We start from the raw sequence: 56,716 nt of genomic DNA on the forward strand, positions 1-56,716 counted from the left end.
GTATCGTTGGATTTGAACCTCAATCTCATTAGGGTAAGTTTGCATCATCTACCAGTTCATCCATTTACCCCTCTAGTGTATAGATATCATTGGCAGTATTACACCTTATTTAATCCACGATCCTTAGCTCAATATCCGTTACAGTAAGTCTAGCGGTGTAGACAAATTTAACAATTTATAATGAGTTTTTGAGAAAAAGCTAAAAACTAGACTAGGCAATAAATACAGATGATCCGACCGCGCAAGGTCTTTGCTCAACATTGGCTCAAAAGTGAAAAAGCGCTCGACGCAATTATTAAAGCAGCAGAGTGTACAGAAAGCGATCGCATCCTGGAAATTGGGCCCGGAACAGGTATTCTAACTCGTCGGTTATTACCCCTAGTGCAATCTCTGATTGCAGTTGAAATCGACCGCGACTTATGCCAACTGTTGTCAAAGCAACTGGGTAAGACTAAAAATTTCTTATTACTGCAAGGTGATTTTCTTACTCTAGATTTACCATCTTATTTGGTAGCCTTTCCCGATTTCCAAAAGCCAAATAAGGTAGTAGCCAATATTCCCTACAATATTACGGGGCCAATCATTGAGAAACTACTGGGTACGATCGCAAACCCTAATCCCGAACCATTTGACTCTATAGTATTGCTGGTACAAAAAGAAGTAGCAGAAAGGTTGTATGCTAAACCAGGGTCAAAAACCTTTGGGGCGTTGAGCGTGCGGGTACAGTATTTGGCTGAGTGTGAGTTAATTTGCACCGTTCCAGCAGCCGCATTCCATCCACCGCCAAAGGTTGATTCAGCAGTGGTGCGATTGCGCCCCCGAAAAATAGAAATACCAGCACTTAATCCCCGACAGCTAGAGACTTTCTTAAAGTTGGGATTTGGTGCCAAGCGCAAAATGTTACGAAATAATTTGCAATCAGTCATAGAACGCGATCGCCTGAGCCACTTACTGGAACAATTAAAAATAAATCCCCAAGCCAGAGCCGAAGATATCGGCGTTCAGCAATGGGTAGTCCTAGCAAATGAACTGGGAGTGGGGAGTAGGGAGTAGGGGATAAGGCAGATTTTATTCCATTCCTCATTCCCTATTCCCCATTCCCCATTCCCCATTCCCCATTCCCCATTCTTAGAAAATGCGTTCCTACAGCCTTATTGCCCCTGCTAAAATCAACTTGTATCTAGAAATCATTGGCGATGCCTCCGGCGGGCTACGCCAACGCGCCGATGGTTATCATGAGTTAGCCATGATACTTCAAAGTATTGGACTTGCAGACCAAATTGATGTGCATTCTATCAGCACTAACAGTATTCGCGTTCACTGCAACCATCCACAAGTACCGATAGATAAAAGTAACCTGGCATACCGAGCAGCAGAATTAATGGTGAGGCAATTTCCTGAAGCCTTTGCTAAATATGGGGGTGTGGAGATTACCATTAACAAGCAGATTCCTGTCGCTGCTGGGTTGGCTGGGGGTTCGACAAATGCAGCAGCTGTGTTGGTGGGGATAGATTTACTTTGGAAGTTGGGATTAACTCAGTCAGAATTAGAGGAGTTGGGAGGTACACTTGGCTCAGATGTACCATTTTGTGTAGCGGGTGGAACTGCGATCGCAACAGGTAGGGGTGAGCAACTTTCTCCCCTGCCCAGTTTAGATAACATATATATAGTATTGGGAAAATACCGCAGTCTGGAAGTTTCTACGCCTTGGGCATACAAAACCTACCGACAGCAGTTTGGTCATTCTTATATTAGAGATACCGATAACTTGGCAGCGCGTGCTAGTGCAGTTCATTCAGGAGCAATAGTAAAAGCTATTTTGGATAAAGATACGCGAGAAATTGCTCAAAAATTGCATAATGATTTAGAGCGTGTGGTATTGCCAGCCTATCCCCAAGTTTTGCAGTTGCGAGAAGTGTTTGCTAATCAAGAAGGGGTTTTAGGAACAATGATGTCTGGTTCTGGGCCAACAGTATTTGCTCTTTTTGAGTCTCAACAGCAAGCAGAACAGGTTAAGCTGCAAGTAAGGGAAGCAATTCTTGATGAGGACTTAGAATTGTTTGTAACTCGGACAATCACACATGGTATTAAAGTGGCATTGTCTGTTTAAATAATTATTTTTCGTTAGTGAAGTATGGGAATAAACAAAAATTATTCTTAATGCCCCAATTTAAAATCCAAAATCTAAAATATAAAATGGTATGAGTGACCAAAATTTAACACCACCAACGGATACTAAAATAGAGGCGGCAGCGAGTCCGTTACGCTGTCTAATTGGGGCGGTAATTTCTGGAGGAATGGGATATGCAATGTATTCGCTGATGATTGCGATCGCTACAAATTTTGCTGCTAAACCTCTCCATTCAATTAATCCATTGGTAATTAAGATTTCTTCTGCTGTTAGGACTCTGGTTGTCGGTGTAGTTGCTTTAGGAAGCGGGATATTTGGTATAGTAGCAATTGGTTTGTTGGCTTTGGGAGTGCAATTATTAGTCCAGGAATTTACTAAGCAAAAAAGTAGTGAAAACTAGTAATTTGCTTTTACTCAGCAACCTAAAGGCAGAATTTTTTCTCACATATCACGATTTTTGAGAAATTGTAGCTTTGCATTTCTAGAAGACTGAAGAAGTTATTACTGTTTCCTCCAAGTTTTGGGAGAAAGATCGTGGTATTGACGAAACTGCCTAGAGAAATGATAGGTATTTTGATAGCCTAGTGCAGTAGCAATCTGGTCGATTGTCTAATTAAGCTAATCTGCATTCAATTTACATAATCAGTTTGTCTTTTGACATCCATCGTTGAACAGCAGATGTTGTAATTTTGGTGTATAGTAGTGAGTTCGGGTTAAGATTAGGCGGCAGAAAGCAAATGGTTCGACGACTCGCATAATTTTTGGTCTGCTTCAATTTTTAAAACATCCTCTAATACAATAAAAAATATTCTAGCGATTAGATTAGGCACAGTGCCCTCGAAAATTTCAATCCATTGATGAAAGATAATTGAAATTTTATTCAACCCTAATATCTACTCAATTCATTCTTGTAATTTAGTACGAAAACAGTTAGTGAAAATACTTGTTTTATGTTTAGTTACTTTAATGTTATTTTTACATTTTATTTATAGAATTACTGCCCTAAAAGTAACTCAACTTCATAATTGAGAGTATATTTTACTTCTTGACTATTGCTTAGAAAAACATAATATCCTGCTTCATCATTACTTAAATTAGATGTCATTACTTATACCATTGTAGTAGCAGCTTAAAAGATTGATATTAGAGAAGTGGTTTAAAAATATAGCTTATACATGAATAAAAAATGGGCTGCTAAAAGGCTTACAATCAATCTCACATCAAGCGAGGTACATAAGAAGCTTGAACAATACTGTTTAATCACAGGGAGACCAAAAACCGATGTAATTCGGGAGTTAGTTCGCTCTCTTCCTACTCAAGAGGAAAAAGTTTCTTAAACCTGGTACTTGCAAAAAATAAATTTTCCAAAATTATTTGTAAATTTGTAGGGGCGCACAGCTAGCTGTGCGCCCCTACTCAATGCATAAGCGCCTATCAGAGGTGACAAAACCAAAGGAAGAATGTCAAGATTACGAGACGTACTTTTTGGCAGTGAAGTCAAGCAGGTGAAATATTTATTAATATTATTAATAGGGAACCTAAATTTAAGGTCAGAAGTAAGGAAAATTCTTAATCGCAAGTACTTCGCATCAATCATCAAATTTCTCACCAACGGAACAGAAGCTCATGAAAGACCAAAAACCATCAGACTCTAAAGAATTCGTCGGAAATCTCAAGAATGGGATTTGGCTGTTTGGACTGTCATCTTGGGTATTTGGCATTACCGATCGCAGTATTGCTTCATTTGCAGATGGCTATCTATCGGCTTTAGATTTGACGCAACTATTCACGGCGGCTACATTCTTTGTGGCCTGGCTATTTTTGAAACCGACATCCAGAGTTTAAGTTCGGTGACTGGTTGAGTATCGAGTCACTCTTAACGCTAGTTATGTCAAAATTCAGAAAGTTAGGGTATTGTCAGAGTCGGGTAAACAAGCTAGCGGATTGCACTTTAACATGATCGATTCGGGAATTTTTTCACCATTCAGACTTCTCGAATTGTAGCTAGATTGTAATTTTTTCTTTTGAAGTCAGGGTTCTAGCTTTTTTGAGTTGAGTGTATGACAAAGTTCTGAGTGCTATTAGTGGTAGCGGGGCGTTTAGTGTGTGCTGAGTAGAAACCCACTTACTTCAAGGCTTTGAACAATCAACACTGTCCTAACCTATGTGACTATGGCTATATCTAAAAAATTTTTCTAATTTTCCGGAATTGATTATGTTCAGGTGGTAGTCTCTATCAGATAAGCGATTTATACTGAAACTCTATAACGAAACCTTCGGGGTATATAACCCCATATTAAAAGCCCGGTCTTCATGACCGGGCTTTTATTAACGCTTAGGAGTTAGGAATTGTTTTTAACTCCTAATTAGTCATTAAATTAGGCAAAAGCAGCAGTTGTCACATCGTTATTCGAGAGAATTTCTTGCAACTCTTCAGCGTCTACCGTTTCTTTATCAACCAACATTTGGGCGATTTGATCTAAAATGTGGCGGTTGCCTATTAACACTTCTTTAGCGCGTGTATAGGCTACATCCACTAGTTTGCGGACTTCTTCATCAATAGCGGCGGCGGTTTCTTCAGAGAAATCACGCTCTGACATGATATCTCGTCCCAGGAACATGTTACCTTGCTGACGACCAAGGGCAACTGGGCCTAAGCGATCGCTCATGCCGAATCTGGTAATCATCTGACGCGCAACCCGTGCCACTTGCTGCAAGTCATTAGAAGCACCAGTGGTAACTTCTTCTTCACCAAAGATTAATTCTTCAGCAATCCGACCACCCAAAGCCACAGCCATCTGATTTTCTAGATAAGCACGGCTGTATAAACCAGTGTCCATCCGGTCTTCGCTGGGGGTAAACCAAGTTAAACCACCTGCGCGACCGCGAGGGATGATGCTAATCTTCTGTACTGGGTCATAGTCTGGCATTAAAGCACCAACTAAGGCATGACCAGCTTCATGATAAGCCACTAAGGTTTTGCGCTTTTCGCTCATTACCCGGTCTTTCTTCTCTGGCCCAGCCAATACGCGATCGATCGCGTCATTGATTTCATCCATCGAAATCTCTGTTAAATTCCGGCGGGCTGCCAGAATTGCGGCTTCATTCAACAAGTTAGATAAATCTGCGCCAGTAAATCCAGGGGTACGACGGGCGATTTTATCCAAATCTACATCTTTCGCCAAGGTTTTGCCACGGGCGTGAACTTTGAGAATTTCACTGCGTCCGGCATAATCAGGACGGTCTACCACAACTTGACGGTCAAAGCGACCAGGACGCAAGAGGGCTGCATCTAGGACATCAGGACGGTTAGTAGCGGCAATAATAATGATGCCAGTATTACCTTCAAAGCCGTCCATTTCGGTGAGTAGTTGATTGAGGGTTTGTTCCCGTTCATCGTTACCGCCACCTAAACCAGCACCCCGTTGACGACCTACTGCGTCAATTTCATCGATGAAGACGATACAAGGTGCATTGGTCTTAGCTTGTTCAAATAAATCGCGGACGCGGGATGCACCCACACCGACGAACATTTCGACAAATTCCGAACCGGAGATTGAGAAGAAGGGTACACCTGCTTCACCAGCTACGGCACGAGCTAGGAGGGTTTTACCAGTACCAGGAGGGCCAACTAATAGAACACCTTTAGGAATTTTTGCACCAACGGCAGTGAAGCGATCGGCGTTTTTCAGAAAGTCTACAACTTCATTTAATTCCAACTTGGCTTGGTCAATACCAGCTACATCGCCAAATGTCACCTGAGTTTGTGGTTCCATTTGCACTCTGGCTTTGGATTTGCCAAAGTTCATGGCTTGGCTACCTGGGCCACTTTGAGCGCGACGGAGCAAGAAGAATAAGCCAACCAAAAGCAATACAGGGAAAAATAAGCTGCTTAGTGCCTTAAACCAAAATCCTTCGTCGGTTTGGGGCAAAACAGAAATATCAACGCCTTTTGAAGTCAGAGTATTAATTAAGTCTGGATCGTTAACTAAGGTAACAATCCGTTTAGCTGGGTCATATTTGGGTGTAACCAGTGCTGTAGAACGGTCTGCACTCAAACTGACTTTTTCTACTCTGCCTTGTTGAACTTCTTGAATAAAGCGACTGTATCGCCATGTCTCTCTGCTTTGGGGTTGTTTGTCAAAAAATGCTGTTCCCAGCGCAATGACGACAATAAACAGCAGCGCGTACAGCCCTGCATTTCTCCATCTTTTATTCACTAAGGTCTATCCTCCTGTATGTTTCGCGCCATCGCTTACCGTCTCTGCTCGGAAAGGTCATTATTAAGAATTATGTTAACTTATCTTAAGTGTAACAAAGTGGCGTAGCTATCGTGCTACAAAAAGCTCCCTAATTTGCTGAAAGCTCGGATGGTAGGGATTATATTGTAGCGACCCTGAAGGCTGATTAACGGTATGAATGGGAATAATTTCGACGATACTATTAGTGTAGGCGATCGCTTCAAATCTCTCGACTAGCCCTACTGTCCAAGGTTCTTCTCGCACAGGCTGTTGGTGGTTTTGTAACCAGTTTCCAAGTTGCGATCGCAAAATTCCTGGTAAAATTCCAGCCTTTATTGGCGGCGTGTACCAACTGCGATCGCACCATCCCCAAAGGTTGCCTGTACTGGTTTCTAGCCAATTTCCTTGAGCATCAACTAATATTGCTTCTTCAGCATCTAAGCTAGTTTTTGCCAACCAAGCACTCAAATAATTTCCAGTTTTATGAGAGGGGAGAGAACGATAAAATTCCGAGCTAGCGACGGCGGATATTATACCATTATTTTGTTTTTCTATCAAATTATTTGGTAATAATCTACCTGTTATCCACTCTCGTCCATCGGGAAAAAGGGTAATTCTGAGAACGGGGAAGTGGGTGAGGAGAATTTGAGCGCCTTGACGCACACGATTCCAGTCTGGTTGCTGCCAGCCAAAAGCTTGGATGGAGAAAAGTAAGCGATCGCAGTGTGCTTGCCAATTAGTTAAACTATGATCTAGGGAATTATGATAAACCCGCAATGTGGTAAAAACAGTTGCCCCATAAAGTAAACCTGGATCGTTAATGTTTAATTCGAGGGTTTGAGAGTGAATTAATCTACCGTCATACCAAAAAATATTATTTGTCACAACTAGATTGCTAGTATCTACAACTCCATTGAAAAGTGATGACTTGTAATGCTCATGCGTTCTATGAGATAAAACCTGTGAGCTGCAAATCGTTGAACACCAGAATCAAGACTGAGGTGTTCGCAGCCCTGATTTCTTGCATATTCAATGAGCCATTGAAATAATTGTTTACCATAACTTTGCGATCGCTTAAACTCATCAACAATTAAGTCATCAATGTACAAAAACTTTCCCAATGCTAAACACGTATTAATGCGAAACCCAGCCACTGCAACAGCTTGCTCCTCTAGTTCCAAGAATGCAAGTTGATATCCTTCTTTCATTTGATATCGAACTTGTTCTATAAACTTAGCTTCTTCAAGGTGAGGGCGCAACTGGAAAATAATAGGAAAACACCCTAATATTTGAAAGTCAAACTCCGCTAATTGTATTGACATACTCAATGATGCGTAAAAAATATAGAAACCTTTGGGGGGAGAATTCGCTACTATACTTGCAGTCAACTCTTATGAGTAATAATTTAATCTTTTGGGGGAAATAGAATTTTATTAATACCTTCAGGAGTTGTAATCACTTTTCCTCCTAAAGTTTCAATTTCCCTAATTGCTCGTTTCCGAGTTCTCTCGTCAACTTGATTATTTAAAACCATTGACCAAGTAGAAATTTGAGCATATTTACTATTAGGATTTCGACTCAGAAATTCCGAAGTTTTTTGGGAAGTATAAGCTACAAGTTGACTCTCTGCATCTGAAAAGTTACTAGCCCAGTTTGCCGCCGTTGCAAAAGACTTTTGAGCAGCGTGAGCGTTCCCTAAAAATAATAACTCATCAGTTCCTTTGTAACGCCATACGTAATAAGACTTTTCGGGAACGAATGGAGATAGTGATTTTAAGCCTTTCTCTGAAAGTGCGATCGCGCGTTCTGGCATAGCAGCATACAATGAAGTACTGATAGAAAGACTCCGATACGCTGCTAAAAATCGGGGATCGCGTTCTAGAATAACTTCAAAATATTCTGGGCTTAAACTATAACCTGTTTTATCCCGAACTTCATCATCTCCAAAGTACTGTGAAAAATTGAGATATATTAAATCTGCAATGAAATTATCATAACCAAAACTAGGCGTTTTTTTTAGAAGATTAAGACGAATTTTTTCTGATTTAATTTCTTTTTTTAGAGTCTCTAAAGAGGCAGATTTTTTGCTATCTATCAATTTTTGTAATTGGGGAAATTGAATCAGGGCAATTCCTGAAATACACACACAGATGATGAAAGGTGTAACAATAGCTTGACGCGACAACAACATATTTTTTTGTCTTCCCACGCAGAAGTAACTTCTTATATATAATATACTTGTTGTAAAATTACTCAGCTATATAGTTACAGTAGCTGACACAGCAGTCCACCCATAAAGCTACTCTACTTTTGAGAAATAACTAACAGTAAACAACCCTATATTTCCTCAGGAGAAACGGAAAAGAAGTATTTAGGCAAAGTACATGTATCATATTGCACATTTTTTTGCAAGTACTCTAGAGTAAAATTTTCAATTTCTTATTTGTAGCATCTAAGAAATTATTTTATTTTCTGAGATGAAATTAGATCCTTGAAATCTAACTTTACTATTGTTGAGCAACAACTTATTAGCTTATTAAATTACTTAGTTTTATTAAGTAAAAGCAGTAAAAATTACAACATGATTTAAGATAATATTTCGTTCGCAATTACACCTTTTACCTCCTTAATCTTATGCTAGATACCGAAGCTAAGAACAACTTAGAAAATAATGGTCTATCCATTCAGGCAAAAAATAGTGATTTTAGAACAATAGTTACTAATCTTAATGCTAATAAAAAGGGACTGGATATTGACGAAATTATTGATGCTATTAAAACAGTAATAGTTGAAGCCATTGATTTAAAAATAACTACTTGGGTAGCAGAGTCATCTCAACAATCACAAAATGAGATAGAAGCAGCCAAACCAGGTAATCGAATCTATACCCGAATTAATCTTGTTAGTGGCGATATCCAAAATGAAATTGGTAGTCAATTTACTGATAGTGGGCCCTATAAAGAAATTCGTGAATTTCATTTGACTCAAATTAGAGACGGACGGGAGATTATTCACAAGAATATAGAAAGTGTGGAAAAATTATATGGATTTTTTATGGAAATCGTGAAAAATCGTAAAAAATCAGAACTTTAAGCGTTTGTTAATTACCCCTTTAAACTAAAGTAGCTACAGCAATCTAACATTTGCTTGGGTTCGTTTGCTTGTATCTATCAATACAATCTTGCAGTCAAATTAGTTCAGAACTATGAGAGGGTAAAACTATGTCTAATAATCTTCAAATTAAAGACCGAAATGTTGCTCAACCTCAAAATATTCAAAATCAAGCTAGAGGTTTGTTAAACAATTTAGTATCTTCTGTACAAACATTAGTTTCTGATATTACAGCCTTAGAAGTTAATACAATGGTTGTAGATAGGATTAATGCTTCCAAGTTTAATGCTTGGGAGGCGTATCAAGAAATTTATTCTATACAAGATCCAGACTACTTTGAGGCAAAAGGTATTCCAGAAGAAGGTACTCAAGCTCAAGAACTGCATAAGCGTTATAAAAGTCTATTTAACCAACTTGAAAGAGAATATTTTTACCTTCTTATTGAAGAAGGTTCAGATTTTTATAATCCGCAGGATGAGCGGATAAAACGATATCGCCGGAGGCTTGAATATGCGAAGAAACATCAACCAAACCTAGTTGAAACGGATCAAGCGAATGTGAAACTAGCTGAACCAATACTACCTGCTCCAACTCCCGTTCTTGATGACAAAGATGGAAATAATGAAGAAGATTGGATTGAAACTTTTAAAGAAATTCAAAGACTTTTAAATAATGATAAATTTGTTCGTACCCTACGTAAAATGTATGAACTCAAAGCTGCACTTGATGGTGGTAACATCAAAAGTACCAAAACTGATATTATTTTTGCTCAAACTGTCATGCAGTTTGATGGAGATATTATCACTCGTTACCATAAGGAACTGTTTAATTTATCTGAAGAAGCGAAAAATCTAATCATTAATACACATCATGAAGGACTGATTGCTGGAGAGCAACAGTGGCGTGGAACATTTAGTTTTTTGATTAATTTGGTACAGAGTATAGCAAATTTATCTCGAAAATGAACGCTGATATAACAAAAACAGACAACCAAGCTGATGTTGTACTCTCTCTGTTTCTACAAGTTCCTCAAGGCGATCGCTTTGAACTTAAGGTGGAGCGATCGCAGCTTAGTTTTTACCTAAATGATCCTGTTGTAGAACAGATTCAGCAAGCACAAAAAACTGGTATTTCTCTGTATATTCCGCCAAAGCTGATAATTCCTCTGTGGTATTATGCCTGTTTTAGTAATAATGTTGTGTTTGGAAAGACAAAAGAAATTACTGAAAAACAGGTTAGTAATTTTTTCTACCTTACTATTATAGTCAATATTATAAAATCTCTTCTGAGTAGAACTGCACGGGGTAAAACAAGCTTACAGTCTGGACTTAGCTTTAATTCTTACTATGAGCAGGCTGAATCAGCTTCAGATGTTTATCAAGAGAAAGACATCATTTTACAAAGTACTATCCTCCTTCATGGTGATATATTCCACAAAATCAAGTTGGATTTTATCCAAAATTCCAACTTTTCAACAATTGTATCTGCTCATTATTGGTTGACTGAACAAATACTAAATTGCTTTCGGACTAAACTAAATCTGCTAGTTTGGGAGATAGCTTCGCTGTTTCCGGCTGGTTTTTTAGTCTACAATGTACATCCAGCAAATTGGATACTATTAATATTTGCTTCGATCGGCTTCGCTGTACTATTTGCTACTACTCGCTATGTACTTGTCAGTCAACTGCAAAGACGTAGTTCCATCAACTCTAAATTGATCAATTGGTTGATATGGACGGTGATTTGTCTCATCCCTATCATTGTTGGTGCTATTAGTAGCTTTAGGGATGTTAAGTCTTTATTATTGCCGTTTTTGTCACTTATCGCCCCAAAACTTGTAGAGTATATTTTAAGCTTTATAAGACGACGAATTTGGAAAATTATTTTTACGTTGGTTTCTTTGGTTACGAGTATTTATAAATTTTTTAGCTAAATCCTATTCTATTTTTGTAAAAGTTTCCAACACTGCTTGGCGATCGCCCAATCTTCTTGAGTATGGATCACTAATACCCGCACTGCTGAGTCAGTTGTAGCAATATCTTTATCAACAGGCTGCTGCTGATTTTTTTCAATATCAAGTTTCAATCCCAAAAAACCAAAAGCTTCACAAGCGGCTTGGCGAATTTCCGCAGAGTGTTCACCCACACCTGCTGTAAATACCAAAGTATCTAATCCGCCCAAACTGGCAAGCATTGCACCGATACCGGAACGCAAGCGATGCACATAGATATCCCACGCCAGTTGAGCGCGGGAATTACTTTGAGCGTAGGCGTAGCCCGTCGTCAACATCGCTTCTCTGACTTCCCGTATATCGCTAGATACACCCGAAATTCCCTTTAACCCAGAAGCTTTATTTAAGATATCATCCAATTTTTCAACGGAGTAATCGTAGTGTCGTAACAAATAAATCAGAATTCCCGGATCAACTGAGCCAGAACGACTACCCATCATCAATCCGTCTAGGGGCGTAAATCCCATTGTAGTATCAATACTGCGACCGTTTTTAATCGCCGCTAAAGAGCAACCATTTCCCAAATGACAGGTAATTAACCGCTCAAGTGGAACATCTCGACCGAGAATTTCGGCAGCACGTTGAGAACAGTATTGATGACTGATACCATGAAACCCATAGCGACGGATACCTTGCTCTACCCACTGATATGGGCCGGGATAGATAGCTGCTGCATCGGGGAGAGTGGCATGAAATCCAGTATCAAAGACTGCTACTTGCGTGACATCTTTTGAAATTTCTTCAATTGCTTGTATACCTTCCACAGCAACTGGATTATGGGCTGGAGCGAGATTAGATAAACTAGCGATCGCCTTTCTGACATCATCAGTAATTACGACACTATCTCGATAATCCTGTCCACCATGTACTATGCGATGCCCCACCACATTGATGTCTGAAAACTTATTTATTACTTTGGTAGCACCATCAGTAAGTGTATGAAGCATATAAGTAAGGTGTGCCTGTGGAGAATCACCAGAGATTGATTCTTGCAGTGTTGCACCAGTAGCAGTTTTCACCTCAATTTGTGCCACACCACGATCTTGAGTCCAGTTGATTTTCCCGTACCAAAGGGGTTGGGCTGCTTGGGTGGAGAAAACCTCATCTGTAATATCATACAGACAACTCTTTTGGGTACTCGATCCGGCATTCAGCACCAATATCTTCATAAGACAACATAAAAAGATGACCACCTTTGATCGTGTGACTAAATGTAAGCTTATGCTTCTAGCCTATGGGCATAATATGTAGCAAAGGTGTGACTCCATCGCTAAAATTTTTTAGATTCATATTCACCAGTAAAGCGATCGCCCCTTCGACAGCTAAGAATATTATGAGACACTGCGTTAGTATCGCTTACCGTAGATATCGTGTGTTCTTAATTGCGACGGAAATTTCTCTTAGATTGTTTGTGTCTTGCGACTTCTTTGCGCTTATGTTTTTCTAAAGGCGTTTCAAAGTGACGATGCTTCCTCATGTCTGGAAAGATACCTGCTTTGGAAACTTCCCTCTTAAATCTACGTAGGGCTGACTCAATTCCTTCATTTTCGCCCACAAATACTTGGGTCATTTTCATCTCCTACTTAATTGGTACTGGGCAATTTTGAGCAATCCAGTAGACCGGAGAGCAAAAAGGGCAGATAATGATTCTGCCCTTAAAACCTTAAAACTTAATTTTTGATCTTAAAGCTTAGTAGCGTCCACCACCACCACCACGATTGTATCCACCGCCGCCGCCACCGCGACGATCGCCGCCACCACCACCAAAGGAACCACTTCTGTCTTCCTTGGGTTTAGCCTTGTTCACTTTGAGGTCGCGTCCCATCCATTCAGCACCATCAAGAGCTTCAATGGCGGCTGTTTCTTCAGCTTCTGTGCCCATCTCTACGAAAGCAAAGCCGCGTGGACGACCAGTTTCACGGTCAGTAGGCAACTGAACGCGCTTTACAGAACCATGTTCAGCAAAAACTGATGTGAGGTCTTCTGATGTGACCTCGTAGGATAGATTACCTACATAAATTGACATGCGTTATCTCCAAAATCATAGGTGTGTAGAGATTTAGATTTCGGAGACAAGCTTGTTAAGACCAAAAGGAAAAAGCCTGTCAATACTAAAAACAAACGCTGTAACCGAATTTTATTCTCACCTAACTACCTTAGCACATCATTGAGTTCTTACCCATTATGAAAAAGGAAGTACTAAGATTGGGCATGGGGCATGGGGCATGGGGCATGGGGCATGGGGCATTGGGAATTGGGAAAAGACTTACTGTAACTTCTGCTCTGCTCCCTGATCTCCCCCTGCTCACTGCCCCTCCCTCATGGGCAACTTTAACATTGAGTAGCATAAATTACCCAAATAATTGCAAAATAAATGCAGATCGTCATTGTAACTACCTGGAAATGTCGACTATACTTGCTGACGCACAAAATTTACTTTCTGACCTCATCGCCCGCTACTCAAAGCGTGTAGATTATCTAATGATTCGCCTTGAAGAAGCAGAGGGGACTGATATCTTGTTGCGTGGCGACAAGGTAGAAACCCTAAGCGAAGGCATCTCCATTGGTGGACATATTCGCGCTTGTTATAAAGGTGGATGGGGGTTAAGCTGCTTTAACCACCTGGGGACAATTCAGGATCGGATCGAAGAAGCGATCGCGGCGGCGCGAATGGTTGGTGATGAAGAAACTTTACTTGCACCCATTGACCCAGTACAAGCAATATGCATTCTCCCTCTAAAAGGAACTGATCCTCGGAAAGTTCCCCTCTCGAAGAAAAAACAGTTGTGTGATCGCTATAGTGAATTGCTCAAAAGTGTTGATCCCCGAATTACCACTACTTCGGTACGTTACGGCGACAGCGCCCAAAAAGTAATTATCGCTACCTCAGAAGGTACTTTAATTGAGCAATCTTGGGTAGATATGGAAATGCGCTTTGCCGCCACCGCGAGAAATGGCGAAACTGTACAAACTGGACGGGAAACTACAGGCTCTCGTAAAGCTTACGAAGATTTAACTGATTTGGATGAACAAGTACAAAGTGCGGCTCAAAGAGCGATCGCAGCTTTATCTCTGCCATCTGTCAAAGGTAATACTTACACCGTAGTTATTGACCCAATTCTCACAGGTTTATTTGTCCACGAAGCCTTCGGACATCTTTCTGAGGCTGATATGGCTTACGAAAACCCCGATCTCTTAGAAGTCATGACCATTGGACGGCGGTTTGGCCCCGAAGACCTGCAAATTTTTGATGGTGCGGCCCCAGAGGGACATCGCGGTAGCTATTTTTATGACGATGAAGGTACGCCTGCTACAACTACTCAATTAATTAAAGATGGAGTTTTAGTTGGACGTTTACATTCTCGTGAAACTGCTGGCAAATTGGAGGAAGCGCCTACTGGTAATGCTAGATGTCTTAATTATCACTTTAACCCGATTGTGCGGATGACAAATACCTGGATTGAACGGGGTAAAACGCCAGTCGAAGACTTATTCACTGATATCAAAGAAGGAGTTTATGCCCGTAATTGGTTGGGTGGAATGACCAATGGGGAAATGTTTACCTTTAGTGCTGGGGAAGCGTGGATGATTAGGAACGGCAAAATTGCTGAACCTGTGCGGGATGTAACGCTTTCGGGAAATGTATTCCAAACCTTAGCGGATATTGAGGCTATTGGTAATGATTTTTACTGGGATGAATCTGGCGGTTGTGGTAAAGGAGGACAAAATGGTTTGTCTGTAGGTTGTGGTGGCCCCAGTCTCCGAATTCAAGATGTAGTGGTTGGTGGAGAAACTTAGTCATTTGTCATTTGCAAATGACCAATGACTAATGACCAATAATTACCTATAACTGAATCGGTTTTGCACCAATTTGGCACTAATGCTTAAATTAATTTTTCAACCCTTCAACATCCTTCCCAGGTATACAAATAAGTCACAACTCTAGATAGTAGCGCCAGTAGTTGAGGATGATTAATCTAGAGAAAAGTGATTTGATATTAAAATCCTCTGTGGCGCGTGCTGGGGATGCACTCACTGTCTAAGTAATTTGAAAAGTCTGAATTAAACGTTCTTTAGCACAGCGACAGATATGAAAGTAGATCAACTCTTGAAAAACTATGCCGCAGGTGTCAGAGATTTTACTGGTGTAAACTTAAGCGAGGCCAACTTAAGGGAAGCCAATCTCAGTGGCGTAATTTTAGATAGAGCAATTTTAGATGGAGCTAATCTGAGTCATGCGAATTTAGCACAAGCCAGTTTGATTAAGGCTGACTTAAATGGAGCAGATTTGAGTAATGCCGACCTCACTGGGAGCAACTTAAGCGGAGCTATTTTGGATGGAGCAATTTTGGATGGAGCCGCAATGGAAGGAGCTAATTTGAGTCAAGCTGATTTGACGGTTGCTAAATTGATTGAAACTAACTTGAGTGAAGCAGATTTACAGGAAGCAAATTTGAGCGCGGCGAATTTAGATGGAGCCGATTTGAGTGGTGCAGACTTAACAGTAGCCGATTTATCTCAGGCAAATCTTACTCAGGCAGATTTGCATCAGACAAATTTGAGCGGAGCAAATTTGGAAGGAGCCAATATAGAAGGAACAATCCTGGATCAGAATGTTTAATCTAGTTTCAGGGGTTCTAGGTTGTTGACTCAATATATAGCGCTTCCCGATCTATTGAAGTACATCTTAAAACCTCACCCCTAAGCCCTCTCCTTGCTAAGGAGAGGGGAGATAAAGCTTAATCTTTATGGGGGTGAGGTTAATAAGCTGTACCTCAGTTGCTTAGTAAACGCTATATTAACCAAAACACTACCTCGGCTAACTCAGAACGTCGAGATCAAAACTCGGAACTTGAGCTTCATGTTATGTTTGCTTGATTACTTATTAAACGCGGATAACTTCACCCCTTAATCTCCTCCCCGCAGGCACTACAGTTTACATTAGAGTTGCAATGGCATTGTTTTGGCTAACAATGCCATTGTTTTGGCTGACAATGCCATTGAGATGAAAACTTGGAATATTCCATGAGAGTCTATAACTTGTGTGTATACACGATTTGCTTACCAGAAAAAGTCAGGTAGATATATTTTCTATACACAGTGATACTACTTTGAAAAAGTTTGCTACAAGTAGTGTTGTTTATGATTGTCATAAGTGAACTACTTAGACTTGCCTACGGCTGAAGTCTTAGCTTCCCGATTCATCGGGAATAGCCTCAAAAACCTCGTAGTTTTTTTGGTCTGACATTTCCTCCAAGGGCAGGAGTCCTGGTTCCCAAGACCCAAATCTTTCTCTTGCAACATGTACCTGTTAGCTTGGTTTTCGCTTATGGCATTGATGGTCAAGATAGCACATATCTTACCAGAAAATAGTGGGGATTCGTCATACATCCAGAAGAGAGTTTTTGTTTATGCAAAAAATCAATTCCAGATGTAATCCTTAAAGCTTGGCTCACAATCCCCACCTTATGAGTACATTGAAGGTGGGGACTTCCGCGACTCGTTAAAACAATTGACTCTCAACTATCAATGGTGAACTCTACCCTCGTCATCACACTCTATATCAACCCTATAACAGGGAATGACAACAATACTGGTTCACGGTTGAGTCCGTTTAAAAGCCTCACCCGTGCCTTAAAAGTAACCAAAATCCCGGCGATAATTCATCTGGAGTCGGGGACTTACAGTGTTGCCACTGGTGAGGTGTTCCCACTAATTATTCCTGAAGGGGCAATAGTGGTGGGTAAGGAAGCGAGCAAAGGTGCAGGGATTGTAATTTCTGGGAGTGGCGAGTATCAAAGTCGCAGCTTTGGTATACAAAATATCACACTGCTTTTGCTAGATAATACTAATCTTTTAGGTGTCACTGTCACCAATCCCTCAAGCAAAGGTACTGGTATCTGGATTGAATCGGCTGCACCTACTTTAGCTAACAATACTTTGAGGGACTGTGGACGGGAAGGTGTGTTTAGCACTGGTACCGCCAAACCCACAATTTTAGATAACATATTTGTGCAAAATACTGCTAGTGGCTTAGTGATGGCAGGTCATAGCCAGGGAGAAGTATTGCGGAATGTATTTGAAAGAAACCCTTTAGGGATAGCACTTAGTGACTTTGCTAAACCGACGATCGCAAATAACAAATTATCAGAAAATCGCACTGCGATCGCACTTTCTCGCAACGCCCAACCGATACTGCGTCAAAATCTCATTGCTCAAAGTATCCAAGGTGGTCTATTAGTCAATGGCAATGCAATTCCTGACTTAGGTAATATCCAAGATTCTGCTGATAATATTTTTCGTGATAATAGTGAATTTGATTTATATAATGCTACTACAAAAAAGCTGATTTCCGTAGGTAATCAGTTAAATCCTGCTCTAGTCAAGGGGTTATGTGAATTAATTTCAGTCATTGAAGTAGCAGTTGATACTAGTTTACCTAAGAATACGACTGAATCGTCATCTCAAAAACTCCCCGCACCTGTTCAACTAGATGCACATTGGGCAGAACCATTTATCCAGGCATTAGTGAGTATGAATTTAACTCATTGTTTTGCTGATGGTAACTATCAACCAAATAAGCCCATGTCTCGCGCCCAATATGCATCTTTGGTAGCGATCGCTTTTAACCCATTTCCGAAAATCTCAGCGCCTGATTTTACAGATGTACCAAAGGATTTTTGGGCTTATAACGCCATCCATATCGCGGCTAGCGGCGGCTTTGTTGGCGGATTTAGCGATCGCACTTTTCGCCCCGATCGACATGTTCAACGGCTACAGGTGATTGTTTCTCTGGTAAATGGATTGGGATTACCATCGGCTAATAACGATGTTTTAGAAATATATAGCGATCGTCATACCATTCCCGACTACGCCAGAAAAGCCGTAGCCACTGCTACACAAAAAAAAATAATCGTTAATTACCCAGATCCCAAATTACTCGCACCTTCACGTTTGGCGACACGTGCCGAAGTTGCAGCGATGGTTTATCAGGCATTAGTTGCCATTGGGCGAACATCTGCGATTAAATCAGTCTATGTAGGGTTGCATTCTATAACTTGACAAGTAGAATAGGAAACACTGCTTATCGGCTTGGTACTCTATGGAAAAAAAACCATGTAGTTAAAAGCACGCTAGGCTAATATGCAATGGGTGAAAAATCTTAGACCTATTGCCAAAAGCTAATAGCCCCATGTTAACAACACTTCCAGATACTTCTGCCAACTTGGCGATCGCTTTATTAATTAACTATAGTTTTGACCTCAGTGGGCATAGTGCCAATGAGCTAGTTGAGCGTTGGCAAGCGCAGTACCCACTGAATTGGCTACACCTGGCAGTGATTGAGGCACTATATCAAGGTCGTTATAAAGCGGTTTCTGTGCAGCAAATATTAGTATTTTGGCAGCGCCGGGATCAGGCTACATATCATTTCAACATGGAATTTGAACGGATGGTTTGTAGCAAATTTCCTCAAAGCTTAACCTCATTTGCTGCACCAGCCCTACCGCTACCCAAAAAAAAACCCATTGTAGAGAAAGTCACGATTCCTCAACTACCACCTGCGAAGATTCATAACGGCAATCAACACAGCAATACTGCTACTCTACAACTGAAAAGTTCTGAACAAAAGACATCTTTGAGTGAAGAACAAGAGAAGCAGGAAGAAAGAGACAATAAAACCGTCTTGAAGTCTCCGTTAACTGGGAAGATTACTTCTTCGGCAACCCTTCAGCGATTATCTGCTGTCAGCCAAAGACAAACTTCACAAGAAATTCCATTGCCTTCTCCATCGCCAAGCCATCATCAACGACAGCCCAAACTGCTCCCACCGGCTGCTATTCATGCCCCTATCGGGCAATTTACTCCAGAAAAAAGCGATCGCTCTGAGTCTTTCACATCTAAACTCAAGGCAATGTCTAGCGAACAAAATCCTCCAGATATGGGTAGTAGGGAGAAAAATCAATAACAAATGACAAATGACTCTTTATGCAACTAACTGCTTAAAACGCTTATCATCAGCAATATCATCGAAATCTAGGTCAGTTGCTGCGTCTTCTTTGTACCTGGGATTAAGTTCAATTGCTTGTTGTAGAGTTCCCAGAGATAATTCAACTTGTCTTTGCAGTGCGTAACACGCTGCTTTGTTGTAATAAGCACTGGCATAATCTGGCTTAAGTTCTAAGGCTTTGTTAAAACTAGCGATCGCTTCATCATCGCGTCCCAATCTTACCAAAGTATAACCATGTTTATCCAAAATTTTGGGAGAATTGGGTTGGAATTCTAACGCTTTCTCAAAAGACACTATTGCCTCTTCATATTGTTCTAATGCCACTAAGGAAAGACCGCAATTTAACCAAGCTACAGCATCATCTGGCTTGATTTGTGTAGCTTTGTCAAATGAAGCGAAGGCTTGCTGATGCTGTTGTAAGTTTCCCAAAGCAACGCCGCGATCGCACCAAGCTTGATGATATTCTGGTTGAAGTTTAATAGCTTGGTCATAAGATGCGATCGCATCTTTGTAGCGTTTTAATCTTCCGAGAGTTAAACCTCGTTTTAACCAAATTACAGGTTCATCAGCTTGGATTTTAACCGCTTGGTTGTAAAGTGCGATCGCATCTTCATAGCGTTTTTGGGAAAATAGTGCATCTCCCTGTTGTACATACTCATCAGCAGTAAATTCTGGTTGTTGTGGCTGTTCGTCTATTTCTTCCTCAACTTCATGATTCACTACCTCTAAAATGGATTCAGGTTTAATTTCAGTTAATTCTTGAAGAATAAGATCCTTTCTTTCTTGGGCATCTAATTGTAAATCAGAAAGTTGAGATACAAACTCAGTTTCTAGTCTTTCTAGCTTCTCCAAAATCAAAATCTTTTGTTGTTGAGCATTCCATTGCAATTCTGAAAATTGCGAACTAAACTCAGAACCAGATTTTTCTAGGTTTTCAATGATTAACTCTTTCCGCTTTTGAGCATCTAATTGTAATTCAGCGAGTTGTACTGCAAATTCTGACTGCAAGGCTGACAAATTCCCAACAATTTTATTTTTTTGCTCATAAGCATCTGTCTGCAATTCAGATAATTGAGATTTAAATTGATTATCTAATTCTTTTAATTTATCAATTGCGATATCTTTTTGTTTTTGAGCATCTACCTTCAAATTGGATAATTGGTTAGCAAGTTCTAACTGCAATGTTTTAAAATTTTCAAAAGCTATATCTTTTTGATTTTGACTTTCATACTGCCATCCAGAAAGTTGAGATGTGAAATCAGACTTTGATATTTCTAAGTCATTAACGGCTACTTCTCGCTGTTGTTGTATACCTAGCTTTAAGTTAGACAATTCTTCTGCCAGTACAGATTCTAAACTTTCTATATTTTTTAGTGCTACATCTCTTTGTTGTTGAACATCAACCTCTAACTTAGATATCCCAGATGCAAAATTAGACTCTAAATTGGCTATATTCTCTTGAGATTTTTTAAGTTCAGTTTCTAATCTACTTAATACCTGCGCTTTAGCTAAATCTAACTCAGATGTCAGAATAGATACATTTTCTTGTTGAGTTTTAATCTTTTGCTGTAAAGTAGTAGTTTCCCGTTCTAATTCAAAATTTATTTTTTTAACTTCTTGAATAACATTTTCAGCTTCTTTTTTAACAGTAGTTAGCTGATTTTGTAATTTTTCCATGCCCTGTAATTGTTGCATCGCTCTATCAACAATTTCCCGGATTATCACCCGTCGTAAGAGCCAAAATAAAGCAATGATAGTGACTGGAAATAGACTTAATATAACTAGCCAAATATTAACTAAGATAGTTGTACGGCTAAAAGCGTTCTTAAAATCAGATTGGACTTGCTGTTGAATTCCCTTTTCTGCTCGTAGTCGCGCTAATTCTTCCCGTTCCTGATTCGATAAGACTGTAGTGGGTGTTACTGCTGGGGATGGTGATGGTGCAGATTGTCCGCTAGCAATTCCAACGGATAACAGTAAGGGTAAAAAGACAATAGTGTTTTTTACAATTAAAGCGAAAATAGCTTGATTTTTGCTCTTCATAACAACCATCTCAGTCTGTTGGTCAGTTTTTGAAGCGGCGTGCCTCTCTCCAATCTATAACAAAATTAAGTATTTAATGTTGTAGAGGTATAGCGGTTCCCATTCAGATACGGTACAAAATTATATCGCCTGGTGTAGGGGCACGGCACTGCCGTGCCCTTACGGGTATACCTCACGCTTGTCGAGAAACGCTATAATGAGCTATTAGCTAAAGTGAACAACGTAGTTATCCGTCGCTTGTTTCTCCTGCAAAAAATGCTTATACTGATGTCACAATTGATGAAAAATCAGTTAAGCAAATTGAAACAGGAATGTCATTAAGTCTCCTTTACCCAAACTGATGCGATCGCCTGGACGCAATCGATGACGATTCCCCGGTAAAAGGGGCAAGTTATTAATGTAAGTGCCATTAGAACTGCCCACATCTTCTACATAATGAGCATCTCCCTCAACACGAATATCTGAATGAATCCGCGAGACAACTTCTGAATTAGGAAATCCTGAAACGTCTATATCTGGGGGAATCCGATCATTAGGCTTGCCGATATGAATCACAGAGAGATTTTGCGGCAATTCAATTAGGCGATCGGTTTGAACGTGGATTAACCGCGCTATAACCTGCTGTAATTGCGTTCTAGCAACAGTTGGAATGGGTGCTGGTGCTTCTGGGGGCGGTACTTCAGCTTCAGAGGCTGGTGGTGGTGACAACGGTGGTGGAGTAGGAATACTTTGCCCAGAGACTACGGGTACTTCAGAGGCTGGTGGTGGTGACAACGGTGGTGGAGTAGGAATACTTTGCTCAGAGACTACAGGTTGAGCTTCAAAAGCTGGTGCTGGTTCTGGGGGAACTGCTACTTCTGTTGCTGGTAAAGATGAGGTGGGAGGATGAGAGTTAGTAGAACCGCTCATTCCCAAAGCATCTGGTTGTAAAAGTTCTAACAGGGGATCGGGTGGAAGTAACGGCGGGACTTCCACAGGAGAATTGGGAGTAACTGTTGTAGCTACCGCAGTATGAACGTGTGGAACTCCTGCGGAGTGAAGGTTATAGCCACATTGACCGCAGAATGCTGCATCTGCCTGCACAGTTGCTCCACAACTGGGACAGTTAGTAGTCGCAGGTAACGGTGTATAGCAAGCTTCACATTGGACAGCGCCATCAGGGTTTGGATGATTGCAATTAGGGCAGACGATCATCGATATTTAGCCTTTGTTCAAGATCATCATAAATATAGGTAGGACTGGCAAGCAGAGGGCGGCCCTAGCTTTAGATTTTAGCAATTACTGCTGATGGAACGATAAATTTTGGACACAGGGACTGGGGACAAAAAGAATAACCATGCCCAATGCCCCATGCCCCATGCCCAATTCCCAATTCCCAATTCTTCAAGATTGGAGTTCCAAACCTGCTGCTGCATCCAGCAACCACCACAGTTCACCTTTGGGGCGAATTAAGCGCGATGGGTAAGTGAAGTCATCAGCTACAGGTGCAAAGACTTGTGCTAAACCTGGCCTTTTATTAGCGCCAGCAACCAGAAAAATCACATTGAGAGCAGAGTTGATGAAGGGGTATGTAAAACTTATTCGGGGGTTTCCGTCTTTGTTACCTACAGTCACCAGGCGATCGCGTACTTTGAGAGCCTCTGTGTGGGGAAACAAAGATGCAGTATGTGCATCATCACCCATTCCTAGTAATACTACATCCAACGCGGGAAACTCCACCCCAGAAGAATTGAAAAATTCTTTGAGATGTTGTTCATACTTAGCAGCGGCTAGTTCTGGATTGGCTTCTAAAGTTGGTACGGGGTGAATGTTAGCTGCTGGAATATCAACACGATCTAGCCACGCACGACGTGTCATCAGTTCATTGCTATCGGGGTGATCTGGTGGTACATAACGCTCATCCCCCCAAAATATATGAATTTTATCCCAAGGCAGTTTTTGAGTAGCAAGAGCTTCGTATAACGGTTTAGGTGTACTGCCGCCAGATAAGGCGATGGTAAACTGCCCTCGCTGCTCAATGGCAGTTTCTAACTTCGATAGAATTAATTCTAGCGCTCGTGCAACCAGCGCCGGCTGATTCGGTAAAACTTCAACGGTTTTGTTCATGGCTTCATGATCATATTGCTGGCTTCCAGCAATACCATACCGAACTTATTACAATCCTCCTTTTTAACTTTTGAAACATTTAACATCGTGGATTAAGTAGGCTAAAAAATCTAGATGTTCATTATCACCTTCAACGGGAAGTTGTCAGTAGTCAGTCATACTAACTACTAACTTTTCTGATGATTATTTTTATTTACACCCAGTTACTTGATACCTTGTTGATTAACGCCACAAAGGATACATTTATTAATTCTTATTAAAAATTAATAAAACTAATTAAGCACAAATAAAGTTTTCCAATCAGCGATCGCTTCACGTTGGGCGATTAACAATTCCTGAATTCCTTTTTCGGCGACATCTAGCAGTTGATCCAACTGAGTACGGCTAAAGCTACCTTCTTCGGCTGTTCCTTGAACTTCAATGATTCCCAGGTGTTGATTCATCACCACATTAAAATCTACTGTTGCAGCCACATCTTCGATATAATTCAGATCCAAAAATGGCTCTCCCTCCAGCAATCCTACGGAAACTGCTGCTACTTGCCCACACAGAGGCGATCGCTCTAACACGCCCTCCTGCAACAATTTAGAAATCGCATGAGCCAACGCTACAAACGAGCCTGTAATAGCTGTTGTCCGAGTTCCAGCGTCTGCTTGCAAAACATCAGCATCTACAGTCAACGTCCGTTCTCCCAATGCCTCAAAATCTATTGCTGCCCGTAAGCTGCGGCCGATTAAGCGTTGAATTTCTTGCGTGCGTCCAGATAATTTCAATAATTCTCTTTCTTGGCGTTTTTGGGTAGCAGATGGTAACATCCGGTACTCAGCAGTTAACCAGCCTTTACCAGTTCCTTCGAGAAACTTTGGGACTCCCTTATTGACGCTAACAGTACAAAGTACCTGAGTATCACCACATCTTGCGAGAACAGAACCAGGGGCAAAGCGGGTGAAATTGGGGTAAAAGCTGATCGGACGTAGTTCGTAAGGAAGACGGCCGTCTGGACGCTGCCAAGCCATTGGAATTGCCTCAAGTTTTACAATACTGCCTTTAGATTACCTTAGTGTTGTAAATGGGCATTGGGCATTGGCAAATAATTCTTCCTAACTCCTGTACAGACGCTATTAATCACGTCTCTTCTAAGGAATTGAAAGCAGAGTCAAAATATTTTGCTGCACCATATCTGGTGATTGGTCGCCCTTGATGGTCAGTAGGCGGCGACGACGGTCGTAATATTCTAGGATGGGAATGGTGCGATCGTAGAATAATTCTACACGGCGCTGCACGATTTCGGGTTGGTCATCTGGTAGCGATCGCCCCAAGGATCGGCTAACCATGACTGCTTCTGGAACTTGAAGATAAATTGCCCAATCTAGCTTTTGTTCTAAATTATCCAATAAAAAATCTAATTCTTCAGCTTGGAAGGCAGTAAGAGGATAGCCCTCCAACACCCAATCGCAGTTAATATCTGGTTGTCTGAGGCGAATTCGGATCAAATCAATAATCATTTCATCTGGAACTAACTCCCCTTTTTGCATGTAGGGTTGTGCGTGATAACCTAGTTCATTCAGGCTAGCGTAAACCGAAAGAGAAGTCCGGGGATCGGTTTTTAACCATCGAAATTCCGGCAGGGACTGATCGCCAGATATTACTTCCCGTAAAATCTCACCTGTGGAAATCAGAGGGATATCAAAGTATCTGCCAAGCCTTTGCGCTTGAGTGCTTTTCCCCGATCCTGAACCTCCCAGAATCACCAATCTCACAACAAGTCACTCCTCATGCTGTCAAATTCACTACTTGCTAAGTCTGTTTTGCCCAAACAATCGGCAAATCTAACATTTAGCGATTTTCAGACGTTATACCCAGCTTTTTTAAATAAGTGGGACTGTAACGCTTATGTTTTCATTTTTACAACTTATTTACGGGAAAAGACGAAAATTTCAATCAAAATAACTCTTGACTTGAACACAAACGTAGTGTTTGACTAAGAATGCAATTTGCTAAATCCATCATACTTATCAAAAACAGATTGATTATACAGGCAGATTTGTACTAATCACTGACAGCAAGAAAACTTAATTATTGTATCTTTTTGAACTTAACTCTATGGTTGCCCAGCTAGAAACTCAAAATATCAATTCAAGCATTACCTTGCCATATCCAGTTGAAGGGCTAGTGCAAGTTTTCACTAGCTCCCATCGTAATTTTTTTACGAGTGTTATCGCTCAATCACTAAGAATAGCTGGACAAGGAACGTCAGTATTAATTGTACAGTTCCTCAAAGGGGGTATTCGTCAAGGACACGATCGACCTATACAACTAGGACAAAATTTAGATTGGATTCGCTGTGATTTGCCTCGTTGTATTGATACACCACATTTAGACGAGACGGAAAACCAAGCTTTACAAAAGCTATGGCAATATACACAACAAGTAGTTTGTGAGAGTAAGTATTCTCTTGTAGTATTAGATGAGTTAAGTTTGGCGATTAACTTTGGTTTAATTCCTGAAACGGAAGTTTTAGCGTTTCTAGCAAAACGCCCTCCCCACATCGATATTATTCTCACAGGGCCAGAGATGCCTAAATCTCTCTTGGATGTAGCAGATCAAATTACAGAAATCCGTCGAAGTTATCGACCCTAAACAATCTCAGGATTTGAGATTTCGGATTTAATAATCTTGAATCAGAGGGTGTGTTAAAGTTCATGGACACACCTTACTGTTCTAGCAACAGATGTCGGATTAAGGAGAAATTGAGCAGCTTGTTGTGCCGTTACTTGAGATAACTGAATCTGTTTGAGGGTGACTAAACCTTCATTGACAAAGGAATCTCTTACTAATACTTTCTCGCCGCTATTGAAAGAAGTTTCATAAAACACTTCCTTAATCCCTGCTGAGATAATTAATTTCAAACAAGACAGACAAGGTTCTAGGGTGACGTAAATACTTGCACCATCTGTTGAGGTACCATGCTTTGCAGCTTGTGCGATCGCATTTGCTTCCGCGTGTACAGCCCTTGATGGTAAAGTTTTACTAGCATCACAGCTACTTAACCCTGGATAACAGTAGCCCTGAGCCGTACAATGTGCTGAACCCGATGGTGAGCCATTGTAACCAGTTACCACAACCTGCTTGTTTTTCACAATCACAGCACCCACTGGAAAAGCAAGGCACGTTGAGCGAGTGGCTGCAAGTTTAGCCAACATCAGAAAGTATTCATCCCATGTTGGCCTTTGATCGCGTTCGTCGATTAGGGAAATATCTTGCATAGTGTGTCAATTTCAAACTTTATTCTACTGCCTTGCTGACAACGGAAACTATGGATGCTCTGGGTTCCACTTCGCCAAAATCTTTTTAAGCTGATTCAAAGCATCTTCATGATCGTGAAACTGTATTTCAGCAATCACAGTAGGAATGCCACGTGGAAATCTGGATATTGTTTTACCTGTTTCGTATAGAAAAATAATAGGAATTTTGTTTGTCTCTGCATAAGCTAACTCAATTCCTACACCAAATGACAGTGAGCCAAGGTAAGCAATAACTAAGTCTGAATTACTTACCTGATACTTATCTTGGTCGAAAACTTCACGAGGACTAATATCGGGATTATTTACGGGATCAGTTTGTAAGTGTGGGACATAGGCTTGAAGACCAATTTCTTCGCAAAGGAAACCAATTTTTTCATAAAGTGCCTTGGATTCTACTGGATTCTCCACATTAGTCAATGCACCAGATACATATACTTTGTACATTTTAATAGTTGCTTTATACTAAAACTTCGCATTTTGCGATAATGAACTAATACAATGCTTTACTTTCTCGCTGTAAATAAAGGAAGCGCTGCAAAAAAAGCTGATAATATTGTTCCTATTGCAGCTACTGCTGTCCACCTAGTCTGTTGATCTGAACCTAGAATACTTAAGAATATGTCACTAAATCCTCGTTTAAGTTTGATATACTCATTTGATTCAACTAGAAGTTTTTTTAGTAGAACTTTATCATCTGACATCCACTTATTTTTTCTTTGATTGAAAAAAGCATATATTTCATTAGTATTAGGTAGTTCATTAAGAATATCAAGCCTTGCAGAAATATCTATATTTCCGTTCTTAGAAGATTGGGAACTTAATCTTTGAACCATTAAATAGGCGATAGGTTCATTAATATCTCTAACATTAATTCTTAGTGGTTCGTTTGAGACATTATGAAGGGCTATGCATAAAACTCCTGACCAAGAAGGATTAACCCTCGTTCCAAGATGTCCTAAACCTTGAGAGACTAAACCAACTCTCGAATTAATTAAACCACACATATAATTATTTAGCCAAATTGATTCATCAGTCCACACTAGAGCTGTATCCCTTGGCGGTATGTAGAAAAACTGCTGTTTATCAGCAGGCTTATCTTTCTTTGGTTCTGTTTGAATAGTCAAACGTTGCTTTTGTCCAATCGTGTATGCATATTCACTAGCAGTTAAACATAAATCACAAGCATTAATACTACCTGGTTTAAGAGGGTGAAAAAGTATACCTCTACCAAGTTCCCTAATAATATCCCGATCGCTCAAGACTGACATCTAAATACTCCCTAATTCCACAAACCACCAGAACTTTCCACAAAGGCATCCAATGTAGTTATAAATTCAAGCACATCGTGTCAGTAGCTAAATAGGACGCTCTGACTGTCTTGATGAAAAGACTACTTTTATCTCACGTATTTTAAGTTATATTCTGGCGTGTTGCAAATTAATTTATACATTTATCACAGCGATATCCACACTAGCATTGCTAGTTATTTATATGAATTACAGTTTTTTAATTTACTGATCCTGAATATAAGCCTTGCCACTTTTAATACAGTTACTAGCCTTTTGCAGTTCGATACCTAAATAACCAGTATGTTCAGCCTGGATTGCTGGAGAGGTACCACAAATCTCTCTTAGTAAGTTGAGGGGGTTTTTCCCACGATAAGATTTAATCAACTCACCGCTACCAGGGGTTGTATGGGTAACGACTATCTCTTTGCCATCAACCTCAATTAGGAAATTACCAGAGGGGTCATAATAGCTTCGCTGGTTAAAAATTGCAGCGTATTGATTCGCAATCAGCCTCTCTGCATTGTCCCAGGTATCATCATATATATGAGCGCTCTGACTAATGGTTATGAGCGGCCCCATTTTCAACTCATACTCAGAACGTTGAGCAATTTCATCTCTAATATGTTGTTGCAAAGCCCTCAAGCCCATTGCATTTGCAGGCCATGCAGCAAACATATCATTACTTCTAAGAGTTGCAGTTAATGATAATTCATTATCAACCACTCTCAACCAAATGTGATTCAGACAAGGACTACCACCTTTTTCATGGTCTTTTACATCCCATAAATTCATCACTGCACTAGCAGCATCAATTTCTCCAATTAACTTCTGAATTACCTGGCCAATTTGATCGCGCTCAAACCAGGAACGTAAACGTTGACCATAAGTATATTTCAACCCTTCCCTATAAGGTGCATTATCTAAAATCTGCGAAATGTATTCTTTAAGAAAAGGGCGGTCAATTGGCAAATAATTCGGATTGGGAAAATAAAAGTCAACAGGCTCATCAGTAATAATTGCCATTAAATCAATTAATTCTTGCCATTGCCCATCATAGCCAGTTGGTCTAATTGTTCCTGTTGTCTTAATCCGATGAATGATTTTTACCCAAGTTTCGGCTATAGTCTTTCCTTCTATTCGATGTCCGTAGCGTGGCCCCGGTAAAACACTTGGTTCAACAATAGACATGGGAAATTCTAACCGCGAACCCCAAGGAGATAGTGCTTCTAATTGGGCATAAGATTTAACTAGACTAACTGCCTCAACAATTGATTTAACTTCTTTACAATCTACAGAATCCCGCAGGTGTTCTAAATCACTAGCTTCCACTTCAAGATCAATATATCCAGGGATAGGGGAGCGAATTACCCAGCAACGCAACCCAGTATCACACACACCTTCTTCAAAGCCATTACGGAAAAAGTCCAGCAAGCACTCTCCAGCACCCGCGTTATTATCTTCCCTTGTGGCATTGAGAACAACCAAAAAGCGGACGTGGGGATTAAACAGCAAATTGCGAATTAGTAAGTTTATCCCACGGGTCGGCGAGTATAGTTGCCCAATTACAGCATACTCTTCGGGTTGCAGGTGTTTAGCGATCGCCTGCTTTACTGTCCATCCTGTAATCACTGCCGTCTGACCTAGACCATAAATAAGCTGGTTGGGCTTGTACAGTGCTTTGTACTCGAATTGGGTTGCCTTACCCGTTGCTGTCATGATTGGCTAAAAATAAAAATTAACAATCTTTTATTATATCACTAAATCTAAATTGGTACTAGTTTCATCGAAGATACGCCTTGGAAGTTTACCAAACACACAGCCAAATAAAAAATACTTTGCTTTACAAATATTAATATCTTTGTTACGGTTGTTTACATAAAGAGAAAACAGGGAAAAATCCATGCGTACAAACACTGCTATAATTGACGACCAAGGCAAACTGAACAACTTTGCGATCGAGCCAAAAGTTTATATAGATGAGCAAGGCGATCGCACTGGCTTCACTCCTTATGCAGAAATGCTCAATGGTCGTTTAGCAATGATTGGCTTTGTTTCTCTGATAGCATTAGAAGTATTCACAGGACACGGTATAGTTGGTCTTTTGGCAAGTCTGTAAGAACTAATTTTTTAAACTTAATTATCAACAAATATAAGAGACGGTAAATTTACCGTCTCTTATTTATATGGAAAACTTAGTGCTAGAGTAAAAGTCGTTAGTTATCAGCGTAAAGTTATCAGGTAAATTATGGCTTTAACTGCTTCAACGATGTTGCCTCTAGGCACAAAAGCACCAGATTTTGATCTACCGGAAGTGGTATCTGGAAAGGCAACTTCACTTGCTACCTTTGCAGATAAAAAAGCGCTGTTGGTAATGTTTATTTGTCGGCATTGCCCATTTGTCAAGCATATCCAAAAAGAATTAGTGCAGTTAGGAAAAGATTATTTTACAAGTGATTTAGCGATCGTTGCCATCAGTGCTAATGATGCAAACAATTATCCCGATGATGCGCCAGAATCGTTACAAGCATTTGCCACAGAACAAGGTTTTAATTTTACCTTATGCTACGACGAGAGCCAGGAAACGGCAAAGGCTTACACAGCAGCTTGCACACCTGATTTTTTTGTATTTGACGATCAACGCAAGCTTGTTTATCGGGGACAATTAGATGATAGCCGCCCCAGTAATGGCAAACCCGTAACCGGTGCAGATTTACGCGCAGCCATTGAAGCAGTACTGGCGGGAAAACCTGTTACAAATGAGCAAAAGCCAAGTGTCGGTTGCAATATTAAATGGAAATCTGGAAACCAACCCAGTTATTTTGGTTGAAAGAGATGGGGTATTGTGAGTGCTGAGTTAGGAGTTAGGAGTTAAGAATGACTCCTCTTCTCCTCTCATCTTCCCCAATCCCCAGCCCCCAATCCCTGATATCAGTGCTTAATTTCCAAATTCAGTATGTAGCATCCCAGTTGGACTTTTTCTGCCCACAATTCATATTCCAGCCGTAAATGTTCTGGTAAAGGATGTCCGTTAAGAGTTAGGCTATTAGTAAAATTTCGTAAACGAATAGGATTGTTAGGTCGCAATGACTCAGTTGGCAACCAATAGCGGCTAATGCCATAAACGCCCTGTTCCCAAAAGTGACGGTAACTTACTTGAGCATTACCTTGCATAGTCATGATGACTCGGTAAGGAGAAATCTCTAGCCACAAAATTCTGGGACTGTTAGGGGTGTAAGCTTTACTCTTACTTTGAGGAAGTTTTTCCTCTGGAGTGACTACACTTTCTACGTCGCAGCTAATTAGGGGCGGTGCAGTTAACAGCAAATGGAATCTATCAGTATCTTTTTGATACAATGTCGCGGCAGTTTCCACAACAGAGCAGATTGGTAGGTCAGTGGAAATAAGTGATAAGCACACGGGCTTGCGGTGATGGGTCAGCATGGGAGCGATAAGGGCTAAAAGCTATTGAACAAAGTGAAATGAACACTCTAGCTGTCTAATAGGTCAGGGTAAGAAACTAAATAGTAAAACAGGCTTAATATTAATGAATCTGCGGATTGGTTAAGCTATACAAATCCGCATAGAAACAAGTAGAATCTCGGCTTAGACAGCAAAAACGGTACTTTTTCTAGAGAGAGCTAATTCGGAAGTAAAGCTTGTAAATATTCTAAGGCTATAGTCTCAAAACAGTGGAAGTCGTTTTTGGTGTTAAGAAACCTTCTTGAGGGACACTTCTGGTAGATTGGAGTAAGTTTCATACAGCAAAAATCGATAGTATACCAGCCAGGAAGTTACCAGAAGCAAGAAACTAAGTTGTTGGTAAACTTCCAGTGTATTTACAGCGCTTCCGGCTATTATGCAATACAGTTTTCCTCTTGCCCCTCTTCTATCATAGCTTTCAGCTTTGAGAATGTACCTCATAGCTGCCGTAAGTGCTGTAAAAGCCAGTGTATCCTAATGTCGGCTTGTGTTATAACCGTAGAAAATCACGAAGGCTTTTCTCACAAGTTAATAATTCAACGGCCTCCTTTTGGCTGTCTTTACGCGATCGCACCCAGGTGATTAGGGATTTTTCACCAAGCTTTAATGTCGGGCGTTCTAGCTGAAGATAATATTATGTCTACTTGATTACTTGAGAACTAGCCCTTTCAAGGTGGGTAAAATTCTTAGGCAATAATTCTTCTTTTCTCTGTGTTCTCTGTGACTATGTGGTTCATAAATTACTTCTAAACCACAGAGGTACAGAGAAAATAATGCGTTGCGAGGATTCCCCTGTTATAGCAACTAGCGCAGCGCAGAGGAGAAAGCAGAGATTTTAGGAGTCACCTTGAAAGGGCTAAACTTTAGAAGTTAGGCATTGACAAGAAAAACTAAATATGGTGGCTAAAAAACCACATCTGTTGTAAGGGCAATTCATTAATTGACCTACAGAAGCTTCATCTCCCTTCTGCTTCGTTTTTAAAATACCCGTTATTTTTTACTTAAAGTGTATTTGTCAAAAGCCCCGAAAGAGTGGCGGCAATTGTGATGATAATGGGATTGTATTGGTCAAGAAAAAAGCGGTAGGCTGGAATCTCTTAGTGATAGGGATACGAGAAACCAAGTCTAGATTTTGATTCTGATTTCTGGATTCTTATTCCAAACTACTAAATAAAAGCATAATGAATGTATGGAAGGGAGAATAATGGAAAATCTGCCACATAGAAAGGAGAACTCATGCCTATACTGGCTTCTTTAGTTACATTAACATCGAAAAATTTAACAGTAAGATTTTCATTTACCTGCTTTGTAAATTGAATCAATAAGCCATCAATATAATTTTGTGCATTGTCTACAGAATCAAATTCATAAAAACCACCAAAAGTATTAGTATTTACACCACTTAACCAAGTTTTAAACCTCAATCCTAGAAATTTTTTAATTTCTGCATTGATTGCAAGCCAATCTATCTGATTGAAAGGAATAGATACTTGATATTCGGCATGTACGAATACTTTACCCATAGTGATTTTCGACCTAATCTTGAATCCGTTGGCAATAGTTTTATCGCATTTTAAGCCTTGTTATTTACTCATTGCTATTGAGAATTTTGGGAACTTTGAAAAATTCGCCTTCCTGTTCAGGCGCACTGTTAAGAATACTTTCCCGGTCAGGATAGGGTTGCAATTCATCCTTTCGTGTGATGTTGCTGACATCAATTGCCCGTGTTGTTGGAGGCACATTACTAACATCAAGTTCATCTAACTGTTGAATATAATCCAGAATACTTCCCAACTGGGTAGTAAATTGTTCTTCTTCGTCTGGAGTCAATTCTAAACGAGCAAGATTGGCTACTTTATGAACTTGTTCTTGGTCAATCATAAATTATCATTTATCATTGGTCATTTGTCATTGGTGATTAATCATTAGTTCTTAGTAAATGACAAAGAACTAATGATTAATGACTAAAAGAATACGTCAATTTGCGATCGCCGGGTGGTTTTTAGCCAGTTTTGAGCTTCGATGTAGTTATTGGGAGCCATGCGAATAGCTCGAATCCAATAGTCTGCGGCTTGGTCAAACAGTGCTTCCCCAGCTTCGTTATCTCCAGTTTCTTTTTCCTTTTCGCCTTGGTAGTGATAAATCACGGCGATGTTGTTCAAGGCTTGGGGCATCCGTGGGTTTAACTCAACTGCCTGGTGATACAGTTCTAAAGCTTTGTTGTGGTCGCCGTTGCTGGCATAGATCAGCCCCATATTGTAGAGAATATAACCGCGATCGTTGGTATCTTCCTCTAGTGTTAGAGCTTCTTCATAGTATTCCAATGCTTCAGCATATTCCCCTTCTGCTTGGGCCGACATGCCATCTCGATAATAAACAAACGCTTCTTTAGCTTTTTTGTTGGTTGGCAGGATCTTCAAGATGATATCTGCCATCACTGTAAAGGATTTGTCAACAAAATTATCGTTTTTTTGTGTTCTTGGCATATTTGTCTCTGGGTATGGGGCATTGGGTATGGGGCATGGGGCATTGGGCATTGGGCAATAGTTTTTCTTTCCTAGTTGCCTCATCTCCCTAATTTCTCCAATCCCCTAAGCACCTCAATAGTTAATTTAACTGATTTGTGGGGGCATTCTGATCGCTGAGTGGGATGATGCACTGTTGGCTATTATGCCGAGAGTTGTTTACCAAGGTGCTAACTGGATATGAAGTCATTGCTGGCGCTGGATAGGGACGCAATAGCTGCTGTAGGGTTTGGGGCGTTTGGACTTGTGAATCTAGCCATAAATCGTAATCTTTTGGCTCTAGAATCACTGGCATCCGCTCGTGGATAGGTTGAAGTAATTCGTTTGCTGCCGTTGTCAAAATTGTACAAGAGATTATTTCCTCATTAGCAGGCGTTCCCACTTCTCCTGTCGGAGACGCTGCGCGAACGGGTTGCTGTAGGCATCGCCATTTTTCCCATAAACCTGCAAAGGCGAAGGGTTGCCCATCTTGAAGGCGAAAATAAAACGGCTGCTTTTTACCTTGTTGGCGTTGCCACTCATAAAAGCCATCAGCTAACACTAAACAGCGACGATGTTTAAAAGCCGAACGAAAAGCCGGTTTTTCGGCAACAGTTTCTGCCCTAGCGTTAATCAGCTTTGCCCCCATTCCTGCATCTTTTGCCCATGATGGAATTAATCCCCAATGCAACTGCTTAAATTCACGCTTTTGGCTTTCGGGGTTTTGTAACACTGTTACCACCATTTGCGTAGGTGCGATATTAAAATCGGCTGCTAAATCCAGAACTGGCTCGACATGAAAAACTTGAGCTAAAGCTTCTCCTGATTGGTTTAGAGTAAATCTTCCACACATACTTTTATTCCCCACCATTAACTAAAATAAATATCTCAATCTAAAAATCAATAATGTTTTTTTATTTTTGAAAATAATTTTATTTAGTACTCAAAAGCTAAATTATCAAAAAAATTATCCGGTTTTGTGAAAATATTTTGGTAAGATATTGTATTTTAAACCTTCACTTATCAACATATTGGTAACTGCATTTTAGCATGGAACTACTGCGTTTGTACGATTTTTTACCTTCCGGGAATGGTTATAAGATACGTCTTTTATTCACACAACTAGGTATGCCTTTTGAGAAGGTAGAGCTTAATATTTTGAAAGGCGAGACTCGAACACCAGAATTTTTAAGTAAAAATCCTAACGGAAAGATACCTATTCTAGAAATTGAGCCAGGGAAATACTTAGCAGAATCAAATGCTATATTGGTATATCTGAGTGAGGGGACAGAATTTTTACCTTATGATCGCTTTTTGCGATCGCAAGTGCTGCAATGGTTATTTTTTGAACAGTCTAGCCATCAACCTTTTATTGCTACATCAAGATTTTGGATTTCTATTTTAGGTAAAGCTGAAGAATATAGTCAGGCTATCAAGGAAAAACGCGAACCAGGTTATGCAGCACTTAGCTTGATGGAAAAACATTTAATCTCTCACACTTTTTTTGTAGGAGAGCGTTACACAATTGCTGATATCGCCTTATTTGCTTACACTCATGTAGCTGACGAAGGTGGGTTCGATTTAACACAATTTTCTGCTATCCAAGCTTGGATAGAAAGAGTTAAAGCTCAACCAAGATATATCAGCATTACACAAGCGTAAAAAGTCGATTTTACAAATTAATGTGTCTCTCGTTTATTGACTCTGCTAGAGGGTATTTTAAAAAGGGGTATTTTTCAAGAACATATTACTAAGCAGCAACTAAATATCTGTATAAATTTCTATCAGCTTTTGCCGAGAGGACAAACCCGACTTAATTCTGATATCAGATTTGGCTACATCAAATTTCTTGGCTAGGAGTTTAATTAACTCTTCATTAGCCTTACCATCAACTGGGGGCGATTTTAAATATACAGTCAAACTGCCATCAGGTTGTTCTTCAATTTTTTGCTGTTTTGAATTGGGTTTAACCTTGACTTTTTTTTGCATAACCTATTTTCTGTAATTCTCGCAGCCATAACCAACCTAAAACACAACCCAATGCGTAATGAGGAAAATCCCACCAGACAAAGGTAGTACCAAGTAATAATTTCCCGATTAAAGTGGCGCGAATCTCATTTAATAGTGGCGGATGCCAAAGTTGCAATAATTCTAGTATACAGGTGATGACAAAAACCCATATAGGAATTTGGATTATTGCCGTTCGACTTCTGAAAAACCAAAATGCAAACAGACACCAAAATATTTCGTAAAGTATATCTCCACCGTAGTCATTAAACCACTGATGGGCAGGCCCAGTGTAAAATTTAGACAAAAGACCCATCGGTACAACAATGAGTATAGAAATAATAATAAATATTGTTTGATTACGATGTCGAAGCATTTTATCAAGGCTAAAGAATAACGAAAATCTTAGCCTCTGCACCGCTCTTTATTAATAATTGGTAATTTTTTATTTTATTAACTAGACGCTGTAGTAGTCTGTGATCGTAGTTTTGAGGGTTTGTTTTGTAGTAACCATAAAGCGTGCTTAGAAAATAAGGATTGAAGTCCCTACTACCAACTTTCTTACCCATCAATTTAAACTTGACAGACTAATAGGGGCAATTCATGAATTGCCCCTACCTGAAAATATTTCTTTTCGGCTATTTATGGATATCTTCTGCTACCAGCGCCCACTACGCCAATTTTGTGGCGATAGGATAGTTCCGCACCGAACCAGCCGGAAGCGCTGGTTAGTGTACCAACAACGAGCGAGATTAACAATCCCCAAGGTACTATTCGGGATTCAGCGTCGCCCCAACGAAGAAGGAAGTTGATGAGTGATAAAACTAAGATAGAAACGTTAAGGATCAAATGCACCCAACCGGCGGTACGCTTGCGAACTCGTTCAATTTTCACAAAATCGCTGAGGCCGATCGCAGATGCGAGTAAACCTCCAGCTAATCCGAGTCCGATTAACCATAGCGAAGCCCTAGCCCAAAAGAAATCACCAGTTAACCAGTAGCCAATGTCACTTCCCAAGGCGGCGGCTAAAAAGGCGATGGGGAAGATCACACTCAGGGGATGTAGGGGATGTCCTGCGATCGCAACTGTGCTAGGTACGCCAGTATCCAGATACTCACTGTCGTTACTTTCAATAACTGGTGGAATATTTGGAAAAGGTGTTGAACTTGTTTGCGTTGTTTCTGTACTTTCCATAAATTGACTCGTATAAATCAGCTAAATAGCGTATCCTTGAATCAATTTAATAAACTATCATCAAAATCTTATCTATCTGATGATGGAATATAGATTTAAATATTGTCTGTCTAAAAGTATAACTACATGATTTATTTTAAATAAAGTATGTAGGCAAGATTTTATAATAATTTTGTTAAAAGCAAATTAAAACCAGACACAACATCTTCACCGCTTAATATTGCTGTAGCTGGATATTGAGTAATTGAACCATCCCGACAATAAACAAAAGCTTGCTGATTTTTACTATCAATTAACTATCCTAATTGAACACCATTACTAATGTATTCTTCCATCTTGGCTTTGAGTTTTGCCAAAGTGTCATTTTTAGAAGGAATTTCAATCACAAAATCAGGTGCTAAGTTAATAAATTTATCGTCTTGCTGATCCCAATCTTGTGGTAAGCGTTCTTTCGCTACAAAAGCAGCATCAGGCGAGCGATCTAACAGCCGTATTTGCTAATCTAAAACCTGTCCTAGAACTAAAAAATTCACCTAAATTCTGACTTTCTACCCAATTTAACAAATAGGCTCCTGCTTTGATTTCTCGATTACCAGAAATTCCACCAGTAGGGAGCATAGTTTCTAAGGTTCCATTCGCATTGCGTTCAAATCGCAGTTCTGAATTTTGCGAACTCATCAGCATTAATTCTTCATCAGTGACAGGATATAAAGGCTGGACAATTATTTTATCGCTGGTCATAATAATGTCATAGCAAGCTTGATAGATATTTCAATTTTAGACTGAGATTCTCCCTTTTTCCCTTCTGCTGCTTTGCGTTCTCTATGTCTGAAGCGGTTTGTTATAAAAAGATTCATAGGAGCTAGACAAATAGCTTTTTTCCAGGGACTATATAGTGGTATGTCTCACAAACAAAACTTGGCTTTTATGTTCTCTCTCTAGATAAAAAATCTTTCTCTCGGTAGATAGGTGTACTGACATTATTCTGGCTGCTATGTTACGAATATGACGATAGTAAGACGAAACGCTCTAAATACAACCGTAAATCCTTCAGTAAACACTCCAGAAACATTGACAGAAAAGCTTATCGAAGCAGAGCGGATGCACGACGTTCTACTTTTACTGCAAAACTTGATTAACAGCGAAGAAGCCACTGTAAAACTAATTCTGGATTGTCTATATGATGTTGGTTCAGTTAATCTGATCAACCAAAAACTTCGCCTGAAGCCTCTAAACAGGGTGATGAAATTAATCGCCCGAATGTCTAAACCAGTTTTTAAAACTTTGGCTTTAAATTGGTTTAAGAAAAACTGTCCCCAACTGATTACTAATTGGCTACATACGCAGGTAGCTTTTGAAAGGATTCAAAATGTACCTCAAGAAATTGCTGTTGAAGTTGCAGAACTTCAACCATATCCTATACCACCGACAGAAAATCCTTACCAAGAGATTAAAAATCTGCGTTCCCAGGTTAGATTGCTAGCTTGGATTTCAATAATAGCGATCGCTATCTTAGTAGTAACAGCAATTAGATTAAACTGAAACCCATAAGTAGCAACGTTATCAAAATTAATAGATCCATCAAGCTATTTTCGGCGTAAGATCCACTTGGGTTATAAAAACCCTATCAGCTTAGAGTATAAATAATTTTTGCTCCATAAGGCGTTCTGGGAAATAGTTGTTTGATTAACTCCAAGCAGCTTAACTGGTTGTATTGATAGCACAGTTAAATAGCTGGTTCAGCATATATGCTAATTCGTACTATGACTTCGCCCAAACCAACCTTGGAGGATATAGAAATACATCTGCTATTGGAGGGAGTATATCAGTATTACGGTTACGACTTCCGCGATTATGCTCTTTCCTCACTCAAACGCCGCATTCAAAGCTTCATGCAATTGGAGGGATTAGCTAATATTTCTGCCTTGCAAGAGCGGCTACTGCACAACCGTGCTTATTTAGAACGATTTTTGCTGGCTCTGACGGTGAATGTAACATCAATGTTTCGTGATCCTAGCTTTTATAACACCTTCAGAAATCAAGTTATCCCCTTTTTGCAAACCTATCCGTTTATTCGCATCTGGCACGCTGGATGTTCCACTGGTGAAGAAGTTTACTCGTTGGCAATTTTACTACAAGAAGAGGGACTTTATCACCGTTGCCGGATATATGCAACTGATACGAATGAGAAGGTATTACAAAGTGCTAAAACTGGTATTTTTTCCTTGAAACTGATGCAGGAATATACTCAGCTTTATCTGAAAGCAGGCGGCAAAAAGTCATTTTCAGAATATTATACAGCAGCTTATGACAATGCTATTTTTCGATCATCCTTAAGAGAAAATGTTGTCTTTGCCCAGCATAATTTAGCAACTGACAGTTCTTTTAATGAGTTTAATGTCATTCTTTGTCGTAATGTCCTGATATATTTCAATCAGGTACTTCAAAAGCGGGTACACGAACTGTTTTATAATAGCCTCTGCACCTTTGGTATTTTGGGTTTAGGAAAACAAGAATCCATCAGGTTCACCTCTTATGAACAGCATTATGAAGAGATTGTCAAAGGGGAGAAACTATATAAAAAAATAGCTGGTTCTTAAAAATTTTGGATTTTAGATTTTAGATTTAACCTAAGTATTTTTGAGATAGCAAAGTTGCAATTCTGTCAAAAGACAGTCTGTAAAACATTTTTAATTGTGTTGAGAAGATAGATTTGGCGATCGCTTAAGGTAAATTACACATTGAAGTCTTAAAGGAGATTGTCGATGCAACTTCTCGAATGTCCTCCTGTTGCAGTCATTGCCGGAGAAAATGCGGTACAAGTTTCTCAACTACCTTCGATATGGCAAGAGATTGCTAGAGGAACCACGAGTGTCAGAATTTCCCATCCCCAAAGCTATGTTGAGATGGCGCAGTTGTTCCTATACAAATTACAGCATGGTGACGTTGACTTGTTTAGCGATCGCCCCCAACTAGCTCACTTGATACCCTCATTCTCTCAGCTATTTGCACAACTAGCATGGGAAACACTAGAGTTTTTTGGGCAAGACTTTCTCAAACACAGCTATCCGAACTTTGAAAAAATTCTCCGTGATGTGGAGTCAAAGGGTACAGAGTATGCTAACGAAGTAAAAGTGGCTCGCATTGGGATAGATTTATTTAATGAATTTGGTTATGAACTACCTGCCAGCTTCTATCATGTGCATCTAGCACCAATTTACCGCGATTATGTTTTTGAAGAACGCGCCTTAAGATTTGACCCCCGTGATATCGAACACAAACGTTCTTGGGATGCCATACTCCATGCAGGTAAGGTGTTTGCGATTCAGATGAAGGTACAAAGTATTGCTTCCAAATACGGTTTTACTTATCAACACGGCTGTGGTTGCAACTCTCATCTATCTTCCATTGATGTATCTTGTGGGGCTTTTGAATATGAATTGAGTCCTGAAAAGCGTCAGCGATGGATTCGCAGTTTTATTTGGACTGCTTGGTATGAGTATGCTTTCTTTGCGATCGTCCCAAATACAAGTTATTTGGTTTGATATAGCGATTCTCGGCGTTACGAATCGCGGTATAAAAAGATTGTGCATTGCGTTGAAAATCCTTGTAGAGACGTAAAATTCTACGTCTCTATGTCAAGTTTATACCTCAATTCAGCAACGCTAGCAATTCTCAATAAGGTACAGAATATGAGAACAGATAGAATAGTCTCAATTGAGGAGAACTCAGGCAGTGGAAAGTGGGTAAATACCACTCAAAACAGGTTTTCAAAACAATCATCACCCCAAGTAAAAAGAAGCAAAAGATACATTATAACCTAGTAGCAAGTATCATCGACGATCACAAGGCAACGCCCCAAGCGGCGTTAATAAGCCGATTAAATCCGGTAATCACAGTACTACTCAACAAAGGTAAGTAAGGTAGCTTACTCTGAGCTAGATAATCTCATATATCTAAAGCTAAAAGCTTGGGTAAAACACTGCCACCCCAAGAAATCGGGGGGATGGGTGTCAAAGAAATATTGGAAAACCATTGGTGGTGATAATTGGGTATTCGCAACCAGGCATGTTGGTGACAACCTCGTTGAGTTTACTAGTGTCAAATAATCATTTACAACCTTTCTTAGCCAACTTTTGACTAACCAACTCAGCCGCTAAATGTATTGCAGCCTTCATACTCATAGCATCAGCAATTCCCTTACCCGCAATATCAAACGCTGTTCCATGATCCGGTGAAGTGCGAACGAAAGGAAGACCTATAGAAGTATTAACTGCCCGATCAAACGCCATCAGCTTCACAGGAATTAAGCCTTGGTCGTGGTAAAGTGCCAAGTAGCCATCAGCAGGATTTTTTACTAAAGAATTTCCATACCAAGCTTGACCAGGTTTTACCCACATCGTATCTGGCGGTATCGGCCCATCTAACTGCAACTGTGGTTTTTTTTGCCGCTCTTGCTCTAACCAGGGAATTAACCAATCTTGTTCTTCATGTCCAAGTTGTCCCTGTTCGCCACTGTGGGGATTTAAACCTGCGATCGCAATTCTCCCATTTTGTATACCAAAATCTTTCTCCAAACACTCCACCAGCAAATCCAATTTTTGTGTCAACAACTGCGGTGTCAATGTATCCGCTACTTGACGTAAAGGGATATGTGTGGTGGCAAGTATTGTGCGGAGTGTCCAATTAGTATAGGGCGATCGCGCCACAAATAACATCCCAAAACGCTCAACACCTGACTTTTCTGCCAAAAGTTCCGTTTGCCCTGGATAATTATATCCTGCAGCTTTCCAAGCAGATTTTGCGATCGGCCCAGTGACTATCCCATCAAATTTACCAGCAAGTGTTTGAGCGATCGCATATTCCATATAGCCAAAACTAGCCGCACCACTAGCCGCATTACCTGCTCCTACAATAATTTGACCTTTAATTTCCCCACCCAACTGCACATCAATCACTGACAACTCATCTGGATTTGCCAAAGGTGCTAAATTCTCAGTTAAATTCAGTTTGTGATAAGTCTGTGTCAGCAAATCCCAGTTACCCACCACTGTAATGTCGTATTTTTTACTAATTTCCGGTTCTGCTAAAGCTTTCAAAATCACCTCCGGCCCAATCCCCGCAGGATCTCCCAGTGTCAGTGCTAAACGTGGGCGGTTATCTTGATTATTTTCATCCATAAAATCTATTCATATTGATTATCATCAACCTTCCTCGCATTTTCCTATCTTTCCCGCTCTACAGTAGGGATTGCCCCCCAAACCAGTAGGGATTACTGGCTAAACTAGTTTAAAATTATTTACACAGGTCTAATCCTACAGCAACTCTTGAAAAGCTTCTGCTAGACCTAGTTTACACACACTAATTTGCATAAGGAGAATCACACCAATGGGCGGCGAAATTTTGAATGCAGCTCTATTGTCCTTCGGTTTAATCTTCGTGGGCTGGGGCTTAGGTGCTTTGTTACTGAAAATTCAAGGCACAGAAGAGTAATTTAGTGCTGAATTAGGAGTTAGAAGTTAGGAGTTCTTAATTCTCCCCATTTCCGACTCCCTTTTTCATTGAAAAGTTCTGTTCGCCCCAAGTCGGCATTTATACTTTTCGCTAAGTGGGAAAAAAGCTTGTCCGGTCAACGGACAGCCATTTTCCCGTGAATTTTTCCTTAAAAAACGATTTTCTGAGAAAAGATGTAAACTTTTGTTTGCATAGGTTATTCTGATAACATTCTTTTCATAAAACATTAAAATTTATTACAAACCTCATGACATTATTAATCGTCGGTGCCACTGGCACCTTAGGAAGACAAGTGGCTCGTCGTGCAATCGATGAGGGATATAAAGTACGCTGCCTCGTGCGGAGCAGTAAAAAAGCAGCTTTTCTCAAAGAATGGGGTGCCGAACTCGTACCAGGAAATTTACGTTATCCCGATACCCTAGCAGAAGCTTTAGTTGGTGTAACCCAAGTTATTGATGCTTCAACATCTCGGCCTACGGATTCACTGAGTATCAAACAAGTAGACTGGGAGGGCAAAGTAGCATTAATTCAAGCAGCAATTGCAGCAGGTGTAGAGCGTTTTATTTTCTTTTCAATTTTGGATGCCGATAAATATCCAGAAGTACCGCTAATGGAAATTAAGCGATGTACAGAATTATTCTTGGCTGAGTCAGGCTTGAATTATACCATCTTGCGGCTAGCTGGTTTTATGCAAGGGTTAATTGGTCAGTATGGAATTCCAATTTTGGAAGCACAGCCAGTTTGGGTGACAGGTAATTCTTCTCCCATTGCCTATATGGATACTCAGGATATTGCTAAGTTTGCAATCCGTGCATTGAGTGTGCCTGAAACGGAAAACCAAGCTTTTCCTGTAGTTGGTACTCGTGCATGGAGTGCAGAAGAAATTATAAACCTGTGCGAACGCTTATCTGGAAAAGACGCTAGGGTAACACGGATGCCGATAAACTTACTACGTGCCGTGCGCGGCTTAATGCGGTCTTTTCAGTGGGGATGGAACGTAGCCGACAGGCTAGCATTTACAGAAGTATTGGCTAGTGGTAAACAGTTAAATGCTTCAATGGATGAAGTATACACAGTTTTTGGTTTAGATCCGCAACAAACTACAACCCTAGAAAGCTATCTCCAAGAGTACTTCAGTCGAATTATGAAGAAGCTCAAAGAGGTAGACTACCAGAAAAATAAAAATAAAAAGCAGAAACCTAAAAAAACTCCTTTTAAACAGTCTTCAAAAGCCAATAGTCAATAGTCATTACAAAACAGACATTAGTCATGAAACTTTACATTCTGGATATTTGACTCTAGATTAATGACTACATGACCAAAAATGTGTAAGGATTACATAATACAAAGCATCGCCTAAACTTGGATATTTGAGTGTGCCGAAAGCAGGCATTATCTACAATGACGTTAAACCGATAGCGGGTCGTGTCGCTATCGAGTTGAAAGACAAGCTAACCGCAGCCGGTTGGGATGTGTGTATCACATCGAGTATCGGTGGAATATTGGGCTACTCTAATCCAGATAGTCCTGTATGCCACACCCCCATTGATGGTCTAACGCCGCCTGGTTTTGACTCAGATATGGAGTTTGCAGTGGTGTTAGGAGGAGACGGCACCGTTTTAGCAGCATCTCGTCAGGTAGCCCCCTGTGGTATCCCACTGTTAACAGTGAATACCGGTCACATGGGATTTTTGACGGAAACTTTCTTGAATCAATTGCCCCAAGCACTAGAACAGGCAATGAGAGGTGAGTATGAAATTGAAGAACGAGCCATGCTCACCGTCAAAGTATTTCGGGGAGATGCTGTATTGTGGGAAGCCCTGTGCTTGAATGAAATGGTTCTGCACCGAGAACCTTTGACATCTATGTGCCATTTTGAAATTGCCATAGGTCGTCATGCACCAGTAGATATTGCGGCGGATGGTGTGATTGTTTCTACACCTACAGGTTCTACAGCTTACTCTCTGAGTGCTGGTGGCCCAGTTGTGACTCCTGGCGTACCGGTTTTACAGCTAGTACCCATTTGTCCCCATTCCCTAGCTTCTAGAGCATTAGTATTTCCAGATACTGAATCGGTCAATATCTACCCAGTCAATATTCCTCGGCTGGTAATGGTGGTTGATGGTAATGGAGGGTGCTATGTCTTCCCAGAAGATAGAGTATATATGGAGCGATCGCAATATACTGTCCGATTTATTCGCCTACAACCGCCTGAGTTTTTCCGAATTTTACGAGAAAAGCTAGGCTGGGGTTTACCACATATTGCCAAACCAACTTCGGTAGAATTGCCATAGGGATTGGGAATGGGGCATTGGGCATTGGGCATTGTTAAAGAAGCAAGGGAGCAAACAGAAAATTTTTCCCCTCTTTTTCTCTTACTCCATTCCCCATGCCCCATGTTCAATTTACTGATTTCCTTCCAGAATTACTGGTATAAGGATGGTATTTGGATGTAGTTATTAAGATTGCATCAGAGAATTGGATGGCTGACACCTGAACGTGTTAAAAGATTCTTAGCCGTGCGTCAAATCAGGATTGCTCCATCATTAAAAACTCGTAATTGCACTTTATAACTGATGTAAAGATTTTCTATTGAATATCTTTACAATCCCAAATCCAATATCCCAAATTGTTATGACAGTTGCTCCAAGTCCCTGTGTTTTGGTGATTGAAACCGATGAGAGCCTAGCAAATCAGCTTTCTTGCGATTTGCAAGAAGCTGGCTATGAATCAATATTGGCTCATGATGCGACCAGTGGTTTGCAATACTGTAGCGATCGCCAACCTGCTTTAATTGTTGTGGATCGGATGCTAGCAGGAGAATCAGGACTCTCACTGTGTAAAAATCTGAGAAGCACTGGTATGCGATCGCCTGTTTTGATTTTAATGGCAAGGGATACAGTCGACGATCGTGTAGCTTGTCTAGAAGCAGGAGCGGATGATTATATCCTCAAGCCTTACCGTTCAGAAGACTTTTTGAAGTTAATTCGCCTCTACTTAAAACCCGATGTCGATACCACGGAGCAATTACGCTTTGGAGATTTGATTTTAGACATCGCAACTCGCCGCGCTATCCACGCGGGACGGGCAATTGACTTGACAATGAAGGAATTTGAACTATTAAAATTCTTAATGGAACACCCCCGCGAGGTGTTAACCCGCGAACAAATTTTAGAGAATGTTTGGGGTTATGACTTTCTGGGCGAGTCGAATGTCATTGAAGTGTACATCCGTTACTTACGCCTCAAAATCGAAGATGAAGGTCAAAAGCGCCTCATTCAGACAGTGCGCGGCGTAGGTTACGTTTTAAGAGAATCCTAGTACACTCTGGAGGAAGTTCGGCTACCTTTGACAAGTTGCTTAAGCGCATTGTCTAGTTACAGAACTTACGTAAAACTATATACGGTAGGGGCAATTCACAAATTGCTCTACATAATAATAAGGGTTTTTACTACTATTTGCGTAAGTCCTGGTTAATTGAGGCTGAAAAGGTCTGTATATTACCGAACAAATAAAAGTCGTGGGTTTTCTAGCTGAAATTCTGTAAAATTGAAATCTAAATTACAAAATTAAAAATCATTATGAGTCGTTGGCTAGGTTTACTGTCGATGTTACTGAGTATTTTGTTGATGGGCTGTTCTGTGCCAACAACAGCCAAACCCCCAACCTCTACGTCTGGTTCTCAAACTCAAGTACCAGAGAGTTTAGGTCAAAAACTACCAATTTCAGCTAAAGCTATTCTTCCTAATGGCACAACGATTCAGCTAGAAGTGGCAAAAACACCACAACAGCAACAGATGGGATTGATGTATCGACCAGCTTTGCCAGATGACCGAGGAATGCTATTTGGGTTCTCTTCACCACAAGCAGTTAGTTTCTGGATGAAGAATGTACCTGTAGCCTTGGATATGGTATTTTTACAAAACGGTGTAGTTAAATATATCCAAGCTTCTGCACCTTCTTGTGCAAGTGAGCCTTGTCCTACTTATGGCCCCAACACACCAATCGATAAGGTAATTGAACTTCGCTCTGGCAGGGCTGCCGAATTGAAGTTAAAGGTGGGCGATATTGTGAAAATTCAGTTTTGAGACTTAGCTGCTTTAAGGGGATAAAGATTTGGATGCTTGCTCTGTTCAGAGCTTATACTACCTAAATATATGTTTTTCTTGTAAAAAATGTCACGTATTGTGGCAAAAAAGTCATCTGTAACGCTACTATTTAAAAACTGTGTTAATCATGTAAAATTTTACAGTCTCCAACTTAAAAGCGCAGTCTTAAGGTTTGACAAAAATATACCCTTGGGCGTAAGTGTAAATAACCGCCAATAAGAGAGTATAAGCTATGGAAACCTTGTTATTACTTATGTAATTAAATAAGGTACATAAGTAAATAAGATGAAGCCCAGTTCAACTAAGTAAAAATACTGCTTGAGAATCGAGCAGATGAAAAACCTCTCTTAAAGGCAAATCAAAAAAACTGTGCTGAGGTGTATAGCCGATAACGGCACAGTGACAAATTAAATACTGGCTACTGGCTACCGAGCAATGGTGAACTGATATATGACAATACATTCTGCACTAGGAGGTGAGATCCAAATGTCACCATCGAAATATTCTAGACTGATTCATTTTTTGCAAGAAGATTTGGCAATTTCCACAGCATCTCTGGCGGTTGCACTGCGTCATCGGGAGCAAGACCCAGGCCCTTTGGCTATGATTCTTTGGCAGTATGGTTTGATTACTCTAGAGCAGTTAGACCAAATTTATGATTGGCTGGAGACGGCATAGAAGATGCTGATTTTGGATTAAAAGTTTCTAGTAAAAGGTTGTTACTTGAATTTCAAGCAATACTAAATACTATTTATTATATAAATTTGGGATTATACTAAGTCACCAAAGTTAGTATTGTTTGGTGTCAAAGTATTTGTATGACTGTCTCCGAAGCCAATAATACTATCTAGGGCAACTTGGTTTCATTTAGGAGAATTAAAGCATGTCACATGAACTCTACCTTAGAGGATGTTTGAAAAATACTCTAAGGTATCAAAAGTTTTAGATCCCTCTAAATCCACGCCACGTGCTTCAAGTCGGCAGAGCCGCCCAACGCAGTGGCTCCCCATTAAAAAGGGAGACTTTGATTCCGATTCCCCCCTTTTTTCTGGGGGTTAGGGAGGATCTAAAAGTGCCTAAAATCACAGCAAAATACTTTTCAAACAACCTCTTAGACAAGGGTTGATATATAAGTTTATGAACTCTGACGGTTTCTATACATGTTATATACAACAAATCAAAAGAGCGAGTTGATAATTTAACTCGCTCTTTTGATTTAATGCTGAGTAATTAGGAGTGAGTAAATACTCTAACTGCTGCTGCTATACCAGATCCAGGGGTGAAGTCTTCGTACCCAAGTTCTGTTAGGGTAACTTCTAAGGATGCTATACAGCTAAGGATATCGCGATCGCTCACAAAGCCCAAGTGACCAATGCGGAAAATCTTATTACTCAAATGGTCTTGACCACCTGCAAGGGCAATATCAAAGCGTTTTTTCATCAATGACCGAATCTTATCTGATTCAATTCCTTGTGGTGCTACAGCCGTAATCGCTGGACTAGCGGAACTATCTGCGGCAAACAGGGGCAAATTCAACCCTTGAATGGCGGCGCGGGTAGCATTCTTAAGCCGTTCATGTCGAGCAAATATTGACTCCAAGCCTTCCTCTTTCATAATTCGTAACGTGGTATGCAACGCTACGATCAAATTCACAGGGGGAGTAAATGGAGTTGTATTTTTGGCTGTGGCTTTGCGATATTTGCCTAAATCCAAATAATATTTTGGTAGCTTCGCAGTTTTGTAAGCTTCCCAGGCTTTGGGACTTACAGAGACAAAACCCAATCCCGGCGGAATCATATAACCTTTTTGGGAACCGGAGGCGACTATATCCAAACCCCAAGCATCGACGGGGAGATTGAACGCACCCAAGCTAGTGACGGCATCAACGATAATTAAAGCTTCACCGTGTTCTTTGACGTGGCGGTTGATGGTTTCTAAATCATTCAACACACCCGTCGAGGTTTCGCTGTGGGTAATGATTACGGCTTTAATTTGCTTTTGGGTATCTGCTTGGAGTTTTTCGGCAAATACTGCGGGGTCTAAGGGTTTTCCCCATTCCACCTTAACTTCTTCTACATTTAAACCGTAGGCTTGGCCAACTTCTAACCAGCGTTCGCCAAATTTACCATTAGAGCCAACTAAAATGCGATCGCCTGGAGAGAGAAAATTAATTATTCCGGCTTCTACAGCACCCGTACCACTAACATTTAGTGTTAGCACATCATTTTCAGTTTGGTGCAACCACTTGAGGTTTTCCGTCACCTCTGCCAATATATTGCTAAATTCACTGGTACGGTGTCCAATCGGATGCTTGGCTAATGCCAGTAAAGCAGCTTCTGGCACCGGCGTTGGGCCTGGAATCATTAGCATCAGCTTATCGTTCATGTGTCTATCCTAAAAGTCAAATAAAAGTCACAATTGTGGGAAGTTGGTTGAGTCTGGTAGCAAATTCTAGATATCTCTCTACAAATTACACTCAGATCGCCACCAATCTTGTTGTATATTTTCCAAATCCATAGGAAAAGTATCGTGGGAGTTAATTAATGGTCAGCTTGACCTTCGCAATTTATACGAGACTCCAACTCAGATAAAATCTTTGTTCTAGGCAATCTTACCATACACTTAGACACCAGCTTCAGTCCCTTGTCCGTAGGTGAGTGCCTATTGGAGACTAGCGGGATTCGTCGGTGAAAAAGCTGTGTTTTGCTTCAACGAAGGAAGTAACGGCTTACACTATACGGAAGAGTTGGGTGTTACCGTTTGCGAAGAGATAGAAGATACCTAACTCAAAATGAGTGAATTTGCTTTGCTTAAGAATTGCTGTTCTCTAAACAATACCTCTATCTATTGAAGAGGTGATAATTTATTTCAGTCTAAATCACTTTTCTGTCAATATCCAAGCTATCTTTCGCTTACTAAATAGCAATTTTCATTGATAGTTTACGGTTTATTTACTACCAAAGTAGAGATGTCTATGCTGCTAATTGCTGCACATTTTTAATCCGTACTCAGAGGTTGCGAACGCTAATAAACTATAAGTTTTTATACTATACTTATAAATTTGCTACAGTTGTGCTTAGTTTTTTTAGTTACTATTCATGGTGAGTCGTTTTTAACTAGTGTTCAGTTTATAAACTGTCACTCACCAGAACCCTCATTTTCTTGTAAAAGAGATATTCTTAGTTAGTGCAAGGAGTGATACCATTTCACCAGATGTTTGTCACAAGTTATCCCGGCAATGCTCTCTAATAAGGGAGTGTTGCAGGTTTCAAATGTTGCATCAAACAAGTGAGTTGGTATAAGCTTTTACGAAGAAGCGCTTGAGTGAGCAAAACTCTCAAGCGCCTTTTCGTGTATAAATAAAACAGTCCAACTCTCTGGACAATAATAGAATTAATAATATTTTTTACCAATAAACTTAATTCTCAGTATTACCAGAATATCTAGGTAAAATAACAATGATGGTCTGAACTATGAGTGCGATCATGTTATTAACAGTATCTAAAATTTGCTGGTTATTTGATTCCCTTCAGACAGCAAATACCACACTGGATGATACAAATTAAAAAAGTTCAGGTGCAGAGATTACTTCAGATAAATTAGCAAATTCAATCCTGGAATTGTGCGGGAAAGAGTCCACAAAACTAATGTGATGTAAATTACACCTAAACTCCATTGATACCAAGCAAGTGCAGAGATGATCCCTGGTAAGTGTTCGTCTCGCAGACGAATGTCATTAAATCCTAATTTAACTAGGTTGTTGAGACTAAAATCATAGTAGTTGAGCCAGTTCCAACGGCGATCGCTCAGTAGAGGCATATATCGTTCCCGAAATGTCTGATTCCTTGGGATCACTGGTAAACGCCCAATCAACAATCGTAACTGGCGAAATGTACCATCTTCGGTAAAGTAAGAAACGTCCATTAAGTCGTGATAACGACCTTGTTGATAAAGTCGCATCAATAAAGCTAGTGGTACGGGGACAAGAATTATGAAAAGACACCCCAATGTCAGCCAAGGTTGTTGAGTATTGCGAAATATGGCTAGGAAGCTCAAGAATTCTAAAAGGCTAAAACTGACTAATATCGAAATGGTTTCGTAGGATGTAGGAATAATTGGTACGGGATGCAGGCGGCGATAGCGATCCACTAGCCAAAATAGTAAGCCGAAATAAGCGATCGCAACTCCTCCCACGCCAAACACTAACCAAAAATTTGTCCCATAGCCACTCAACAGCAGTAGTACACTCAACCCCAACCAACTCCAAGCTTGTAGTAACCACCCACCGATAGAAAGGGGTTCGCCAACGATTAAGCGATCGCTAAGTTGAGTATATTTTTCTAAATCGATATCAGCTAAAGTTAGTAACTCATTGCTATTACGAAAATATTTTATCAGACGACGCTGGGCGATCGCTGCGGCTTGAGTTGCAGAAAAACCTAATTTAATCAAACTTGCAACACTTGCACTATTAATATTTGTAGCCGTCAAACGGCGACTCATTTCTACTAATCGCAGTTCTTGTTTTGTGTATTCCAGTTCATTAGCATCGGTAACTTGTTGTTGCTGACGGAAATTTTGCCCTAAATTCCGCAAGATATTTTGATTACCTTGCAATGTCGGGGTACAGAACATCTTACCAATCTGACCGGGATTACCTAAAATTTTTGCTTGGTTAGAGTTAAAAGTTAAACCAGGTACGCTTAAACAAGCTTCTGGAGAAAACCTGGCATCGCTAAAATCTGCTTGGTTGAGAATGCTTGCACCTTGCAAATTCACCAATTGATTAAACTCAACTTCTCGAAATATGGCAGCTTGCTCAAAAGTCGCATCTGTTAAAATAAATAACTGATTAAAATTTGCTTTAGTAAACTGTACTTGATTAGCAAAGCGGACATCAGAAAAATCAGTATTTTCTCGCCACTCAACACTATTGAATTTAGCCAACTCCTTAAAACTTGCTTGGTTAAAATTGGCAGTATTTTCAAAGATACTACCTTGAAAATCAGCGAATTCCTGAAATTGAGTTTGTTTGAAATTAGCTTTTTCAAAAAAAATACTACCTTGAAAATTGCTTGGTTGCTTGAATTTACCGCCGCTAAAGCTGACAGGACGACCAAATCGGGTTTCAGTCCAATTAGTGGATTGCAGAAAAGTTGCACCTTGGGCATCCACAGACTGAAGAAAGAATGTATTAGAGAACTTTATTTCGCCATTGAAGCGAGTTTGCACGAGTTTCAATACACCACGAAAGACAGCAATTTCACTCGATGGGCTTGATTTTGTTCCCAAAAGCGATCGACAGTCTTTAGAATTTACTAATGACTCCAGACAAACAAAGCGCAAACGTTCTAGTTCTTGTTGTTCGCTAACGGTGAAAATCGGAGCAATGGCTTTAGCATACAACGGTGTTCTTAAACCCAAATCGCTGCCCACAAAATCCCCTAAAATCAGGGCATAGCTCAGGTCTAAACCCAGAGGTTTTGCACCTAATTCTTTTCGTATTAGTTGGTAAAAAGCATCACGAAAGCTAGCATTTTCTGGACGCAAATCAATCACCATCTTCTGCAAATCTACCGTCAAATTGCCTTCGCGCAGCATCGGTGTACGTAGACGTTGTTGTAATAATTCCAGGGTTAAGGGTGTACGTTCTGGTTGCGTTTGTGCTGCCCAGGTTGATAGAGGGAAGATGAAAATTGAGATAACACAAAGGAACACGAAAAGCCCACAGGAGTGCAAAGAAACCCTTCTGTGTAACTCTGCGTTTAACTTTTGCGTGCATCTGGGTTGAAAAAATAAATTGTGCAAATTGTTCGATCAATCGTCGCTAATTAGTAGAACAATTTTACCCATCACAGACCCGCTTTCAATTAGTTGGTGTGCCTTAACCGCTTCTTTTAAAGGAAACTTGTGGCTAACATGGATTTTTAACTTGCCTTCATCAATCCAGGTGCCACATTGTTGGAGAATTTCTGCATGGTGCTGGAGGCTTTCTTCCAATCCTAGCAACGCTGGTGCGAGCATTAATTCTAAACCAATACGGAGATTGCGTAATCTAGCAGTTTTCCAAACAGTATTGGCATCTGGTTCGAGAATCGTCACAATATCGCCATAGACTCGCACTGCGGGGAAAGTTTTGTGAAAGGTTTCGCCGCCTATGGTATCAAAAGCTAAGTCTACGCCTTCGCCGCCAGTCCAATCTAATACCGCTTGCACAAAGTCGGTTTGTTTGTAAAAAATTACATGGTCAGCACCGAGTTCTTTGACGAAATTAGCCTTTTCTTCAGAACTGACTGTGGTAGAAACAGTAGCACCTTTGAGTTTCGCCAATTGAATTGCTACATGACCCACACCACCAGCACCCGCATGAATAAAAACTCGTTCCCCAGGTTCCAATCGTCCCCGTTCGTATAAAGCTTCCCAGGCGGTGATTAATACTAAAGGTGCTGCGGCTGCTTCTGGAAAGGAGATAGAGACGGGTTTATTTGCCACAAACCGCTCATCCACAACGGTATATTCAGCATAATTTCCTTGGTGTGCGCCCAATCCGCCGTAGCAAAAGTATACTTCATCGCCTACGCTAAAACGTTGAACGCTAGCACCTACGGCTTCGATTATACCTGCACCATCACATCCTAAAATTGTTGGCGTGCGATCAGGGTAGAAAGTGCCTCGGCTACGAAGTTTAGTGTCAATGGGGTTAATGCCAGCCGCCACCAAACGCACTAAAAGTTCAGTATTCCCTACAGGAACAGCAGGGTTTGCCACTTCTTGTACTTGCAGAACTTCGGGACTGCCAGCTGCTGTCATCAAGACTGCTTTCACGACTTTTTCCTCTTGGCTTTAGATGCACATTCTTATGCAACTTTAGCGCAGAGGGTGGATACAAAGTTATGTCCGAGGGAAAACTGCGTAGGCGTAGCTCGTCGTAGAAATCGCATTGAGGTTATAATAAGTGTACACTTGAATGTACACTTATTTGTATGCCAAAGTATTTAACCATTACGAAAGCTCGACGACAACTATTAGATTTGCCGGATGAGTTGAAAGATGAACCAGTAATCATCACCAAGCATGGTAAGCCAGTAATGGCAGCACTTAGCTTTGAACAATTTGAATCTTTGTTAGAAACCCTGGCAATCTTATCTGATCGGCAATTTTCCCATCAGCTACAGGAGAGTATAAGGCAAGGCGAACGGGAAGAAACCATTAGCTGGAAGGAAGCAAAGGCCCAACTTGGACTCTGATATACCACAACCCATTAAAACAGAGTATGAAATTGAACTGACACCGCTAGCTTTAGAAATGTTGACTAGTGTTAAGGATCAGCGTCATCAGAAATCTTTGAGCGACAGAATCGACAAACTCAAAACAGATCCAGAAAAGCAGGGAAAACCTCTACTTGATAAGCTGAAGGGATATCGTAGTGTCAGGGCTGTAGGTCAACGCTACAGAATTATTTATAAAGTAGAGCTAGAGAAAGTTGTGGTTTTAGTGGTTGGGGTAGGACTACGGAAAGAGGGTGATAAAGGGGACATTTATACACTCTTGCAGAGATTATTACAGGAATGAGTGATGCTTGATCGAGGATCGCCCATATCTAATTTTTGAAAAGGAAAAAGCCGCGAAACATTATGTTTCACGGCTTTCAGTGTGGTGTGAGGAGCTTAACTAACTATCATCATAAAGTAACAGCCCAATAACAACGCACTGGTAACAATTTTGGTAACAGACTTTTTTTTAACAACCTTAAAGCAAAGCACCACCACAACTAGAACCACATCCAGCAGTACAACCATAGCAATAAGCAGCCGTTTGGATCTCACTAATCAGGTCTAAACTGCCAGCTTCTAGCAATTTGCTAACTGTTAAGGTTTCACCATTGCGAGTTTTTGCAGGCAAATTCATCATCTGGTTAAAGTCACAATCATACACATTTCCTAGATAATCAATTGAAAGTTCATCGCGGCACATTAAATGTTCAACTGTGTCAGGATTAAAATACGACTCTAAAAACTGCAAATAGCTGGTGTACAGTTTTCTCCGTTCTAAATGCATTTTTGTTCTACCAACTGGAAGGTTGGTAATGGTGAAGAGGTTGTTAAATACAATATTAAAATGTTCTTGTAAGAACATTTTGTAATCTCGTTCTAGGTTAGTCTGTTCGGGAGCTAAAGAGAATTTTTCACTAGTGGGTAACTGGGGATTAAATACCAAGTCCAAAATTAAATTTTGTTCTTTACCATAGCCGAGTTTATTAAGCCATTGTAAAGCTTTGACTGAACTATCAAAAACACCAGAACCGCGCATTTTATCAACATTATCTGCTAAATAGCAGGGTAGTGAAGCCACAACTCTTATTTGGTGTTGAACAAAGTATTCTGGTAAATCAGCAAATCCATCTTCAAAATAAATAGTCAAATTAGACCGGACAATTACCTGCTTACCAGATGCTCTTGCTGCTTCTACCAATAGCTTGAATCCATAATTCATTTCTGGTGCGCCACCAGTTAAATCTACAATTTTAATTTCGGGATAGTTATGAATTAGCGAAATCAATTGTTCGCAAACTTCAGGAGAAAGTTCTTCTGTACGTTTTGGGCTAGCTTCAACATGACAGTGTGTACAGGCAAGGTTACAGCGCTTACCTAGATTTATTTGTAAAATAGTGATTCCCTTTTTTGTCAAAGGGGAATTGAGTTTATTTTTAAATGATGTGACTATTAAATTTAGCTTAACTTGTGATTGAGTTTGCATTAGTTACTATCCATTAAATATGATAGAAATATATTAAACTTTTATAAGAGGATGTTTAAAAAGAATTTCGCCGTGATTTTAGGCACTTAGCGATCCCCCCTAACCCCCCTTTTTAAGGGGGGAACCGGAATCAAATTTAAGGGAAATTTAGGGGGATATAGAACGTTTTGATACCTACAATAGGACTTTTCAAACATCCTCTAACCTTGCAATAATCTGTAAGTTATTCCACTAATAATTGCAGCAGTAGGTAAAGTTAAAATCCACGATAATAATATCTGATAAAAAACACGCGCATTAACTTTTTTACCAGTTAATCCTACTCCAAAAATAGAACCAACTGAAACATAAGTGGTAGAAATAGGAAGACCAAATGGACTAGCTATAATTACCAGAATTGCAGTTACTATATTTGCTGATAAGCCTTGAATATGATTCAATGAAGTAATCTTTTCGCTCATGGTGATAGCAACTTTTTGGGAGTTGAGTAAACCGCCAAGTGCCATTGCGATCGCAATCGTGATCATTCCCCCCTGAATCGAAAAATACTCAATAATGAGAACGATTGAGAAAATTTTGGGAGTATCATTTAATCCTCTTGCAAAACTTACAACTCCAGCGCTGATAAAATGGCAATTATCAATCATTTTCTGATTGAATTGTAGGTTACGTTTGGAATTGATATAGCTAGATAAGCTGTAAATTCCTGCTCCCAAGGAAATAGCAATGATGGGACTGAGTAATAGAGGTAAAATAAAGGAAATTCCCAAAGTTGCAAAATTAACTTTCAGTCCGATCGCAACTAATCCAGCACCAACAATAGCACCTGTTAAACTGTGAGTTGTGGAAACAGGAAACCCGATGAGGCTTGCTATCAGTACAGTTAAACCAGCAGCGATCGCAACT

At 40.2% G+C, this 56,716-nt stretch carries 61 protein-coding genes and 1 pseudogene (1 of these 62 cut by a window edge); 28 read left to right on the forward strand and 34 right to left on the reverse strand.

The window, feature by feature from the left end; genetic code table 11:
• The first annotated feature begins 228 nt into the window (after nt 1-228).
• From rsmA to V7K38_RS16275, 3 genes are all read left to right on the forward strand, one after another.
• Nucleotides 229-1,053 (forward strand): 16S rRNA (adenine(1518)-N(6)/adenine(1519)-N(6))-dimethyltransferase RsmA, encoded by an 825-nt coding sequence (gene rsmA, locus V7K38_RS16265; RefSeq protein ID WP_334859304.1) that lies wholly within the window; start codon nt 229-231, stop codon nt 1,051-1,053.
• A gap of 82 nt (nt 1,054-1,135) precedes the next feature.
• Nucleotides 1,136-2,110 (forward strand): 4-(cytidine 5'-diphospho)-2-C-methyl-D-erythritol kinase, encoded by a 975-nt coding sequence (ispE, locus tag V7K38_RS16270; RefSeq protein WP_334859306.1) that lies wholly within the window; start codon nt 1,136-1,138, stop codon nt 2,108-2,110.
• 91 nt (nt 2,111-2,201) lie between these two features.
• Nucleotides 2,202-2,531 carry a DUF3082 domain-containing protein gene (locus V7K38_RS16275; RefSeq protein ID WP_334859308.1) on the forward strand — a complete coding sequence of 110 codons (330 nt, stop codon included), beginning with the start codon at nt 2,202-2,204 and terminating at the stop codon, nt 2,529-2,531.
• A 101-nt stretch (nt 2,532-2,632) separates the two neighbouring features.
• Here V7K38_RS16275 and V7K38_RS16280 read toward each other — a convergent pair.
• A pseudogene (locus V7K38_RS16280) lies at nt 2,633-2,740 on the reverse strand (helix-turn-helix domain-containing protein); the annotation flags it as partial.
• 566 nt (nt 2,741-3,306) lie between these two features.
• On the opposite strand from V7K38_RS16280, the gene V7K38_RS16285 reads away from it, so the two are divergent.
• Entirely contained in the window at nt 3,307-3,468 is a 162-nt protein-coding gene (locus V7K38_RS16285; RefSeq protein WP_334859310.1) for a CopG family transcriptional regulator, read from the forward strand.
• A 289-nt stretch (nt 3,469-3,757) separates the two neighbouring features.
• Complete coding sequence (locus tag V7K38_RS16290; protein WP_094330884.1) at nt 3,758-3,976, forward strand: hypothetical protein; 219 nt, start codon at nt 3,758-3,760, stop codon at nt 3,974-3,976.
• Between the two features lie 533 nt (nt 3,977-4,509).
• On the opposite strand, the gene ftsH3 is transcribed toward V7K38_RS16290, so the two are convergent.
• From ftsH3 to V7K38_RS16310, 4 genes are all read right to left on the reverse strand, one after another.
• The gene (gene ftsH3 / locus V7K38_RS16295; protein ID WP_229552593.1) at nt 4,510-6,351 is read right to left on the reverse strand and encodes an ATP-dependent zinc metalloprotease FtsH3; all 1,842 of its coding nucleotides are present in this window, start codon (nt 6,349-6,351) and stop codon (nt 4,510-4,512) included.
• Nucleotides 6,352-6,459: 108 nt separating this feature from the next.
• Complete coding sequence (locus V7K38_RS16300; RefSeq protein WP_334859313.1) at nt 6,460-7,257, reverse strand: aminotransferase class IV; 798 nt, start codon at nt 7,255-7,257, stop codon at nt 6,460-6,462.
• A gap of 17 nt (nt 7,258-7,274) precedes the next feature.
• A complete protein-coding gene (locus V7K38_RS16305; RefSeq protein WP_334859315.1) occupies nt 7,275-7,694 on the reverse strand; it encodes a GNAT family N-acetyltransferase in 420 nt (139 codons plus the stop codon).
• 83 nt (nt 7,695-7,777) lie between these two features.
• The gene (locus V7K38_RS16310) at nt 7,778-8,563 is read right to left on the reverse strand and encodes a hypothetical protein (protein ID WP_334859318.1); all 786 of its coding nucleotides are present in this window, start codon (nt 8,561-8,563) and stop codon (nt 7,778-7,780) included.
• A gap of 443 nt (nt 8,564-9,006) precedes the next feature.
• On the opposite strand from V7K38_RS16310, the gene V7K38_RS16315 reads away from it, so the two are divergent.
• From V7K38_RS16315 to V7K38_RS16325, 3 genes are all read left to right on the forward strand, one after another.
• The gene (locus V7K38_RS16315; protein ID WP_334859320.1) at nt 9,007-9,465 is read left to right on the forward strand and encodes a hypothetical protein; all 459 of its coding nucleotides are present in this window, start codon (nt 9,007-9,009) and stop codon (nt 9,463-9,465) included.
• Between the two features lie 128 nt (nt 9,466-9,593).
• Nucleotides 9,594-10,448 (forward strand): hypothetical protein, encoded by an 855-nt coding sequence (locus V7K38_RS16320; protein ID WP_334859322.1) that lies wholly within the window; start codon nt 9,594-9,596, stop codon nt 10,446-10,448.
• Nucleotides 10,445-11,416 (forward strand): hypothetical protein, encoded by a 972-nt coding sequence (locus tag V7K38_RS16325; RefSeq protein WP_334859324.1) that lies wholly within the window; start codon nt 10,445-10,447, stop codon nt 11,414-11,416. The genes V7K38_RS16320 and V7K38_RS16325 overlap by 4 nt, the downstream gene beginning before the upstream one ends.
• Before the next feature lie 8 nt (nt 11,417-11,424).
• On the opposite strand, the gene V7K38_RS16330 is transcribed toward V7K38_RS16325, so the two are convergent.
• The 3 genes from V7K38_RS16330 to V7K38_RS16340 all read right to left on the reverse strand — a co-directional run bounded on the left by V7K38_RS16330 (nt 11,425) and on the right by V7K38_RS16340 (nt 13,520).
• Entirely contained in the window at nt 11,425-12,663 is a 1,239-nt protein-coding gene (locus V7K38_RS16330) for an acetate kinase (protein WP_334859326.1), read from the reverse strand.
• Nucleotides 12,664-12,872: 209 nt separating this feature from the next.
• Nucleotides 12,873-13,064, reverse strand: coding sequence for a 30S ribosomal protein S21 (rpsU, locus tag V7K38_RS16335; RefSeq protein ID WP_334859327.1), 192 nt, complete (start codon nt 13,062-13,064; stop codon nt 12,873-12,875).
• Between the two features lie 120 nt (nt 13,065-13,184).
• Nucleotides 13,185-13,520 (reverse strand): RNA recognition motif domain-containing protein, encoded by a 336-nt coding sequence (locus tag V7K38_RS16340; RefSeq protein WP_334859329.1) that lies wholly within the window; start codon nt 13,518-13,520, stop codon nt 13,185-13,187.
• Between the two features lie 377 nt (nt 13,521-13,897).
• On the opposite strand from V7K38_RS16340, the gene V7K38_RS16345 reads away from it, so the two are divergent.
• The 4 genes from V7K38_RS16345 to V7K38_RS16360 all read left to right on the forward strand — a co-directional run bounded on the left by V7K38_RS16345 (nt 13,898) and on the right by V7K38_RS16360 (nt 19,460).
• Nucleotides 13,898-15,292, forward strand: a complete 1,395-nt coding sequence (locus V7K38_RS16345; RefSeq protein WP_334859331.1) for a TldD/PmbA family protein — start codon at nt 13,898-13,900, stop codon at nt 15,290-15,292.
• Nucleotides 15,293-15,584: 292 nt separating this feature from the next.
• The gene (locus tag V7K38_RS16350) at nt 15,585-16,115 is read left to right on the forward strand and encodes a pentapeptide repeat-containing protein (RefSeq protein ID WP_334859333.1); all 531 of its coding nucleotides are present in this window, start codon (nt 15,585-15,587) and stop codon (nt 16,113-16,115) included.
• A 908-nt stretch (nt 16,116-17,023) separates the two neighbouring features.
• Nucleotides 17,024-18,556 (forward strand): DUF1565 domain-containing protein, encoded by a 1,533-nt coding sequence (locus V7K38_RS16355; RefSeq protein WP_334859334.1) that lies wholly within the window; start codon nt 17,024-17,026, stop codon nt 18,554-18,556.
• Nucleotides 18,557-18,686: 130 nt separating this feature from the next.
• Nucleotides 18,687-19,460: a hypothetical protein gene (locus tag V7K38_RS16360; RefSeq protein ID WP_334859335.1), complete on the forward strand. Its 774-nt coding sequence runs from the start codon at nt 18,687-18,689 to the stop codon at nt 19,458-19,460.
• A gap of 18 nt (nt 19,461-19,478) precedes the next feature.
• Here V7K38_RS16360 and V7K38_RS16365 read toward each other — a convergent pair whose 3' ends face one another.
• From V7K38_RS16365 to V7K38_RS16385, 5 genes are all read right to left on the reverse strand, one after another.
• Nucleotides 19,479-21,545 (reverse strand): tetratricopeptide repeat protein, encoded by a 2,067-nt coding sequence (locus tag V7K38_RS16365; protein ID WP_334859336.1) that lies wholly within the window; start codon nt 21,543-21,545, stop codon nt 19,479-19,481.
• Between the two features lie 291 nt (nt 21,546-21,836).
• On the reverse strand, nt 21,837-22,739 hold the full coding sequence (locus V7K38_RS16370) for an FHA domain-containing protein (RefSeq protein ID WP_334859337.1): 903 nt from the start codon (nt 22,737-22,739) through the stop codon (nt 21,837-21,839).
• A gap of 189 nt (nt 22,740-22,928) precedes the next feature.
• The gene (gene pgl / locus V7K38_RS16375; protein ID WP_334859338.1) at nt 22,929-23,651 is read right to left on the reverse strand and encodes a 6-phosphogluconolactonase; all 723 of its coding nucleotides are present in this window, start codon (nt 23,649-23,651) and stop codon (nt 22,929-22,931) included.
• A gap of 272 nt (nt 23,652-23,923) precedes the next feature.
• Nucleotides 23,924-24,667, reverse strand: coding sequence for a ribonuclease PH (rph, locus tag V7K38_RS16380; protein WP_334859339.1), 744 nt, complete (start codon nt 24,665-24,667; stop codon nt 23,924-23,926).
• A gap of 120 nt (nt 24,668-24,787) precedes the next feature.
• Nucleotides 24,788-25,411, reverse strand: a complete 624-nt coding sequence (locus V7K38_RS16385; RefSeq protein WP_334859340.1) for an adenylate kinase family protein — start codon at nt 25,409-25,411, stop codon at nt 24,788-24,790.
• A 343-nt stretch (nt 25,412-25,754) separates the two neighbouring features.
• On the opposite strand from V7K38_RS16385, the gene V7K38_RS16390 reads away from it, so the two are divergent.
• Entirely contained in the window at nt 25,755-26,291 is a 537-nt protein-coding gene (locus tag V7K38_RS16390) for a P-loop NTPase family protein (protein ID WP_334859341.1), read from the forward strand.
• 53 nt (nt 26,292-26,344) lie between these two features.
• On the opposite strand, the gene V7K38_RS16395 is transcribed toward V7K38_RS16390, so the two are convergent.
• The 4 genes from V7K38_RS16395 to V7K38_RS16410 form a co-directional block, all read right to left on the reverse strand.
• A complete protein-coding gene (locus V7K38_RS16395) occupies nt 26,345-26,917 on the reverse strand; it encodes a deoxycytidylate deaminase (RefSeq protein ID WP_334859343.1) in 573 nt (190 codons plus the stop codon).
• Between the two features lie 48 nt (nt 26,918-26,965).
• Entirely contained in the window at nt 26,966-27,400 is a 435-nt protein-coding gene (locus tag V7K38_RS16400) for a nucleoside 2-deoxyribosyltransferase (protein ID WP_334859344.1), read from the reverse strand.
• 59 nt (nt 27,401-27,459) lie between these two features.
• On the reverse strand, nt 27,460-28,224 hold the full coding sequence (locus tag V7K38_RS16405; RefSeq protein ID WP_334859346.1) for a dCTP deaminase domain-containing protein: 765 nt from the start codon (nt 28,222-28,224) through the stop codon (nt 27,460-27,462).
• A gap of 243 nt (nt 28,225-28,467) precedes the next feature.
• Nucleotides 28,468-29,961: a thymidylate synthase gene (locus V7K38_RS16410; RefSeq protein ID WP_334859348.1), complete on the reverse strand. Its 1,494-nt coding sequence runs from the start codon at nt 29,959-29,961 to the stop codon at nt 28,468-28,470.
• Nucleotides 29,962-30,145: 184 nt separating this feature from the next.
• Between V7K38_RS16410 and V7K38_RS16415 the strand changes: the two genes are divergently transcribed.
• Complete coding sequence (locus tag V7K38_RS16415) at nt 30,146-30,361, forward strand: chlorophyll a/b-binding protein (protein WP_334859349.1); 216 nt, start codon at nt 30,146-30,148, stop codon at nt 30,359-30,361.
• A 129-nt stretch (nt 30,362-30,490) separates the two neighbouring features.
• Entirely contained in the window at nt 30,491-31,072 is a 582-nt protein-coding gene (locus V7K38_RS16420) for a thioredoxin family protein (RefSeq protein ID WP_334859350.1), read from the forward strand.
• A 101-nt stretch (nt 31,073-31,173) separates the two neighbouring features.
• On the opposite strand, the gene V7K38_RS16425 is transcribed toward V7K38_RS16420, so the two are convergent.
• The 6 genes from V7K38_RS16425 to V7K38_RS16450 form a co-directional block, all read right to left on the reverse strand.
• Nucleotides 31,174-31,686, reverse strand: a complete 513-nt coding sequence (locus V7K38_RS16425) for a hypothetical protein (protein ID WP_334859351.1) — start codon at nt 31,684-31,686, stop codon at nt 31,174-31,176.
• A 267-nt stretch (nt 31,687-31,953) separates the two neighbouring features.
• On the reverse strand, nt 31,954-32,166 hold the full coding sequence (locus tag V7K38_RS16430; RefSeq protein WP_334859352.1) for a hypothetical protein: 213 nt from the start codon (nt 32,164-32,166) through the stop codon (nt 31,954-31,956).
• A 725-nt stretch (nt 32,167-32,891) separates the two neighbouring features.
• Nucleotides 32,892-33,248: a YdhR family protein gene (locus V7K38_RS16435; protein WP_334859354.1), complete on the reverse strand. Its 357-nt coding sequence runs from the start codon at nt 33,246-33,248 to the stop codon at nt 32,892-32,894.
• 64 nt (nt 33,249-33,312) lie between these two features.
• Nucleotides 33,313-33,606 (reverse strand): Asp-tRNA(Asn)/Glu-tRNA(Gln) amidotransferase subunit GatC, encoded by a 294-nt coding sequence (gatC, locus tag V7K38_RS16440; RefSeq protein ID WP_334859355.1) that lies wholly within the window; start codon nt 33,604-33,606, stop codon nt 33,313-33,315.
• 83 nt (nt 33,607-33,689) lie between these two features.
• Complete coding sequence (locus tag V7K38_RS16445; RefSeq protein WP_334859402.1) at nt 33,690-34,211, reverse strand: photosystem I assembly protein Ycf3; 522 nt, start codon at nt 34,209-34,211, stop codon at nt 33,690-33,692.
• 121 nt (nt 34,212-34,332) lie between these two features.
• The gene (locus V7K38_RS16450) at nt 34,333-35,082 is read right to left on the reverse strand and encodes an SOS response-associated peptidase (RefSeq protein WP_334859404.1); all 750 of its coding nucleotides are present in this window, start codon (nt 35,080-35,082) and stop codon (nt 34,333-34,335) included.
• A 197-nt stretch (nt 35,083-35,279) separates the two neighbouring features.
• On the opposite strand from V7K38_RS16450, the gene V7K38_RS16455 reads away from it, so the two are divergent.
• Nucleotides 35,280-35,891: a glutathione S-transferase family protein gene (locus tag V7K38_RS16455; protein ID WP_334859357.1), complete on the forward strand. Its 612-nt coding sequence runs from the start codon at nt 35,280-35,282 to the stop codon at nt 35,889-35,891.
• A 99-nt stretch (nt 35,892-35,990) separates the two neighbouring features.
• Here V7K38_RS16455 and V7K38_RS16460 read toward each other — a convergent pair whose 3' ends face one another.
• The 5 genes from V7K38_RS16460 to V7K38_RS16480 form a co-directional block, all read right to left on the reverse strand.
• On the reverse strand, nt 35,991-36,218 hold the full coding sequence (locus V7K38_RS16460) for a DUF167 domain-containing protein (RefSeq protein ID WP_334859358.1): 228 nt from the start codon (nt 36,216-36,218) through the stop codon (nt 35,991-35,993).
• Nucleotides 36,196-36,612, reverse strand: coding sequence for a ribosomal maturation YjgA family protein (locus tag V7K38_RS16465; RefSeq protein WP_334859360.1), 417 nt, complete (start codon nt 36,610-36,612; stop codon nt 36,196-36,198). The genes V7K38_RS16460 and V7K38_RS16465 overlap by 23 nt, the downstream gene beginning before the upstream one ends.
• Before the next feature lie 266 nt (nt 36,613-36,878).
• Nucleotides 36,879-37,430 carry a DUF2231 domain-containing protein gene (locus tag V7K38_RS16470; RefSeq protein WP_334859361.1) on the reverse strand — a complete coding sequence of 184 codons (552 nt, stop codon included), beginning with the start codon at nt 37,428-37,430 and terminating at the stop codon, nt 36,879-36,881.
• A 296-nt stretch (nt 37,431-37,726) separates the two neighbouring features.
• Nucleotides 37,727-37,924, reverse strand: a complete 198-nt coding sequence (locus tag V7K38_RS16475; protein ID WP_334859405.1) for a Uma2 family endonuclease — start codon at nt 37,922-37,924, stop codon at nt 37,727-37,729.
• On the reverse strand, nt 37,899-38,171 hold the full coding sequence (locus V7K38_RS16480) for a Uma2 family endonuclease (protein WP_334859363.1): 273 nt from the start codon (nt 38,169-38,171) through the stop codon (nt 37,899-37,901). The genes V7K38_RS16475 and V7K38_RS16480 overlap by 26 nt, the downstream gene beginning before the upstream one ends.
• A gap of 264 nt (nt 38,172-38,435) precedes the next feature.
• Here V7K38_RS16480 and V7K38_RS16485 point away from each other — a divergent pair, with 264 nt between their 5' ends.
• The 4 genes from V7K38_RS16485 (at nt 38,436) to V7K38_RS16500 (ending at nt 41,539) form a co-directional block, all read left to right on the forward strand.
• A complete protein-coding gene (locus V7K38_RS16485; RefSeq protein ID WP_334859365.1) occupies nt 38,436-38,972 on the forward strand; it encodes a hypothetical protein in 537 nt (178 codons plus the stop codon).
• A gap of 221 nt (nt 38,973-39,193) precedes the next feature.
• Entirely contained in the window at nt 39,194-40,030 is an 837-nt protein-coding gene (locus tag V7K38_RS16490; RefSeq protein ID WP_334859407.1) for a CheR family methyltransferase, read from the forward strand.
• A 165-nt stretch (nt 40,031-40,195) separates the two neighbouring features.
• Nucleotides 40,196-40,975 carry a hypothetical protein gene (locus tag V7K38_RS16495; RefSeq protein ID WP_334859366.1) on the forward strand — a complete coding sequence of 260 codons (780 nt, stop codon included), beginning with the start codon at nt 40,196-40,198 and terminating at the stop codon, nt 40,973-40,975.
• A 405-nt stretch (nt 40,976-41,380) separates the two neighbouring features.
• A complete protein-coding gene (locus V7K38_RS16500) occupies nt 41,381-41,539 on the forward strand; it encodes a hypothetical protein (protein ID WP_334859409.1) in 159 nt (52 codons plus the stop codon).
• On the opposite strand, the gene pdxA is transcribed toward V7K38_RS16500, so the two are convergent.
• The gene (gene pdxA, locus V7K38_RS16505) at nt 41,540-42,610 is read right to left on the reverse strand and encodes a 4-hydroxythreonine-4-phosphate dehydrogenase PdxA (protein WP_334859368.1); all 1,071 of its coding nucleotides are present in this window, start codon (nt 42,608-42,610) and stop codon (nt 41,540-41,542) included. It abuts the gene before it with no gap.
• A 208-nt stretch (nt 42,611-42,818) separates the two neighbouring features.
• Here pdxA and petM point away from each other — a divergent pair, with 208 nt between their 5' ends.
• The 6 genes from petM (at nt 42,819) to V7K38_RS16535 (ending at nt 47,731) form a co-directional block, all read left to right on the forward strand.
• Nucleotides 42,819-42,923, forward strand: coding sequence for a cytochrome b6-f complex subunit PetM (petM, locus tag V7K38_RS16510; protein ID WP_094344256.1), 105 nt, complete (start codon nt 42,819-42,821; stop codon nt 42,921-42,923).
• Nucleotides 42,924-43,191: 268 nt separating this feature from the next.
• On the forward strand, nt 43,192-44,190 hold the full coding sequence (locus V7K38_RS16515) for an SDR family oxidoreductase (protein ID WP_334713115.1): 999 nt from the start codon (nt 43,192-43,194) through the stop codon (nt 44,188-44,190).
• 130 nt (nt 44,191-44,320) lie between these two features.
• A complete protein-coding gene (locus tag V7K38_RS16520) occupies nt 44,321-45,238 on the forward strand; it encodes an NAD(+) kinase (RefSeq protein ID WP_334859369.1) in 918 nt (305 codons plus the stop codon).
• Between the two features lie 340 nt (nt 45,239-45,578).
• On the forward strand, nt 45,579-46,265 hold the full coding sequence (nblR, locus tag V7K38_RS16525; protein WP_334859371.1) for a response regulator transcription factor NblR: 687 nt from the start codon (nt 45,579-45,581) through the stop codon (nt 46,263-46,265).
• A 260-nt stretch (nt 46,266-46,525) separates the two neighbouring features.
• Nucleotides 46,526-47,032 (forward strand): DUF192 domain-containing protein, encoded by a 507-nt coding sequence (locus V7K38_RS16530; RefSeq protein ID WP_334859373.1) that lies wholly within the window; start codon nt 46,526-46,528, stop codon nt 47,030-47,032.
• Between the two features lie 471 nt (nt 47,033-47,503).
• Nucleotides 47,504-47,731, forward strand: coding sequence for a DUF2949 domain-containing protein (locus V7K38_RS16535; RefSeq protein ID WP_322645050.1), 228 nt, complete (start codon nt 47,504-47,506; stop codon nt 47,729-47,731).
• 552 nt (nt 47,732-48,283) lie between these two features.
• Here V7K38_RS16535 and V7K38_RS16540 read toward each other — a convergent pair.
• The 3 genes from V7K38_RS16540 to V7K38_RS16550 form a co-directional block, all read right to left on the reverse strand.
• On the reverse strand, nt 48,284-49,438 hold the full coding sequence (locus V7K38_RS16540; RefSeq protein WP_334859376.1) for a pyridoxal-phosphate-dependent aminotransferase family protein: 1,155 nt from the start codon (nt 49,436-49,438) through the stop codon (nt 48,284-48,286).
• Between the two features lie 1,200 nt (nt 49,439-50,638).
• Nucleotides 50,639-52,771, reverse strand: coding sequence for a pentapeptide repeat-containing protein (locus tag V7K38_RS16545; protein ID WP_442940778.1), 2,133 nt, complete (start codon nt 52,769-52,771; stop codon nt 50,639-50,641).
• A gap of 99 nt (nt 52,772-52,870) precedes the next feature.
• Nucleotides 52,871-53,878, reverse strand: a complete 1,008-nt coding sequence (locus tag V7K38_RS16550) for a zinc-dependent alcohol dehydrogenase family protein (RefSeq protein WP_334859378.1) — start codon at nt 53,876-53,878, stop codon at nt 52,871-52,873.
• 158 nt (nt 53,879-54,036) lie between these two features.
• On the opposite strand from V7K38_RS16550, the gene V7K38_RS16555 reads away from it, so the two are divergent.
• Both V7K38_RS16555 and V7K38_RS16560 read left to right on the forward strand, forming a co-directional pair.
• Nucleotides 54,037-54,300 carry a type II toxin-antitoxin system Phd/YefM family antitoxin gene (locus V7K38_RS16555; RefSeq protein ID WP_334859379.1) on the forward strand — a complete coding sequence of 88 codons (264 nt, stop codon included), beginning with the start codon at nt 54,037-54,039 and terminating at the stop codon, nt 54,298-54,300.
• Entirely contained in the window at nt 54,290-54,625 is a 336-nt protein-coding gene (locus V7K38_RS16560) for a type II toxin-antitoxin system RelE family toxin (protein WP_334859380.1), read from the forward strand. The genes V7K38_RS16555 and V7K38_RS16560 overlap by 11 nt, the downstream gene beginning before the upstream one ends.
• Nucleotides 54,626-54,802: 177 nt before the next feature.
• On the opposite strand, the gene arsS is transcribed toward V7K38_RS16560, so the two are convergent.
• The gene (gene arsS / locus V7K38_RS16565) at nt 54,803-55,810 is read right to left on the reverse strand and encodes an arsenosugar biosynthesis radical SAM (seleno)protein ArsS (RefSeq protein ID WP_334859381.1); all 1,008 of its coding nucleotides are present in this window, start codon (nt 55,808-55,810) and stop codon (nt 54,803-54,805) included.
• A gap of 200 nt (nt 55,811-56,010) precedes the next feature.
• Nucleotides 56,011-56,716: the 3' portion of an inorganic phosphate transporter gene (locus tag V7K38_RS16570; RefSeq protein ID WP_334859382.1), read on the reverse strand. 254 nt of this gene lie beyond the right edge of the window; the window shows 706 of its 960 coding nt (coding positions 255-960); its start codon lies off the right edge, out of view — the gene reads right to left on this strand; the stop codon is at nt 56,011-56,013.

It is taken from the genome of Nostoc sp., assembly GCF_036917465.1.
In the GTDB taxonomy this organism is placed as follows: Bacteria; Cyanobacteriota; Cyanobacteriia; order Cyanobacteriales; family Nostocaceae; genus Nostoc.

What these genes read in the sequence shown, in the direction of transcription:
- V7K38_RS16480 (WP_334859363.1), bottom strand. Translation starts at nt 38,171, where the DNA reads ATGACCAGCGATAAAATAATTGTCCAGCCTTTATATCCTGTCACTGAT.
- pdxA (WP_334859368.1), bottom strand. Translation starts at nt 42,610, where the DNA reads ATGGATGAAAATAATCAAGATAACCGCCCACGTTTAGCACTGACACTG.
- V7K38_RS16415 (WP_334859349.1), top strand. Translation starts at nt 30,146, where the DNA reads ATGCGTACAAACACTGCTATAATTGACGACCAAGGCAAACTGAACAAC.
- V7K38_RS16450 (WP_334859404.1), bottom strand. Translation starts at nt 35,082, where the DNA reads ATGTGTGGAAGATTTACTCTAAACCAATCAGGAGAAGCTTTAGCTCAA.
- V7K38_RS16305 (WP_334859315.1), bottom strand. Translation starts at nt 7,694, where the DNA reads ATGTCAATACAATTAGCGGAGTTTGACTTTCAAATATTAGGGTGTTTT.
- rpsU (WP_334859327.1), bottom strand. Translation starts at nt 13,064, where the DNA reads ATGACCCAAGTATTTGTGGGCGAAAATGAAGGAATTGAGTCAGCCCTA.
- V7K38_RS16285 (WP_334859310.1), top strand. Translation starts at nt 3,307, where the DNA reads ATGAATAAAAAATGGGCTGCTAAAAGGCTTACAATCAATCTCACATCA.
- V7K38_RS16425 (WP_334859351.1), bottom strand. Translation starts at nt 31,686, where the DNA reads ATGCTGACCCATCACCGCAAGCCCGTGTGCTTATCACTTATTTCCACT.
- arsS (WP_334859381.1), bottom strand. Translation starts at nt 55,810, where the DNA reads ATGCAAACTCAATCACAAGTTAAGCTAAATTTAATAGTCACATCATTT.
- rph (WP_334859339.1), bottom strand. Translation starts at nt 24,667, where the DNA reads ATGGCTTGGCAGCGTCCAGACGGCCGTCTTCCTTACGAACTACGTCCG.
- V7K38_RS16465 (WP_334859360.1), bottom strand. Translation starts at nt 36,612, where the DNA reads ATGCTTCGACATCGTAATCAAACAATATTTATTATTATTTCTATACTC.
- V7K38_RS16460 (WP_334859358.1), bottom strand. Translation starts at nt 36,218, where the DNA reads ATGCAAAAAAAAGTCAAGGTTAAACCCAATTCAAAACAGCAAAAAATT.
- V7K38_RS16355 (WP_334859334.1), top strand. Translation starts at nt 17,024, where the DNA reads ATGGTGAACTCTACCCTCGTCATCACACTCTATATCAACCCTATAACA.
- V7K38_RS16310 (WP_334859318.1), bottom strand. Translation starts at nt 8,563, where the DNA reads ATGTTGTTGTCGCGTCAAGCTATTGTTACACCTTTCATCATCTGTGTG.
- V7K38_RS16370 (WP_334859337.1), bottom strand. Translation starts at nt 22,739, where the DNA reads ATGATCGTCTGCCCTAATTGCAATCATCCAAACCCTGATGGCGCTGTC.
- V7K38_RS16515 (WP_334713115.1), top strand. Translation starts at nt 43,192, where the DNA reads ATGACATTATTAATCGTCGGTGCCACTGGCACCTTAGGAAGACAAGTG.
- V7K38_RS16530 (WP_334859373.1), top strand. Translation starts at nt 46,526, where the DNA reads ATGAGTCGTTGGCTAGGTTTACTGTCGATGTTACTGAGTATTTTGTTG.
- V7K38_RS16340 (WP_334859329.1), bottom strand. Translation starts at nt 13,520, where the DNA reads ATGTCAATTTATGTAGGTAATCTATCCTACGAGGTCACATCAGAAGAC.
- V7K38_RS16410 (WP_334859348.1), bottom strand. Translation starts at nt 29,961, where the DNA reads ATGACAGCAACGGGTAAGGCAACCCAATTCGAGTACAAAGCACTGTAC.
- V7K38_RS16315 (WP_334859320.1), top strand. Translation starts at nt 9,007, where the DNA reads ATGCTAGATACCGAAGCTAAGAACAACTTAGAAAATAATGGTCTATCC.
- V7K38_RS16390 (WP_334859341.1), top strand. Translation starts at nt 25,755, where the DNA reads ATGGTTGCCCAGCTAGAAACTCAAAATATCAATTCAAGCATTACCTTG.
- rsmA (WP_334859304.1), top strand. Translation starts at nt 229, where the DNA reads ATGATCCGACCGCGCAAGGTCTTTGCTCAACATTGGCTCAAAAGTGAA.
- V7K38_RS16540 (WP_334859376.1), bottom strand. Translation starts at nt 49,438, where the DNA reads ATGAACGATAAGCTGATGCTAATGATTCCAGGCCCAACGCCGGTGCCA.
- V7K38_RS16430 (WP_334859352.1), bottom strand. Translation starts at nt 32,166, where the DNA reads ATGAGGTACATTCTCAAAGCTGAAAGCTATGATAGAAGAGGGGCAAGA.
- V7K38_RS16395 (WP_334859343.1), bottom strand. Translation starts at nt 26,917, where the DNA reads ATGCAAGATATTTCCCTAATCGACGAACGCGATCAAAGGCCAACATGG.
- V7K38_RS16455 (WP_334859357.1), top strand. Translation starts at nt 35,280, where the DNA reads ATGGAACTACTGCGTTTGTACGATTTTTTACCTTCCGGGAATGGTTAT.
- petM (WP_094344256.1), top strand. Translation starts at nt 42,819, where the DNA reads ATGGGCGGCGAAATTTTGAATGCAGCTCTATTGTCCTTCGGTTTAATC.
- ispE (WP_334859306.1), top strand. Translation starts at nt 1,136, where the DNA reads ATGCGTTCCTACAGCCTTATTGCCCCTGCTAAAATCAACTTGTATCTA.
- V7K38_RS16290 (WP_094330884.1), top strand. Translation starts at nt 3,758, where the DNA reads ATGAAAGACCAAAAACCATCAGACTCTAAAGAATTCGTCGGAAATCTC.
- nblR (WP_334859371.1), top strand. Translation starts at nt 45,579, where the DNA reads ATGACAGTTGCTCCAAGTCCCTGTGTTTTGGTGATTGAAACCGATGAG.
- pgl (WP_334859338.1), bottom strand. Translation starts at nt 23,651, where the DNA reads ATGAACAAAACCGTTGAAGTTTTACCGAATCAGCCGGCGCTGGTTGCA.
- V7K38_RS16405 (WP_334859346.1), bottom strand. Translation starts at nt 28,224, where the DNA reads ATGTCAGTCTTGAGCGATCGGGATATTATTAGGGAACTTGGTAGAGGT.
- V7K38_RS16360 (WP_334859335.1), top strand. Translation starts at nt 18,687, where the DNA reads ATGTTAACAACACTTCCAGATACTTCTGCCAACTTGGCGATCGCTTTA.
- gatC (WP_334859355.1), bottom strand. Translation starts at nt 33,606, where the DNA reads ATGATTGACCAAGAACAAGTTCATAAAGTAGCCAATCTTGCTCGTTTA.
- V7K38_RS16485 (WP_334859365.1), top strand. Translation starts at nt 38,436, where the DNA reads ATGACGATAGTAAGACGAAACGCTCTAAATACAACCGTAAATCCTTCA.
- V7K38_RS16400 (WP_334859344.1), bottom strand. Translation starts at nt 27,400, where the DNA reads ATGTACAAAGTATATGTATCTGGTGCATTGACTAATGTGGAGAATCCA.
- V7K38_RS16555 (WP_334859379.1), top strand. Translation starts at nt 54,037, where the DNA reads ATGCCAAAGTATTTAACCATTACGAAAGCTCGACGACAACTATTAGAT.
- V7K38_RS16470 (WP_334859361.1), bottom strand. Translation starts at nt 37,430, where the DNA reads ATGGAAAGTACAGAAACAACGCAAACAAGTTCAACACCTTTTCCAAAT.
- V7K38_RS16445 (WP_334859402.1), bottom strand. Translation starts at nt 34,211, where the DNA reads ATGCCAAGAACACAAAAAAACGATAATTTTGTTGACAAATCCTTTACA.
- V7K38_RS16345 (WP_334859331.1), top strand. Translation starts at nt 13,898, where the DNA reads ATGTCGACTATACTTGCTGACGCACAAAATTTACTTTCTGACCTCATC.
- V7K38_RS16365 (WP_334859336.1), bottom strand. Translation starts at nt 21,545, where the DNA reads ATGAAGAGCAAAAATCAAGCTATTTTCGCTTTAATTGTAAAAAACACT.
- V7K38_RS16320 (WP_334859322.1), top strand. Translation starts at nt 9,594, where the DNA reads ATGTCTAATAATCTTCAAATTAAAGACCGAAATGTTGCTCAACCTCAA.
- V7K38_RS16330 (WP_334859326.1), bottom strand. Translation starts at nt 12,663, where the DNA reads ATGAAGATATTGGTGCTGAATGCCGGATCGAGTACCCAAAAGAGTTGT.
- V7K38_RS16420 (WP_334859350.1), top strand. Translation starts at nt 30,491, where the DNA reads ATGGCTTTAACTGCTTCAACGATGTTGCCTCTAGGCACAAAAGCACCA.
- V7K38_RS16325 (WP_334859324.1), top strand. Translation starts at nt 10,445, where the DNA reads ATGAACGCTGATATAACAAAAACAGACAACCAAGCTGATGTTGTACTC.
- V7K38_RS16490 (WP_334859407.1), top strand. Translation starts at nt 39,194, where the DNA reads ATGACTTCGCCCAAACCAACCTTGGAGGATATAGAAATACATCTGCTA.
- V7K38_RS16495 (WP_334859366.1), top strand. Translation starts at nt 40,196, where the DNA reads ATGCAACTTCTCGAATGTCCTCCTGTTGCAGTCATTGCCGGAGAAAAT.
- V7K38_RS16275 (WP_334859308.1), top strand. Translation starts at nt 2,202, where the DNA reads ATGAGTGACCAAAATTTAACACCACCAACGGATACTAAAATAGAGGCG.
- V7K38_RS16435 (WP_334859354.1), bottom strand. Translation starts at nt 33,248, where the DNA reads ATGGGTAAAGTATTCGTACATGCCGAATATCAAGTATCTATTCCTTTC.
- V7K38_RS16350 (WP_334859333.1), top strand. Translation starts at nt 15,585, where the DNA reads ATGAAAGTAGATCAACTCTTGAAAAACTATGCCGCAGGTGTCAGAGAT.
- V7K38_RS16535 (WP_322645050.1), top strand. Translation starts at nt 47,504, where the DNA reads ATGACAATACATTCTGCACTAGGAGGTGAGATCCAAATGTCACCATCG.